Origin of the sequence: Chryseobacterium sp. SC28, assembly GCF_003932955.1 — a bacterium.
Classification (GTDB): Bacteria; Bacteroidota; Bacteroidia; order Flavobacteriales; family Weeksellaceae; genus Epilithonimonas.
This window is the reverse complement of record NZ_QOVY01000017.1, coordinates 1-57,456: the sequence shown is the minus strand read 5'-3', so window position 1 is coordinate 57,456 and position 57,456 is coordinate 1. Positions and strand designations below refer to the sequence as shown.

Below are 57,456 nucleotides of genomic sequence, written 5' to 3'. Positions count from 1 at the left end.
TTTTCTGCCCCATAGTCTGAATCGCAACTTTTTGCAAAGAAACTCAGTGTGGCGCCTTCACCTTCAGGTACGGTCATTTGAGGAGAGATGAGCCAGTCGTTATTCCAAGGGGCGGATACTGCGGCGAAGCTAACCATCATTTTATCGCCTGAATGACCTGTCCAGTCTGAAGTTGAGGTGGGCGTCATAGGAGGAGTGGTGGTAGTGGAATTAAAAACCTGAAATGACTTGGCTACACCTCCGTTAGGAAAGTTAATACTCTGAAAACCATAAGTCGACAATTGATCGACATCCGTGAGCGTCCAAGAACCCACATTCGCAATAGCAAAATCGGTATAAGAATCGAAGTTGTCTTGGAAAAGCACAGTTTGTGCTTTCATTGCATCCGCAGAAAATAGAGCTGCAGATACCCACAAAGGAAATAGAATTTTTTTCATAATAGAAATGTAATTTTTTAAGTCTTATCAAAACTACAAAAAATTAATAATCTACAACTGCAAATGGCTTATAAAACTTTTTGTGTGGAGACCTATAATTTCCCTGCGAAAAATTGTTTTATGATGTATTAACTTTTTGTATAGCACTACTTCCTTGCAGATATTCGCTTGTTAGGCTAAGCTTGACACATATTGCAAAGCTTTCGCTAAAAACCATTATTAGCTATTAGCGCTTTCTTAACAAAAAATCCGCCCCACATAAGTGACACGGATTCTATTAATTCTAAAATTTAAAAGTTTTATTGTTTGATTACTTTGGTAGAAGTTGTAGTACCGTCTTCCATCGCAGTATTTACAATATAAACTCCGGAACTGAATCTGCTGAAATCGATTTGAGATTGGGCAGCATTGATTTCTTTTGTTAATATTTGTTTTCCGGTAACATCATATATTTTGACCGATTTGATTTTTCCTTGTGTCTCAATATTGAAAATATCTTTAACAGGATTTGGATATGCTTTGATGCCGTTTTTAGTCACATCAGAAACTCCCAAAGTTCCTATATTCAAGGTGTAATCTTCCACCTGCCCATAAAAAGATGTGCCGCAAGGCGTTTCGTTAGGCTCTAACGAGGTATCGTGCAATCTCACTCTCATACGGGTTTGTCCTATAGTAGCCGTAGCCGGGATGGTGATAGAACCTGTCCAAGGTGATGCATGCGGGTACGTTATTAAGACACGCTCTCCTGGATCATAAAAGTCTTTATCGTTATTGAAGTCTATCCATACGATGACCTGATCAACTGAAAAACTTGTGCCCGAATATGAAGCACTGAACGGATAAGTAGACCCAACAGTCACATTACCCACTATGGACGTAAAATCTTCGTAACCGGCAGTTCCGGTAGAATTATTGTTAATATCTGCAAATGTGACATTGGATATTTTTTCCCAACTCGTATCTTTTGCCCCGGCCGTACAATAAGCAGGTGCCGTCGTGGTAAAGGAAAATACACTACATTCAGCAGCGGATCCCACACTATTTTTTGGAACTACTTTCCAATAATAAGTAGAGGAAGGGTCCAGATTAGTTACTGTATAGCTGGTACCAGTCACATTGGCAACAAGCGTTGTAGGAGTTGAATTTTTATCCAAATAGACATCGTACGAATCTGCTGTTCCTGTGGTGGGAGCCGTCCAGGTCAAAGTTTGTGAAGGGAAAGCAAGGTTTGTTGCACCATCTGCAGGGGATGTCAATGTAGAACATCCCGGAGCTTCTACGGGAAGACTGGCGCTTATCACCTTGAAGTCATCCACGGCGAATCCGAACTGGTCTTCAGAAATACATTGGATGGCCAAATGTATTTGCTGTCCCGCATAGGCATTCAGGTTATAGGTGTACTCGTGCCAAGTGAGATCGGAAGGAGTCGTTGTGACCGTGGAAAGAGGCGTAAAATCCGAAACAGCAGTTCCTGTCGTAGAAACCAATACGGTAAATTTTTCTGCCCCATAGTCTGAATCGCAACTTTTTGCAAAGAAACTCAGTGTGGCGCCTTCACCTTCAGGTACGGTCATTTGAGGAGAGATGAGCCAGTCGTTATTCCAAGGGGCAGCAGTTGCCGAGAAACATACCATCATTTTGTCTCCTGAATTGGCCGTCCAGTTGGAAGCATCGGAAGCGGTCATCGGAGGAGTGGTAGCGGTGGAATTAAAAACCTGGAAAGATTTTGCAACACCACTATTAGGGAAACTAATACCGCTAAAACCATACGTTGCTAATTGATCGACATCCGTAAGCGTCCACGAACCAACATCAGCAATAGCAAAATCCGTATAAGAATCGAAGTTGTCTTCGAAAATTACAGTTTGCGCTCGCATGGCATCAGCAGAAAATAGAGCTGCTGAAAATAACAAGGGAAATAGAAATTTTTTCATAATAAAAATGTAATTTTTTAAGTCTTATCAAAATTACAAAAAACTTCATAATTAACCCTCTAAAAATGGTAAAAATCTTCTTTGGTTGAGGTCTATAATTATCTCTATAAAAAATTTCGCTTTTCTGGTTATAGGATTTTGAAAAATGTCTTAGTTAATCGAAAATTATCGATGATCAGATTAGGATAGACACATATTTTAATCTTTCAGGAAAAATACTGTTTTTCTGTCAAAGAAAATTGTTAACTAAAAAATCCCGCCAAATAATGACGGGATCTATTTTAGAATTTAAATTTTTATTGTTTGATCACTTTGGTAGAAGTTGTAGTACCATCTTCCATCGCCGTATTTACAATATAAACTCCGGAACTGAATCTGCTGAAATCGATTTGAGATTGAGCAGCATTGATTTCTTTTGTTAATATTTGTTTTCCGGTTACATCATATACTTTGACCGATTTGATTTTTCCTTGTGTCTCGATGTTGAAAATATCTTTAACAGGATTTGGATACGCTTTGATGCCGTTTTTAGTCACATCTGAAACTCCAAGAGCTCCAATGTTCAATGTATAATCTTCAACTTGCCCATATAAAGATGTACCACAAGGGGTCGAATTGGGGGTTAAAGAAGAATCGTGCAGTCGCACTCTCATACGGGTTTGTCCAATAGTAGCTCCTCTTGGAATAGTGATAGAACCTGTCCAAGGTGATTCCTGCGTCGGCGTCATTAAAACCTGCTCTCCTGCATCATAAAAGTCTTTATCATTATTGAAGTCTATCCATACGATGACCTGATCTACTGGATAGCTTGTGCCAGAATATGAAGCACTGAACGGATAAGTAGACCCGGCTGTCACATTACCCACTATGGATGTAAAATCTTCATAACCTGCAGAAGAGGTAGAATTATTATTAATATCTGCAAAGGTGACATTGGATATTTTTTCCCAACTTGTAGCAGTTGTTCCCGCGCTGCAGTAAACAGGTGCCATTGTTGTGAAAGAATATACACTACAGCCGGTAGCCGCCCCCACATTATTTTTTGGAACCACCTTCCAATAATAAGTAGAGGAGGGATCCAGATTGGATACAGTATAACTGGTTCCAGGAATATTGGCTACAAGCGTTGTAGGATTGGGATTTTTATCAAAATAAACATCATACGAATCCGCGGTTCCTGTTCCCGTGAATTGAGCTGTCCAAGTAAGTGTTTGTGAAGTAAAGTAAGAAAGGTTTGTGGCGCCGTCTGCCGGTGATATTAATGTAGAACATCCGGGAGCCTCCACGGGAAGTGTAGCGTTTACCACTTTGAAATCATCCACTGCGAATCCGAATTGGTCTTCAGACGTGCAGCGGATGGCAATATATATTTGCTTTCCTGTGTAGGCATTGAGGCTATAGGTGTACTCGTGCCAAGTAATGTCGCTGGGAGTTGTCGTGACCGAAGTAATTGGCGTAAAATCCGAAACGGCAGTTCCTGTCGTAGAAACCAATACGGTAAATTTTTCTGCACCATAATATGAATCGCAACTTTTTGCAAAGAAACTCAGTGTGGCACCTTCACCCGAACGCACTGCCACCTTGGGCGAGATCAGCCAGTCGTTATTCCACGGGGCAGATGCTGCTGAGAAGCAGACCATCATTTTGTCTCCTGAGCGAGCAGTCCAGTTGGAAGTGCTGCTAGGGGTCATCGGAGGGGTGGTGGCAATGGAATTAAAAACCTGAAAAGACTTTACTCCATCGCTATGTGGGAAGGTGATCGCTTGAAAACCATAAGTTGCCAAGTGATCGACATCCGTAAGCGTCCAAGAGCCCACATTCGAAATAGCAAAATCTGTGTAAGAATCGAAATTGTCCTCGAAAATTACAGTTTGCGCTCGCATGGAATCCGCAGAAAATAGAGTCGTAGAAAATAACAAAGGAAAAAGAAATTTTTTCATAATTAAAATAAATAAGGTAATTGTTTTGATTTCATATCAAAATTACAAAAAAATTAATAATCTCCGACCGCAAATGGTTTTATAAAGCTTTTTAACGTTGATATTATAATTATCTATTTAAATTTTAGGGAGTTTTCTAAGAAGACTTACTGAAAGTTTTTTATGACGAAGCACGAAGGATTATATTAAGTAGTAAGCGCTTTCTTAACAAAAAATCCCGCCAAATAATGACGGGATATATTTTAGAATTTAAAAGTTTTATTGTTTGATTACTTTGGTAGAAGTTGTAGTACCATCTTCCATCGCCGTATTTACAATATAAACTCCCGAACTGAATCTGCTGAAATCGATTTGAGATTGGGCAGCATTGATTTCTTTCGTTAATATTTGTTTTCCGGTTACATCATATACTTTGACCGATTTGATTTTTCCTTGTGTCTCGATATTGAAAATATCTTTAACAGGATTTGGATACGCTTTGATGCCGTTTTTAGTCACATCTGAAACTCCAAGAGCTCCTATATTCAAGGTATAATCTTCCACTTGCCCGTAGGATGATGTGCCGCAAGGTGTTGTATTAGGCGTATAAGCAGAATCGTGCAATCTGACTCTCATACGGGTTTGTCCGATGGTAGCCGTAGCCGGGATGGTAATAGAACCTGTCCAAGGTGATGTTTTCTTAGGCGTAACCAAAACCTCTTCGCCGAAATCATTGAAGTCTTTATCGTTATTGAAATCGATCCATACGAGCACCTGATCACTGGCATAGCTTGTGCCCGTGAAAGAAGCGCTAAACGGATAAGTAGACCCGGCAGTGACATTACCTACAACGGATGTAAAGTCTTCATATCCGGCGGTTGCGGAAGAATTATTATTAATATCTGCAAATGTGACATTGGATATTTTTTCCCAACTTGTAGAAGTTGCTCCGGCGGTACAATAAACAGGTGCCATTGTGGTGAAAGAAAATACACTACAGCCGGTAGCCGCGCCAACAGTATTTTTTGGAATCACGGTCCAATAATAAGTAGAGGATCCATCTAAATTAGTTGCTGTATAACTGGTGCCGGTTACATTCCCTACAAGAGTAGTCGGAGTTGAATTTTTGTCCAAATAGACATCGTACGAATCTGCTGTCCCTGTGGTTGGAGCAGTCCAAGTCAAGGTTTGCGAAGTGTAAGCAAGGTTTGTTGCACCATCAGCAGGGGAGGTCAATGTAGAGCATCCAGGAGCCTCGGTAGGAAGACTAGCGCTTACCACTTTGAAGTCATCCACGGCGAATCCGAACTGGTCTTCAGACGTGCATTGGATGGCAAGGTGTATTTGCTGTCCCGCGTAGGCATTGAGGTTATAAGTGTACTCGTGCCAAGTAAGGTCATCAGGAGTGGTTGTCACAGCAGAAATTGCTGTGAAATCCGAAACGGCGGTCCCTGTTGTAGAAACCCATACTGTAAATTTTTCTGCCCCATAGTCCGAATCGCAACTTTTTGCATAGAAACTGAGTGAAGCGCCTGCACCGGCAGGTACTGTCACTTGCGGAGAAATCAGCCAGTCGTTATTCCACGGAGCAGTAGTTGCGGCAAAGCATACCATCATTTTGTCTCCTGAATTGGCCGTCCAGTCGGAAGTACCGCTAGGGGTCATAGGAGGAGTGGTGGTAGTGGAATTAAAAACCTGAAAAGATTTGGCAACACCTGTGTTTGGAAAACTGATGCCTTGAAAACCATAAGTCGGTTTAAGATCGACATCCGTGAGCGTCCACGGACCAACATCCGCAATAGCAAAATCGGTATAAGAATCGAAGTTGTCTTGGAAAAGCACAGTTTGTGCTTTCATCGCATCCGCAGAAAATAGAGCTGCAGATACCCACAAAGGAAATAGAATTTTTTTCATAATAAAATTAATTTTTTGATTCAAAACCAAAATTATAAAAAAAAAGTTAACGAGCGTTAATAAATTATATTTTTTTTAAAAAAAATTATACTTATTAACATAATATTGGTCTATCTGCCATTTCTAATATCATAAAGGAAATTCAATTTCAGCACTTCATACAAAGAATGTCGGCTTACCAAAACCGAAAAAATAGAAGACATCATCCCGGCCAACATCAAATGAAATATGAGAGAATGCCGATCTGTCATTTCCAGAACCAAGATTGCCGAGGTAAATGGTGCTCTGGTGATTCCCGTGAGAAAAGCGACCATTCCTGAAAGTACCAAAACATTGGTTTCATTATCACTAAGGTTCATCACGCCGGCAAAAACGCTTCCAATGGTAGCGCCCGTTGACAAAGCGGGTGCAAAAATACCGCCGGCTCCGCCCGAGGTGAATGCCAAGGCCGGACCGAGCATCCTGAGAATGGGAACATACCAATCTTCGGTCTTCTGATCTGTAAAAAGAATCCGTTCCATAATATCTTTGCCTGAACCCAACATTTCGCGATTGACAAAATAAGCGATCGATGCAACAACCAGCGCACAAATCACCAGAAAAATAATGTTGGAAAGGTCGGTTTTTAGTTTTTTCTTTAACCGATTGATCTTCAGCATCGCTACGGAAAGTTGGCTGCTGAGAATCCCACAGATTCCAGACACGAAAATAATGGGAAACATAATCCACAAAGTAACGTCATTGGTTTTCGGATAGCCCAGATACAAATAAGATCCGGCAAAAGACTGCGCCGTAAGTCCGGCAATGATAACCGCCGTAAAAAGTGCGGTTTTAAAATAATTAATATGTATTTTCGATAGCTCTTCCACCGCAAAAACAATGCCGCCCAAAGGCGTGTTGAAGGCCGCCGAAAGCCCTGCCGCTGCTCCTGTAAGAATCATATTTTTCTTCGAAATCTTAGGCCACCATTCGGGCAGATATTCATAGACTTTTCGGAAAATAGAGCCGGCTATCTGGATCGTAGGTCCTTCGCGACCAATGGCACCACCGCCAAAAACCAAAGCAAAACTCGACAAGACTTTTATAATAATAACTCGGAAACTCAGTAAGTGCGGAATCAAATGATTTTCTCTGGGATTCGCCAGTTCCACCGCTGCCATCACCTGCGGGATGCCGCTGCCTTTTGCCTGCGGGGCAAATTTTTTCACCAGCCACCACGAGAGCACAAAACCGGCCGGAGCGATGATAAAAATCATCCAGAGATGCCAATCCAAAATCTTGTTCAAAGTACGCTCCCCAAAAGCAAAAATCTGGGCATACAAAACTGCCGCAATTCCCGTTAAAACTGAACCAATCCAAAAAGGAACCGCTTGCAGAAGATTGTTTTTCAACCGCTCGTTTCGGATGTTGTCAAAAGATTTTTTTAGAATTTTTCGGATATATTGTACGATTTTTTTCATCATTTCAGCGTTTCCGGATGGTGGAGCCGAACGATTTTGGCGCCTTTTTCTATTAAGTTCAAATGAAGATCCAAGGTTTCTTTTGCCACCTCATTGGGTTGTTTCCGCAGAGGTTTGTAAATGAATGATTTCTTCGAAATTCCGGCTAAAACAGGATATTTGCCGAAACCAATGTATTCAAATTCATGGATTATTTTGTATTGATCTTCTACCGTTTTCCCAAATCCGAAACCGGGATCTAAAATAATATCTTTAATGCCTTTTTGCTTTAATTCCAATATCTTTTTGGAGAAAAATCGGTTGATGGAAATGATAATGTCATCATAAATCACTTTCTCGTGCATCGATGCATAACTTGGATTGCCGTGCATCAAGATATAAGGTAAGCCGGTCTGCGCCACCGCATCTAATAATTTGGGATCAAATTGTCCGGCGGAAATGTCGTTTACCAAATCGATGCCTTCGTCAAAGCCAAATTGGACAACATCTGCATAAAACGTATCAAGCGAAATCAGACTTTCTGGAAATTCTTTTTTGATTAATGAAATAATGCTTCCAATTCTCCTAATTTCTTCTTCCGAATTCAAATATTCCGCATTCGGGCGCGTAGATTGTGCGCCAATGTCGATAATGGTAGCGCCATTTTTTAACAAATGTTCGGCTTGTTTCAATGCATTTTTTTCTGAATTAAACTTCCCACCGTCGGAAAAAGAATCGGGCGTCAGGTTTAATATTCCCATCAATTTCGGCCGTGAAAGATTGATTAATCGGCCGTTGCAATTAATCGAAAAGTATCGGGAATCATTGGAATTTGTAAGAGAAAAACTCATTTGACAAAAGTAAGTATTTCAATTATAAATAAGGAATGCAGCGTGAGAATATGATTTCGAAAAGCAAAAACTATCTACCGACAACTTTCAACTATTAACTAAATTTGTATCTTTGGACCAATAGACCAATTTATGCCCGATACATCCGCCCAGTTTGACAAAGTTATCGCGATTTGCAGAGACTTATTTCAGAAAAAAATGAAGGATTATGGAACGGCTTGGCGCGTGCTGCGCCCCAGTTCTATTACCGATCAGATTTATATCAAAGTCAGCAGAATCCGTACGTTGCAGACGACCGATGTGAAAATGGTGGAGGAGAGCGAGGAAGACGAGTTCATCGCCATCGTCAACTATTCCATCATTGGATTGATCCAGCTGAAGAAAGGTCTTTCCGATGAAATCAATGCGGATCCCGATGAAACGATGCGTCTTTATGATTTCTATGCCCAAAAAGCCAAGGAACTGATGGAGCGCAAAAACCACGATTATGGCGAAGCTTGGCGCGAAATGAGAATCTCATCCATCACCGATCTGATTTATCAGAAAGTTCTCAGAGCCAAACAGATAGAAGATAATCAAGGCAAAACCTTGGTTTCCGAAGGTTTGGATGCCAATTATTTTGATATGCTCAATTATGCGGTTTTTTGCTTGATAAAAATTAAAAATTAAGAGCCGAACAAACTATGAAAACCATACTCCGTTACCTCCTCTCCATCATATTCATCGCTTCAGGATTTGTAAAAGCGGTCGATCTCAAGGGATTTTCTTTCAAGCTGGAAGAATATTTTTCCCCCACGGTTTTCAATTTGCCATTTTTGGAAAAATATGCGTTGGTTTTTTCAATCATCGTGGTGATGCTGGAGCTGGTTTTGGGTTTTATGTTGCTGATGAAAATCAAACTCAAGCAGTCGATTTATGCCTTGATCGCGCTTTGCATTTTCTTCGGGTTTCTCACATTTTATTCCGCCTATTTTAATGTGGTGACAGATTGCGGCTGCTTTGGCGATGCGATCAAATTCACGCCTTGGCAATCGTTTTGGAAAGACGTGGCGCTATTGATTTTGTTGCTGATTTTGGCGTTTCTGTACCGCAATAGAGAGGAAAGTGAAATCGTGCGATTTGGAAAATTACCACTTTTGGGCGTTTTCATTTTGATGATGATCTTCGTGATGTATCGCGGCATTGCCCACGAGCCGATGATCGATTTCCGTGCGTATGCCATCGGGACAGATCTGGCCGCCGAGAAAGAAAAAATCGCCAAAAATCCTTCGGAATACAAGACTTTTTATTCATTGAAAAATACCAAAACCAAGGAAGTGAAAAAAGTAGATCAGGACGAGTACATCAATAAAGAATATTGGAAAGATCCCAACTGGCAGATCGAAGATGGGAAGACCACGTCGGAAATCACCAAAAAAGGCTACGAATCCGAAATTTCGAAGTTTAAAATTGAAGATATTAATGGGAATGATTTTACCGAAGAAATCCTGAAAGAGCCGAGAGTCGTCCTAATATTCGCATACAAACCAAAAGAAGCCGATGCCGAATTGGTACAAAAAACAGAAACCAAAGCGCTGACCGAGAAAGCCAAAGTAATCGGGGTAAGTACGCAACCGAATTTCTATAAGCAAATCCCAAATTACCTGATGGATGAAGTGGCCATCAAAACCATTGCAAGGAGTAATCCTTTTGTTTTAATTTTGGAAAAAGGAAAAATTGTGGAGAAATTGGGTGCGAAAGACTACTTGAAAACTGAGCAATAAGCAGGAAAAAAAAGAAAAATATATAATGAGAAAATCAAACAAACCCATCGCCGGCTATCATTTATTAATGATTTTGTCCGCGTCCGACGGAATTATAAAACCGGAAGAAGGCCTGAAAATCCGGGAATATATGGCAGAGGAATTTCCGTTCCGGCTGGATCTGGACGACGAGCTGGAAATCATTGCCCAACTCACGGCAGACAAATGGCAAGACCACTTCGAATTCCACGCCAAATGCTTCGAGGAAGACTCCACCGAAAAGGAACGAAAAGACTTCGTTCAATTTGCAAAATCCCTCATCAAAGCAGACAACAGCGTGAGCGATGACGAGCACAAATTTTACATCCTATTAAAAAAACTTTGGAATTTAAATTAATATCAAAATGAGAAAAAACATTGTCGCAGGAAACTGGAAAATGAACAAAACCTATGCAGAAGCCCAAGAATTGATGGCTCAGCTTTTAGAATACACCAAAAACAATACGCCCAACTGCGAAGTCTATATCGCGCCGCCGGCTTTGTACCTCACCGCTGCTAAGGAAGTGTTCAAAAATGGCGAAGTAGGCATCTTCGCACAAGACGTTTCGGAGTACACTAGCGGTGCCTACACCGGCGAAATTTCTGTGGATATGCTCGTTTCCGTGGGTGCAGACGGCAGTCTGGTTTCCCATTCCGAGAGAAGAAGTTACCACGGCGAGACGGACAGCCACGCCAACCGAAAAGTCAAAGCGCTTTTGGACAAAGGCCTTACACCCATCTATTGCAACGGCGAAAAGCTGGAAGAACGAAAAGCCGGAAGACACTTCGAAGTCGTGAAAAACCAAACCGAAACGGCGCTCTTCACCTTATCTGCCGAGGAAATCAAAAAAGTTGTCATCGCCTACGAACCCGTCTGGGCCATCGGAACGGGCGAAACGGCGTCCGCCGAGCAAGCGCAGGAAGTCCACGCCTACATTAGAAATCTCATCGCCGGCAAATACGGAAAAGAAGTAGCAGACGAGGTTTCCATCCTCTACGGCGGAAGTGTGAAGCCCGACAATGCGAAAGAAATCTTCTCGCAACCCGACGTGGATGGCGGACTAATCGGTGGTGCAGCGCTTAAAATCGAAGATTTTACCAAAATCATTGAAGGATTTAATTCTTAATCAAGCATACTTTGTCACATTTCTGTTTATTACACTTTTTTTGACAAAGTTTTTTTAGGAGCTATTTCCCGCTATCCGTTGCAATCTTTTTTGCATCCCGTTTAGTCATCATAAAAATAGAGAAGCCAATGCAAAAAAGGATTTCCACTACTATCGGGGCTAAGGGTTTTGTCATCCAAACCCATTTTTTTTAGAGATTTATTGATAATTTTTACAAATCAAAAATGAAAATAGAACACCTTGGTATCGCCGTGAAATGTCTTTCCCAATCAGACGATTTGTTTGCACGCCTTTTGGGAAAACCGAATTACAAACAAGAATCTGTAGAAAGGGAAGGCGTTACGACCTCATTTTACGAACTGGGCGAGAGCAAGCTAGAACTGTTGGAAGCCTCGCAAACCGAAAGTCCCATCGCAAAATTTCTCGAGAAAAAAGGAGAGGGCATCCATCATATTGCCTTTGGCGTAACAGACCTGAAAACGGAGATCGAAAGGCTGAAAAAGGAAGGATTTGTGTTCATCTCGGAGGAGCCGAAAGACGGCGCAGACAACAAGCTGGTGGTCTTTCTGCATCCGAAATCTACGAATGGCGTGCTGGTAGAACTGTGCCAAGAAAAACCCCAAAAGGTTTTGTAGATAAAGAAATTTTGCTATTTTTGCAGACACAAAATTTAGCCAATATTTCGAGGTCCTATAGCTCAGTTGGTTAGAGTCCCTGACTCATAATCAGGTTGTCCCTGGTTCGAGCCCAGGTGGGACCACCCGGATGAAGAATGAAAATTTTTCAGAATTTACAAAAGCCCCTGTTTTTATGGGGTTTTTTTGTGCTTTGATGCGGTGGATGAAGCGTTGGGCTTTAGCCAGAGGGGAAAAGGTAAAATCAAATGGGTTTTAGCCAAAACCTAATTTAAGTTTTGGCTAAAGCCTATCTTAAATTCAATATTGAAAAACGGGCTAAAGCCCGTTCCTATTGATAGGCCTTTTGAACCATTCATAATTTCCAAATAAGAAGATTGGTTTTTCTTGGATCTCTTCTGGTTTTCTTCGACTCTTGTTGCAGGTTTCTTCGAGAGCGCTTCGAAAAAAGTACCGTTTTTTCGAACAAGAGTCGAACACTTCTCGAACACTTCTGCAAGAAAAGGCTTTTTTTGGTTTGAATAATTGCTGAAAATTGGAATGTTGCGAAAGAGGATTTCCAACGTTTTTTTCTGCTCCTTTTTCGGGTTTTCTTCGACTCTTGTTGCAGGTTTCTTCGAGAGCGCTTCGAAAAAAGTACCGTTTTTCCGAACAAGAGTCGAACACTTCTCGAACACTTCTGCAAGAAAAGCGTTTTTTTTCTGTGTTTTATCGCTGCAAATTGGAATGTTGCGAAAGAGGATTTCCAGCGTTTTTTTTCTGCTTTATCCATACAATGGCGGCAGAAGGCTATTACGATTTTGAGAATTTTCGTTATATTTACCAGTACAAGGATCACTTGGGAAATGTGAGAATAAGTTATCTGAAAGAAGGCAATGATTTAAAAGTAATGGACACCAATGATTATTATCCGTTTGGACTGAATTTCATCAACATCCACGAAAGGCAGAGCGGGCATACGGTTTACAATCCGTCTGTCAGTTTTGAGAACTACAAGTACCAAGGACAAGAATTACAGGAGACTGGTTTTTATATGTTTAAGTATAGAACTTATATGCCGGATACAGGGCGATTTATTCAGTTAGACCCATTGGCGGAGAAGTTTCCATATAATTCTACTTATGCTATTCAAGAAAATAAAATGGGAATGGGTATTGAATTAGAAGGTCTTGAATTACTTAAAACAAATTCTGGTTACTTTGCGATTAATGGTAATCAAATGACTGTTAAACAAGCGCCTATTACACAAAGAGATTCCTTTGGAAGACCATCTTTTAGAGCTGGAGATATTGGTTTATCAACAAGTGGTTATAATCCCGGTGGAGCAAGAATGTCTTCAGGGACAACAGGTCTGAAGTTGAATTCATATAGATACAGTGGGGCAACTGGTTCTGATGCAAAAATGGAAAACATCCGTGGAAATGACCGCCCTACTAATATATGGAACAAGGTTTATGATTCAGGGGCAGACAAAGCTGGTAAGATATCCGGAGGTATAAAAGAATTAGTTAAGAATGGAAAAATGGCTTTGGATATCCCTGAAGCAATAAAAAGTACGGAAAATTACGTACAAGCAACAAAAGATATTAAAGCGATTGATTTTCAAGCTACCCAAATGGATCTTGCGATAGATTTGGTAAATGGAAGTGGAATTAATATGAATCAGCAAACGAAAAATAATGTAGTGAATTTTGTGTTTGATGGTGCTTTACCACCTGGGACGGATACTCAGAACGGACTTATTATTCAAAACGGGACGTCAATATTAAATTCTAATGGCATACGTGTCCAACCGACTCCAGAACAAGAAAAAGCAAATAATAAAATTTTACCTTGATGAAAATATTTAAATATATCTCAATATTACTGATTCTATTAAGTATCAGCTGTTGTGTAAATCAGAAAGAAAAAGATGAAGAACAAATTAATACAACAGTTCAAAAGTTTTGGATTACAGTTCAGAATAATGACGAGGAAAATTATTTAAAATTAATAGAAGGAAGTGAAGAATATAGATTTGCAATGTTATATCAATTACATTATCTTAATAGGAATTATAGCAAAATCAAAGCTATAACAGAGTCTAAAGAAATCCAGATAAAGGATACAAATGAATTGGGAGGATCCCAAAAGTGTGTAGAGTATCTATTTGTAAAACCTAATTCCACTACAGAACCATTAAGTGTGAGACTGTTTTTTTTAAAATCATTAGGCTATAATAAAATATTTAATGTTCAAATTATAGGTAATATGCCAAAATGGGAAAAGAAAGAGCTGTAATTGATGACATTAAGTAAATGAAGCATCTAAAAGTTTATTTGGTAGTAAGTTTAATTTTAACATTATTTTCTTTTTTCTCAATAATCAAATGGAGTTGTAATCTCACCCACTTTAGGCACACTCAAAAGTAGAGTTTTTTGTTAATAATTTATTGTTGGAAGACTTTTCTTCTTCTTGCTACCCCGATGTCGCAGATTTGCAAACCGTGAATTATAATACGGTGCGGATAGAGACAATGCGGATTCTTCCGGCAACATCAGCGGCTACGAAGGAGGCGGGCAAACCATTACCTATGATGTAAATGGAAACACCACGGCAATGCCGGATAAAGGCATCTCGGCAATTGCCTATAACTTCCTGAACCTTCCTAAACAAATCCAGCAGAATGCCAATGTGACAAATTATTACTACAGAGCCGACGGCGTAAAAATTAAAAAGAAATTCGTCCTCAGCAACGCCTCCGGTACAACCACCATCAATACGGAATATCTGGACGGTTTCCAGTACTCCACTCCCAATACCGAGCCCATCCGTATGGCGCTGGAAGAGCCGGATGATGAAACAATGTCCGCATCCAAGGCAGGCGAGGAAGAAGCCTTCTCTTGGGATGAGGGTAGGGAAATAGCCCTTATCGATACAGGAAACCCGCCTTTGGTAGACAATATGATCCTTTCCTTCTTCCCGACCGCAGAGGGCTATTACGATTTTGAGAATTTTCGTTATATTTACCAGTACAAAGACCACTTGGGAAATGTGAGAATAAGTTATCTGAAAGAAGGCAATGATTTAAAAGTAAAGGACACCAATGATTATTACCCCTTTGGGATGAGCTTTTTAAAACCTTTTGGGCAGTCTTCCGTGTATGATCCGCTGGCTATACCTTACAATTACAAGATGCAGGGGCAAGAGTTACAAGAGACTGGTTTCTACCAATATAAATGGCGTCAGTATATGCCTGACGTGGGAAGATTTTTTAACATAGATCCGCTTGCTACTAAATATCCATACAATAGTACTTACGCTTTTTCTGAGAATGCTGTAGTTGCGCATAGAGAATTAGAGGGATTAGAAAAAATTCACTTTTCATATGTCTTTACTCAAGAACAAATTTCTGTAACTAAAACAATATTAGATAAACAAGGTCCTTTAGGAAATGGCATTTTAGTTTCTTCAAATCACGGAGGAAAAATGTCTTACTATTATGGGAAAGTTGGAACTTCTTCTTTGAGTGCATTCAAAAAGTATTATGAAGGGGCGAACACTGATAAGAATGGAAATCACATTGGTTATAATGACCATTTAGGAAATCCTACGATTGGTTATGGGCACTTAATAAAAAAAGGAGACCCTTATAAGGTCGGAAGTTCAATTAGTGAGTCAGAAGCTCAAAGTCTTTTTGAAAGTGATTCACAATCAATAATTTCAAAAGCTAATACGTATCTCGACAAGTATGATTTAGCAGATAATGAATTGAATGCTTTATATGATGCATCTTTCAATATGGGACCTGGTAAAATGAGTCAATATAAACAAGATGGTTCCAAATATAGTGGAGGGAGCTTTTTTCTACAATTTATGGGAGGAGGAGATGGATTAAAAAAAAGAAGATATGCAGAAAACCTACTTTATACAGAGGGTATATCCGTTAATTTAGATGTTCTTAAAGGTAAATCTACTCAGCAAATTGTTGATTATCTTAATAATTTGGCTAAGGATGATAATAAAGAAAAAAAGAAATGAGACATATATTATTTTTAGTATTATTAACTCCTGCAATTTTTTATTGTCAGGTAAATGAGTTCAAACTTTCTTTAGTTCAAACTACATTGTTGGAAATGGGGGCTAAAAAGAGAAGTAATGATATAACTATAGAGAGAAAGAATTATAGTAAGAAAAAATATTTTTATAATCCGAAACTTGCTCTGTTTATCATAAAGGGTAATCATAAATGTGATACTATTAGATTAGGAAAAAAAATGAAAATAGCAGATGTAATCAATGATGAAAATTCAAAATTATATCCTACAGACGTAATTGATGATTGTATTGTAAAAGAAGGAAAGAATTGTAGTATCAGTCAATCGCTCCTTAATCTAATAGGCGAAAAGAAAATAGAAAATATTCAATTTTCCTTTGGTGAAATTAAAAATGATGTGGATAATAAAGGATATGTTTTTTATTATTTGAATAGGAATAGATATGCCTTATTAATAAATAATGATTTTTTACTTTTATCTTTTTCTAAGAAATAAAAACAATTTAATTAAACTCTGAAAGCCTTCACAAAATGTGAGGGCTTTTTTATGCTTTTCTGTAAACCTGTTCAATGATTTTCTTTTGCATCTCTTTAGGTAGAGAATCAATAATAATCGGCTTTATCTCTTTATAGTTATATGGATTAAAATTTTTGTCACCGGGTTTTGCTTCTTTGTAAAGTACTCTATCTGGACAAGAGCAGTCAACAGGATAGAAAATGCGAGGTTTATACTCGAAAATTACAGAATCCTTTTTCTTTTCCTGCGCAGAAGCAGGGTTACCACAGCTGCTCCAATTGTAATTCCAAATATCACCCCACAAATATTTACCCCATAGATTATGAAATTTATATTAATAATATCGTTGTTTTTTAGTAATTTTTTTACAAGTAATAATCTGTATGATGGTTATAGAATGGATTTTAAATGTTATAGAGGATATGTATTTGATGAATCCAAAGAAATTAATTTTATAACTGGTATAGAAGGGAGATTTACACCATCGCAACAAGAGATTGAATGCGTTGAAAAACTTATATTTACATTAATGCCAAAGGAAACAATAGCTATGGTTAACTTTGGTAAAAAATGTCCTAAAATAGTTAAAAATCTTAAAAATTATAATCGTCAATATGTAGGTTATATAGACTCTAATGGGAATAAAATAATATGGATAAACTTTATTTGGAAAAAGGATTGCCCAGATAATTGGGAAAGAGATATAATTCTAAATACTGATGGTTGTAGTTATTTTTGGAGAGCTAAAATAAATCTCAAGGAAAATAAGTTATTTGATTTTTATGTTAATGGTAATGCATAATTAAAATCCGAGTGCTACTTATAAGAATTAGAATTATAAGTACAACGGAAAAGAACTGCAGGAGACGGGGATGTATGATTACGGTGCAAGATTTTATATGCCGGATATTGGTAGATGGGGAGTTTCTGATGGAAAAGGAGAATTGTATTTGAGTAAATCGCCATACAGCTACGCAAATAATACACCCGTTAATGCAATTGACCCCGATGGAAATCTCGTTATATTTATTAATGGTCAACACGGAGGTTCAGGAGGTTCGCCTGAATATTGGCAGGGAAGATTTAGAGGATATATGACGGTTGCAGGAGGACAACCGATGCCAATGTATGATAGATTTGATGTTTCTGTAAGCAGGCAGTTGGGAGATTATAACCGTAAATATGTTGATGGAGCAATGGGAGGATGGTCAAATACTTTTTTTGCAACCAGTAATGTAAATACTTCGGCTACGAATAGAATCAATTCTGGTTTTGACCAAGGTAAAAAAGATGCTGCTGAAATTATTAAAAATTTGGCAAGAGATGAAACTACTGGTGCTAATTCTAATTTTTTAGATAATGAACAATAAAGCATCTTTGTCTTTGCCTGTATTATTTATTATTCAGGGCGTAATTACTTTTATTATATCTTGCATCATACTTGTGGGTAGTGGACGTTCGGGAGGTGAAGTGGGTATGACACCTATATTATTTTTTATGATTCAAGTTGTTCAGTTAATATTCACTTTAATTATGTATTTTTTGACAAAATCAATCATAAAACAGAAGTTTCATCATATCTATTTTTTTGTAAATGTAATATCACTTATAGTAATTTTTAAATTGGATAAAGGAACTACGAGTATTTTTGAAAATACTACTAATGGTTTTGTTTCTAGGACTATTATCTTTTCCCAAATACTATCAAATATATTACTGTTCCTTTATTATAAATATTTTATTGTGAACGAGAAATAAACTAACAAAGCCAACTCAATGAGTTGGCTTTGTTATTTTACAGCGCAGCAGCATTTTTAGCAAAAAAGTCTTTAAATCTCACTAATTTTTTCTGATCCACTATGAGCGTGTAAAATGGCAAGAATAGTAATGGTTTGCTCTTCTACCAAGAAGTAAATGTGGTAATCAAACGGTTTTAGAAGCAGGGTTCTTACATTTTCGTTGTACTTTACCTGAAAACCTTTAGGCGAGTTCAGAATTTTTGCTTTAGCTTCCTCAATACTATTCAGAAAACGCTCGGCTAAATCAGGGTTTACAGACAAAAAATGTTCTACCGCTTCTATAATATCATTATAAACTCTCGGCCTGTTTTGAAAGGCAAAACTCATAAACCTAATTTTTCTCTCACAGACTTCATCGTTACTTCAAAATCCATACTGTTTTCAGGGTTTTTGCGGTAGTCTTCTATGCGTTCTTCTAGTATTTTTTTGTGCCATTCTGGTATATCAGGGCTTTTTAGTTCTTCTTGTTGTAAGCCGTCATATTTTTTCTTTAGCGATTGCCATTCTTCAATCGGAATAAAAACACCGGTGGCGTTTCCTTGGGTGTCGTGTATGTATTGGAGGTTCATTATTTTGTGGTTTGTAGGTTTTGTTGTTAAACTTTGATGCTAAATTAGTTAATTTGACAACTTAAAGCAATAAGTTCTTTAAATTTTAACTGAACAAATTTATATTTATCCATACAATGGCGGCAGAGGGCTATTACGATTTTGAGAATTTTCGTTATATTTACCAGTACAAAGATCACTTAGGCAACGTGCGAGTAAGTTATGTACAGAACAGCGCAGGCGCTCTTGAAATAAGGGACACAAATGATTATTACCCCTTTGGGATGAGTTTTTTGAAACCTTTTGGGCAGGTGTCTTTATATGATCCGATGGCGATCCCGTATAATTACAAGTACAACGGGAAGGAACTCCAAGAGACGGGGATGTACGACTATGGGGCAAGATTTTATATGCCGGATATTGGTAGATGGGGTGTGATTGATAATTTTGCTGATGCATATCATAGCCTTAGTCCTTATGGGTATGTAGCTAATAATCCCATTAAAAATATAGATATTAATGGGGAGTGGATTTACATTTATGATGAGAATAACAAAGGTTATAAATATGATGATGGAAAGCTTTATTCATATGATGAAAAGAACAAAAATTGGAATGAATACACACCTGCTAAAGATAGTTTTTTAGCAAATACAATGGGATTATTGGGACAAATAACTGAGAATGATAAAAATTCTGTTGGATCAATGTATCTTGGGTTGTTTAGTAATGACGAAACGAATGCTAATATTTATAAAAGTCCTAATGGAAGATCATATACCAAAAATATTAATACATATATTTCGTTTGATCAAAAAGATAAAGTGCCTACAACAGAAGGCAACCAAGCATTAACTCCATATGTTTCTTTGTTCCATGAGTTGGGACATGCTTTTGCCAATCAAAAATTTGATAGGGGCGTTTTAAGTTCAGAATGGTATAAACTTCAGACGGGGGACGATCAAGAACGTAGTGTTTCAAAATCTGAAGTTTTCGCTTCAATGTGGGAAAATTCATTAAGAAGTGCGAAGGATTTACCTTTAAGAACTTACTATAGCCCAACACAAGATGGTGGTACCGTAAGTGATTCTCAAATATTGCAAAGGCAAAGTGTATATAAGAATCCTTTAATACAATCTAAAACAACAATTTACACACCTACTCAAAAAGCAGTTCTTATTTTCAATGAAATTACAAAATCATTAAAAAAGTAAAATCATGAAAAATATATTTTTATTAACAATTATAGTCTTTTCTTTCTCATGTTCTTCAATTCCTGAAAATGAAAATCCTTTATGTAAACTTAATCAAACAAAAACATCAGAAGAATCTAAACATTTCTATGATTGTAATTTTAATTTGAAAAAGTATAATAAATTAATTAACATCTTTGGCATTAAAGATGTTAAAATAAAACGAAAAATTTTCTTAACTGGCTTATCTGTTCTTGCTTACATTGATTCAAAGGATTATAATGCTTTACTTTATGACATTGATAATGACATTATTTACAATTATGTGGTAGAAAATAATGTAATAAAAACAGAAAAAATAAATGGAGAGCTATTAAATAAAATATATAAAACTTCTGAATTCTATTATTTAATATGGCAGTATAAAAATGATATAACAATGTTTAACAAGATTATTGAAAATCTAAAGACTTATAGTGATACTTCGGGAGTTCACTCAAGACGATATTTTTACTTTATTAATAGTGAAATGCCATCAGAAAACTACTTTTCGGTATTTTGGAATACAGAACCATAAATGTTGAGAAAGAAATTAATGACTTAAAACATAAACATTAACTTTATGAAGGTGTAATCTCACCCACTTTAGGCACACTCAAAAGTAGAGTTTTTTGTTAATATTTTGTTGCTGTTGTTGACATCTGTAGACGACAGAAGTAGATTATCCACGAGAAGAATCCTACCAAAAATATCGATTAGTACCGAGCTAAGAAAAAAAGAAAAACTTCGTAACTGCAGCACATTACAAAATCCCTCAATCGCGCTGAAATCTTTTGAAGAAATACAAGTTCCAAAGAATCAGTTCATAGCCGTAAAAGAAATCTTCAACCGGAATGGTCAGAATCCGAAAACCAATAAAATCCGCGGCATTATAGTTCACAATAGGGGACTCCAAGCCGGTCCCGGTCAGGATGCCGTTCACTGCCAGGAAGCCGGGAAGCAAAATGATATAAACAAAAGAAGCCTTCCCAATCCACGAAACGCGCAACAAAAAATATAAGATCAACAAAGTGATGGACGCCGAAACGAACGTGACAACCGTATAAATTCTGTCGTGATAGTAAATCGCAATTCCCAGAAATATAACAGAAGCAACTGTTACAAAAACTTTCTCAATCTGCGCTTTCCAATCGAGTTTGAAAAACTTATCCAGACAGAAGTAGGTAAAAACACAAGAAAACGGAATGCAGATGAAAAACAATATTTCCTCAATTGGTAATTCCGAAATTTTTATGCCGCTTAAATATCGATAATTAAACCACCAAACGCCGTGCTTTGTAAACCAAATATCCCAAAGAACAAAGAACAAAGCTACCAAAAAAGACGCTTTGAAGAAAGCGCCAAAATGCCTGTAGAACTTGATTTTCGGGTGAAAAGAAAATATAAAGCACACGAAAACAGTGCAGAAGTTGATCAGCAAATAAGTGTAAGGCTGCATCAGGCTTTTTCCTTTTTGAAATACAGTTTGAAATATTTAATCGGCACCCAAAGGAATCCGAAACATTCGCCATCATCTTTGTTGATGTGTTTGTGATGTTGCTTGTGCGCCCGCCTTATAGCCAGCAAATACGGATTTTTCGTATTCTTCAAGAATTTAATCCGCTGATGAATAAAGATATCATGCACGAAGAAGTAGGACATCCCATAGAGTGTAATTCCAACTCCGATGTAGAAGAGAAAATTAAAATCATTGACACTTCCCAGATACATCAACGCCATTGCAGGAATCGCAAAAATAACAAAGAAATAATCATTTTTTTCCAAAGGAGGATCGGTGCTATGATCATGATGATCTCGGTGCAGCGACCACAAAAAGCCGTGCATCACATATTTGTGAACCATCCACGTGAAGCCTTCCATCAGGAAAAAAGTGGCAAAAACGATTAATAGATTCATGACGCTTCTTTTTTATTGTTGAACATGTCTTCCAAAACTTGATGCCGAAAGTTAAATATATTTTCCAATTTTTTCTTCACCAATAGATGGTGCGCTATCTCGCCTAAAAATCCCATAGGCAATTCGTAATCCACAGTGTCGCGTATGAGCACCCCATTATCATTCTCGATAAACTCATGAAAATGATTCCACAATTTATAAGGTCCTTTTTTCTGAAAATCTGTAAAACTATTTTCAAAATCCACCTGCGTGATCTCGGTTTGCCATTTCATGGGGATATTAAAAAGTGGGGAAACGGTGTAATCGATCAGCATTCCCTCGTAGATTTCGTCATCCTTCAAGTCTGTCAGGACGGTGAAGTTCATTTCGGGAGGCGTAATCACAGACAAGTTGTTGGCAGCGGAGAAGAATTTCCAGGCCGTTTCTATATCGCAGTTTACTTGCTGTTCTCTATAAAGTCGGTGTGTCATTGTTCATTTTTTAATTAATAAAAGTCAGATCGACAACATTTTATATTCCACATAGCAACCCATCATCAGCGAAATTTTCTTAGGGTTCGAGATTCTAATTCGCTGATTGATAATCTCGTGGGCAGAAGTTTTCTTGATCTTTTTGAAAAGCGAAACGTAATAACGATAGGCCAGATAGACGCCAAATCGAGAGGAGCGGGGCAGTTTTTTGATGCCTTCCAGCGCTTTCTGAAATTCGGCTGCGATTTCCTTTTCTATTTCAGCCTTCACGAGGTTGTCGAACCTTGCGATGTCCACATTCGGAAAATAAGTTCTGCCCAAAACATCGTAATCATCTTTCATATCGCGAAGAAAATTCACTTTTTGAAAGGCCGATCCCAAAATCATCGCATACGGTTTCAGCTTTTCAAATTCCTCTTTATCGCCTTCTACAAAGATATGCAGGCACATCAAACCAACCACTTCCGCCGAGCCCAAAATATATTCCTTATAAAGTTCCGAATTGTAATCGATCTTGTGAAGATCCATTTCCATACTTCTAAGAAATTGGCGGATCAGGTCGTGATCTATTTGGTATCGGCTGACGGTTTCCTGAAAAGACTGCAAAATAGGATTGAGCGCTATCTTCTCTTCCAAAGCCAAAAAAGTCTCATCCCGGAATCTGGACAGCAGCTTATTCTTGTCGAAGCCGTGAAAGCTATCCACGATCTCATCGGCCAATCGCACATAGCCGTAGATGGCGTAGATCGGATTTCTGATTTTGGAAGAGAGAGCCAAGATGCCGAGCGAAAAACTGGTGCTGTATTGCTTGGTGGTCTCTTTACTGATTTTGAATGAAAGGTCGTCAAATAATTGTTTCATATCAATTTAATTTTTTGTGGGCTTCAATTGCGGCTATTTTTCCGGAAATAAGACTTGGAGGAACGCCGGGTCCCGGAACCGTCAGCTGTCCTGCATAAAATAAATTTTTCACTTTTTTGTTTCTCAATGAGGGCTTCAGAACGGCGGTTTGCGACAGTGTATTGGCCAATCCGTAGGCATTTCCGGCGTATGCGTTGTAATCTTCTTTAAAATCATCGATGCAATAGCTTCTCTTATATTCGATTTTGGAGCTTAGGTTGGATGTTTTGGTGTGTTTTTCCAGTCGCTCCATCATTTCTAAGAAATATTTTTCTCTTTCTTGTTCAGAATCTTCTATTCCTGTGGCAATGGGCATCAGAAGAAATAGATTTTCGCAGCCTTCCGGCGCTACACTATCATCCGTTTTGGAAGGGCAGCAGACGTAAAACAAGGGTTTCGTAGGCCATTTTTTATCGTCATAAATTTCTTTGGTATGAAGCTCCAAATCGTTCTCAAAGAACAAAGTGTGATGTTTCAGATTCGGTATTTTTTCTTTAATTCCAAGGTAAAAAATCAGACAAGACGGCGCAAACGTTCTCTTTTCCCAATACTCGTCATCGTAATTCCGAAATTCTTTCGCGAGCAGCCGGCGCTCGGTATGGGCATAATCTGAAGAAGCCACCACGGCATCGAAACCCGTTGATTCGCCCTTAATTAAAAGGGCAGTTGCCTCTTTGTCTTTAACAATAATTTGCTCTACATTGGCTTCAAAATGAAATGTAACACCTTGATCCAAAGCAATTTGGTGCATTGCTTCTATAATTTTGATGAAGCCTCCCATTGGGTACCAAGTGCCAAGTTTGTAGCCGCCATAATTCATCAAGCTGTAAAGAGCCGGAATATCTTTTGGCGCTGCGCCGAGGAAAATCACCGGGAATTCCATCAGCATAATCAATTTGGGATGAGAAAAATACTTGCGGACAAAGGTGCTGAAATCGGACAGCAAATCAAGCTTTAGCGCGCTATTCAAAATCTTTAGCGAAAAGAATTCCCACCAAGAATGGCAAGGCTTGGTCACGTAATCCTGCATCCCGACTTCATATTTGTATTGCGCGTCTTTCATAAAATCGTCCAGCTTTTTCCCGGCACCTTTCTCGATTTGTTCAAAGAGCGCCTTCATTTCATCAAAATCTTTTGGAATTGCCATCACGCCGTCGGCGAAGACCATCTCGAACTGAGGATCCAACGGAACTAGCTCGTAGAAATCTGATGCTTTCCGTCCAAAATCATTAAAGAAATTTTCGATGATATCCGGCATCCAATACCAGCTTGGTCCCATATCGAAAGTGTATCCATTTTCCGTTTGGAAACTTCTGGCTCGGCCTCCGTGGGTGGCATTCTTTTCGTAAACGTGAACTTCGTGACCCAGCTGAGCCGCATACGCAGCAGCAGACAATCCCGAAAATCCAGATCCGATGATGGCTATTTTACTTCCCATAAATTAATTTTTTCCGAAAGAATATTCTTTGTAAACAGTTTCGATGAGATTTTGGCTGTCGATATTTTTAGAAAATATGGGATGATGAAAGTGATCCAATTTGCTCAGAATTTTGATCAACTGCATTTTCTCGGCATGGTTCAGATTTCCTGCAACAATATTGGTAGCCTCGCGGATTTTCTTCATCTGTTTTTCGAGATCTCTATTTCCCTTTTCAGTGATGACGAGAACTTTTGATCTTTTATCTTTTTCAGAATCGGATTGCTCTACCCAGCCTTGTTTTATTAGCCGATTTATGATCAGGATTCCAGAAGATTTATCCTGAATATTTTTCTTTATCAATTCCATTTTTGTCATCGGTCCAAAGGCTTTCAAGTTGATCAAATAACTGAATTCGTCTTGCGTGCGGAAATCGGAGTTTGCAATCGCCGACTTGGAATAAGACTTAGCATATCGGTTGAGATGCACAAACAACGTGCTGATGACGCTTTCCGGCGATCTTCCGTTTTCCTTGCCTTCCCAGTCCGGTTCATTGCCAACCGATTGGTTATTGATTTGATCTGCTATCCAATTCTTGAAGCCTGCGATGTCGGAAGAATAGACCTGATTTTTACTTTCTCTATCAAAGGTTTCGAGCAGATTGATCAAATCCTTTATTAATTGATAATTCATTTTCTTGTTTTAAAAAGTTTGTAAATATACTAATTATTATTTATAAAAGTATATTTATTTTCTAAATTTAAAATTATGTTGAATATTGTTATTCTAAAATTTCTTAAGGAAGAGGCTTTAATAGTTAAGATATTCTTAAAAATATTAATTTTTCAAAAAAAATAGGCATTTGTGGAATCCATATTGTGTTAGCTACACAAATATTTAAAACAAAACGTTATGAAAACAATGAAAATTAAAAGTTTGTTTTTGGGGCTGTCTCTGGCAACTGCCGGTTATCTACAGGCACAAAACACACAAACGACCGATACTACCAAAACTAATACTAATGCAGTAGCTTCCGCCGAAACTAGCAATCCAAGTACGGACGCGCTGCAAAAACAAGCGGCAGCAAAACCGGATGACACACAGGCGCTGACGACGTTGGCAACCAAGTATCAGGATGCAGGCGACTGGAACTCTGCCATTGCGACTTGGAAAAAAGTCATAGCCCTGATTCCCGATTGGGCGCCGGCCTATTACAGTCTTGGATATGCGTATCAATCCTCTAAAGACAACGATTCTGCGAAGACGGCTTATGAGCAATATATTGCCAAAATAAAACCCGAAGAAATTGAATCTTCGAAGAAAAACTTGGCGTATGCGTATTTCTTTGTAGCCTTTCAGGAAAAGGATAAAGACAAAGAAAAAGCGAAACAGTATATCGCAAAATCTTTGCAATACGACAGTTCTAACCAAGATGCGCTCAACCTGAGCAAAAGCTTGACGAACTAATTTTAAAACACTATTTAATTACAGAAAAGACGCTTTTTGGGCGTCTTTTCCCGTTTTATAAAATGACACGGAAGCAATCTCTTTAATGAGCTTGCTTCAATCCCTTCTTCTTTTTAATTTTTTGGAACCTTTAACGGAGCAGTATTATGACCGCTTCGCTCGTCATTTTTCGCAAAAAATTAATGAAAATTGCTGCTTCAATGTCAAGATCCGGAAAATCCAAAACGAGGGTTTGATTTACAGTTTTTTGTATATTTGTAATGGATTGGTGTTGAGGGGTTTGCTACAGAAAGCAAGCTACGGACGCCTACTAATTAAAAAAAGACTTCAATGACAGTAAGAGAAACTGCAAAAGAACGGCCTCTTTTGATATTTTTTTCCTTAGCGTATTTATTTGCATGGTTAAGTTGGTTACCATTAGTTCTTTCACAAACAGGAATTGGTTATCTGCCAGTAAAAATTCCTATGCAGTACGTAGTGATAGGAAGCTATGCACCCTTATTTGCCGCCCTTTTTACACAAAAACTATCTAAAGGAAATTTTATATTCTTTAATTTCAGGTTTTCATGGCGAGCAATAATCATTGGACTACTTGTGGGCTTTGCCTTAATAGCTTCAGCGTTCGTAATTATTCCGAGTGCAGTTCTCACAATTCCTCCTTTAAGTTCATTAAACTGGAAAGCCTTTTCTTTATACCCTTCTGCAATTATTCATATGATTTTTTTTGCTGCAGGACCACTCGGTGAAGAACCGGGATGGAGAGGATTTGCTTTGCCAAGATTATTAAAAATATGTAGTCCGTTTTTAGCTTCACTTATTTTAGGTCTGTTATGGTTTGCGTGGCACTTACCGTTATTTTTGATTCCTGCCTGGACATCAAGCCCAATGATTGTTTATGCTATACTTGTTATCAGTTTTTCGTTTATTATGACATTTGTGTACAACATTTCTAAAGAAAATATTATTATTGCAATTATAATGCACGCTGTATTTAATTCCAGTCCTTTTGTATTAAACGCTTTTCTTGCAAATGCTAAGACAAAGAATTTTATATCAGTTGAGTTGCTTTTAGCTCTGTCTTTTTTATTCGTAGCAACAATGTTACTGATTCTTACACGCGGCAAACTTGGACAAGTAGCGGTAAGCATAAAAAGAGACATAACAGACTAAATGGCATGTAAAAAAGGTTTGGCAAGAGGCTGGCTGAAGAAATAACAATCTGCTGTAGTGCACTATCATAGGTGCTTCCATCAGACGAACAATTTCGGCTTTTTGTATTTACCTTCTGCTTTGGTTTTCATTTGTCTGACATTCGGGCGAAAAGTTAATTGAACTGCAGCCCCTCGCCATGTCATCAACGTTCCACACAATAAATTTCCCAAACTTACGCAGAACACTTCGTAAAAATCTAGTTCTTCCGGAACTCGCTAATGAAATGCAGTTTCACATTCGGAAACTTCTCCTGCGTCATCACAATCGTGAAAGATGAATCGGCCAGAAAAACCAGTTGATCGTATTTGTCTCTGGCTAAAAATCTCTGCTTCAATCGCGCAAATTCTTTAAACTCATCAGACTTTTCGTCCGCTTCCACCCAACACGCTTTGTGGATGCCGATGGATTCGTAGGTGCATTTGGCGCCATATTCGTGTTCCAAACGGTATTGGATCACTTCATATTGCAGTGCTCCAACCGTTCCGATGATCTTCCGGTTGTTCATCGTCAATGTGAAAAGCTGCGCCACACCTTCGTCCATCAGCTGGTCGATTCCTTTGGCTAACTGTTTCGCTTTCAAAGGATCATCATTGTTGATGTACCGGAAATGCTCCGGAGAGAAATTTGGGATTCCTTTGAAACTGATTTTTTCGCCAGCCGTCAAAGTATCACCGATTCGGAAGTTTCCCGTATCGTGCAGTCCAACAATATCGCCGGGAAAGCTCTCGTCCACCACTTCTTTTTTATCTGCAAAAAAAGCGTTGGGAGAGGAGAACTTCATCTTTTTGCCTTCTCTCACAAGCAAGTAATTTTCATTTCTTTTGAACGTGCCGGAAACGACTTTCACAAATGCCAATCGATCTCTGTGTTTCGGATCCATATTGGCGTGGATCTTGAAAACAAATCCCGTGAAATTTTTCTCCTCGGGTTTTACAATTCTTGTCGAACTCTCCTTTGGCTGAGCCTGCGGCGCAATCTCGATGAAAGCATCCAGCAACTCTCGAACGCCAAAATTATTCAAAGCAGAACCGAAGAACACCGGTTGCAGATCGCCGTTAAGGTAATCATTTCGGTCAAATTCCGGATAGACAGATTCTACCAATTCCAATTCCTCCCGAAGCGTTGCGGCCGCTTTTGCACCAACCAACTCATCGATTTGCGCGTCATTGATGTCATCAAATTTCACCGCTTCACCCACTTTCTGCTTCTTCTCTTCCAAAAACAATTGGATGTTCTTTTCCCAAATGTTATAAATCCCTTGAAAATCTGCTCCCATACCAATCGGCAGAGAAAGTGGCGTCACGCGCAGACCCAGTTTTTGCTCCACTTCGTCCAGCAAATCGAAGGCATCTTTGCCTTCGCGATCCAGTTTGTTGATGAAAACCAACATCGGAATATTTCGCATTCTGCAAACCTGAACCAATTTTTCCGTCTGTTCCTCAACTCCTTTTGCCACGTCTATCACGACAATTACGGAGTCCACGGCCGTCAAAGTTCTATAAGTATCCTCAGCAAAATCCTTGTGACCCGGCGTATCCAAGATATTGATTTTATAACCTTTATATTCGAAAGCCAACACCGAGGTCGCGACGGAAATCCCTCTTTGGCGCTCGATTTCCATAAAATCGGAGGTTGCTCCTTTTTTGATCTTGTTCGATTTTACCGCGCCTGCTTCCTGGATGGCGCCTCCGAAAAGAAGAAGCTTCTCGGTAAGCGTCGTTTTTCCCGCATCGGGGTGTGAGATGATTCCGAAAGTTTTTCTCCTGCTGATTTCCTGTTCTAAAGACATAATAAAATTTGAGATTGCAAAAATCGTGTTTTTTGTTGGATTTTGAAAATCGACTTTATGACCAATAATAGAGTTCTGAAATGAAGTTTAAAGCTCATAATCCTGTCACAGCGATTATTTTTGAACGACATATCTAAGAAGCATCGAAATATTTTCATTAAATAATTTGGCAGAAATCAGTAACTTTCGGCTTCCAATGCCAATCAAAGGATTTTAAAAACCAATTTCTCTCATCGATGACGAAGCTTCAGAAGTTAAAAAACGCCATTCGGCATATCTTGAAACAGCCAAGTTTGCTCAATATTATTCTCGATTTGAATGATATTCGCAAACAAGAATTTCAAAAAGAATATCCGGATTTTCTCAGTCTTCCCGAAGTTTCTTTGGACGAAATATTCGATGGAAATTTCGATGCTGATGTGGAGCTTTTTATTCTGGATGGCGGTTCGCTCCCGACAGATTTGGCATTGCTAAAGACTTTGGCGCAAGGCAAAAACTCATATTTCGAGATCGGAACTTGGCGTGGCGAAAGTGTGTGGAACGTGGCAAAATTGATTGATGACTGTACAACTCTCAATCTTTCCAAACAAGAAATGGAAGCGATGGGATGGAACAAAAAATACGCGGAACTTCACGGCATATTGTCCAAAAAAAATCCGAAAATTCTGCATTTGGAAGGCAACACCAAAACTTATGATTTTGCAGGATTGAATAAAAAATACGATTTGATCTTCATCGATGGCGATCATTCTTACGAGATGGTAAAGCACGATACAGAAAAGGTTTTCCGGTATTTGGTTCACGAAAAAACGGTGGTAGTCTGGCACGATTACGCCTACAATCCGGAGAAAATACGATACGAAGTTTTCAAGGCTATTTTGGATGCTTTGCCGAAAGAGTTGCACCAAAATCTCTATCATCCTCAAAATACGATGTGCGCCATTTTTACAAAAAATAAATACAAAACTTCCACTTTCGAAAGTCCGAAAAATCCGGAAGTTTTGTTTGAAGTGAATTTGAAATCAAATAAATTTTAATTGAAGTTCCTCATCATTATTCCCGCCCACAACGAAGAAAAGAGCATTGCTTCGTGTCTGGAATCTCTACAAAATCAGAGTTTTCAGGATTTTACGATCGTTGTGGTCAATGACGGTTCGCGGGACAAGACAAGGGAAATTGTAGAGCATTTCCAAAATCAGACCTCGAACATTCGGCTTGTAAATCTGGAAAAATCCGAACATCAGCCGGGCGCGAAAGTCGTCAGAACTTTTTACAAAGGTCTGGAATCCATGGACTGGAAAGCTTTTGATGTCATCTGTAAATTTGACGCAGATATTGTTTTTCCAAGGAATTATTTGTGGGAAATCAACCGTGTTTTCGAAGAAAATCCCAAAGCCGGCGTGGTTTCCGGCTTGGTTTATATAAGAAATTACAAACAAAATCCACAAATAAAAAATCTGAAATTGCCAAGTGAAAATTTATTTGATTTTTCAAATAAAAACCACGATTGGATTTTCGAAAATCTATCGTCCAAAAATCACGTTCGTGGTCCGATAAAAGCTTACAGGAAAGATTGTTTTGAAGATATGAATGGATTGAGACCCGTTTTGGGCTGGGACAATTTGGATGTTTTGTTGGCGAAAAAGTACGGTTGGGAAGTGGTGACGATCAAGGATATTTGGGTCAAACATTTGCGCCCAACGGCTTACCAATACAAAAGCCAGAAAGCAGAAAAACTCGGACAATATTTTTACAACATCGGCCTTAGCTTGCCCTTGGCAATGATTTCTTCTGCAAAATCAAGTTTCAAAAACCGTTCGGCCAAGGAGTTTTTCATCACGATGAAGTCTTTCTTGAAGCAAAATAAAAAAAGAGAATTGAGCACAGAAGAAATCCGTTTTATCCGGAATCTGCGTTGGAAAGAGTTTTTCAGAAATTTTGGATTATGAAAAAAATCGCTTACATAGAACTCGATACGCACGCCGAATTGGCTGCCAGTTTTTATAAACTGACCAAAGATTCGGAAGATTTTGATGTCGATTTTTATTTTTCCGAAAAGATCTTTAAATTTCTCGACATTCATGAGGAAAATATCTTTCTTACAGAATATTCCCAGCTTTCTGAAACTTTGGCAAATAAAAAATATGACCTTGTGATTATCGGAACGGTTCACCGGCATTTTATTTTTTACAAATCTGTTGTGGAGCGCTTCAATACCGCAATAGTGGTTCACAATCTCACTTTTGCCAAAACCTCCAAATGGATTTTGTTCCAAAGTATTTTCAAAAAAGACCAACAGTACCGGCTGAAATTATTTCTAAAAGAAGGTCTTTTGGAAGCGCCAAGCCTCTATCGGAAAGCGAAATACCTTTTGGGAATAGATGAAGCGATGGCCAAAAAGAATAAGCTCAAGTTTTTTCCTCTTTTTTTTAATCAATTTGACAGTCAAGTTTCTGAAAATGATGTCATTACAGTTGTTGTTCCGGGGGAAGTTTCGCAGAAAAGAAGAGATTACAATTCGTTGTTGGCAAAACTTAAAAATTTCAAAAATATTGGTCAAAATTATGATATTATACTTTTGGGAAAAGCCGCGGGCAGAGAATTGGAAGTATTAAAGTCAATTTCTGATCAACTGCCTCAATTTATTAATATTAAATACTTTACGGAAAAAATTTCGCAAAAATATTTTGACAAACAAATGCTGAAAGCGGATGTTCTATATTGCCCCATTCAAACCGAAACCCAATTTTTTTCGATCAAAGAAATCTACGGCCTCACGAAAATCAGCGGAAACATTGGAGATGCCATCAAATATGGTAAACCAGCCATTTTCCCGCCGGCATATCGTGCGGATTTGCCGTTTATAATTGAGGAAAAACCAGATTTGCAAACGCAATTTTCGGAACTCAAAAATCAAAGATTTGATTTCAGTCCCTTTTCAAAAGAAAGTATTAGCCGGCGTCTGCAATTATTTCTAAACACGCTTTAGCTGCTTGCCAGATTGAATCACTAAAAGATTAAAACTTCCCGGAAAATTCGCTATTTTTGTTATCTTAATTTTTGAGTTTGGAATGGATTATCTGAAAGGATTGAATGAGCCTCAGCTTGAGGCAGTTACCACATTGCAAGGGCCGTTGATGGTTTTGGCAGGCGCAGGTTCCGGCAAGACCAGGGTTCTCACGATGCGGATTGCCCATCTCATTACCAACGGGGTGGATCCTTTTAATATTTTGGCCCTCACCTTTACCAACAAAGCCGCCAAGGAGATGAAAGAACGCATCGCGAGAGTCGTAGGCCATAGCGATGCAAAATCCCTCTGGATGGGAACTTTTCACTCCGTTTTTGCTAGGATGTTGAGAAGCGAGGCGCATTATCTCGGTTTTCCATCCAACTTTACCATTTACGATTCTCAGGACGCGCTCAATGTGATGAAGAAGGTCATCAAGGAACTGAACATCGATGCGGAAATATACAAACCCAAAAAAGTGCTTTCCAGAATTTCGCAGTACAAAAATAATCTCATCACCGTTCACGCTTATTTCAATAATCCAGAACTAATGGAAGCAGATGAAAAGGCGAATCTGAAACTAATCGGTGAGATTTACAGAAAATATGTAGAGGTTTGTTTCCGAAACGGCGCGATGGATTTCGACGATTTGCTGTTGAGAACCAATGAGTTATTGACGCGGTTTCCGGAAGTTTTGGCCAAATATCAAGACAGATTTCGATATATTTTGGTCGATGAGTATCAGGACACCAATCATTCCCAGTATTTGATTGTCAAGGCTTTAGCCTCAAAATTTGAAAATATCTGCGTGGTTGGAGACGATGCGCAATCGATCTATTCCTTCCGAGGTGCGAATATTTACAACATTCTCAATTTCAAAAAAGATTATCCCGATGCGGTGACGGTGTCTCTGGAACAGAACTATCGTTCGACCCAGAATATCGTGGATGCAGCGAATGCCGTGATTTCCAAAAACGTGCAGCAGTTCAAAAAAAATGTCTTTAGCGAGAACGAAATTGGCGAAAAAATCAAAGTTTATCGCAGCCTTTCCGATGCCGACGAAGCCAATTTTGTGGCGGCTAATATTTTTGAATTACACAATACGCAACAACACCATTTCTCCGATTTTGCGATTCTCTACAGAACCAATTCGCAAACCAGAGCCTTTGAAGATGCGCTCAGAAAAAAGAATATTCCCTACCGCGTATATGGCGGATTGTCTTTCTACCAAAGGAAAGAAGTGAAAGATTTACTGGCTTATCTGCGGCTTTTGGTCAACGAAAATGATTCGGAAGCTTTGTTTAGAATTATCAATTTTCCGGCAAGAGGCATTGGCGAAACGACTCAAAATAAATTAGTCGTTTTTGCAGATTCTCAGAACATTTCTGTCAGTCAGGTTTTGGATAATCTCGGGTTTTATGCGCCTCAATTAGGTTTGAACAATGGTGTATTGACCAAGCTTAATGATTTTTGGGCGATGATCAAAGCGTTCCAAGTGATGCTGAAAACCGAAAACGTTTACGATGTGGCGATGGAAGTGGCGAAACGAAGCGGCCTAATCAATTTGCTGAAAGAAGATCAAACCCCGGAAGGCGTTTCCAGAGTGGAAAATATTCAGGAATTGCTGAACTCGATGCAAGGTTTCATCGATGAGCAAACGCAAATAGAGGAGGGCGACCCCAGTTTGTCCAATTTTATGGAGAATATTGCGCTCTCTGCCGATACTCAGAATGATAAAGACGATGACCGAGACAAAGTATCGCTGATGACCATCCACCTCTCCAAAGGTTTGGAATTCCCTGTGGTTCATTTAGTTGGGTTGGAAGAAAATCTTTTTCCCAGTTTTATGAGCAGTTCTACGAGAGAAGAACTGGAGGAAGAAAGACGGCTTTTCTACGTCGCGTTGACGAGGGCAGAGAAGCAAGTATTTTTCAGCTACGCCGTTTCCAGATTTCAATGGGGGAAAATTACCGATGCCGAGCCGTCGAGATTCCTGAGCGAGGTAGATCCAAAATATCTGGAAATGATCAATCCTGTGACGGAACTCCAGTTTGTGAACCGTTCCGGACTGGATTCCACTATCTTTGACGATGGGCCTTCCGAGCCCAGATTTTTCAAAAAGAAAGAAGAGAAAAAAACATTGGAAAAGAATGTAAATGCGCCGCTTCCAAAACAATTGAAACCCGTTGCGACGGCGAGAATCATTAATCCTGCCGGGCAATCTTCGGAAAATATCGAAGTGGGCGATCTGGTGCGTCACGACCGTTTTGGCGTTGGAGAAGTGAAGTTTTTGGACGGCACCGATCCTCAAAACATCAAAGCGAAAGTGATTTTCAAAAATGAAGGCGAGAAAAATCTAATATTGAAATTTGCTAAATTGACAAAAATTTAAGAGGCAAGATAAAAGTTGAAAAGAAACAAGAATAAAGTAAAAAAATTCAAAATTGATTTTTAACCACAAAAGTTACAAAAGAATTAAGTAAATAAGTTCTTTACGAAAGAACAAAAAAGCATCCTTTTGATATCAAGATTTTTAACTTTTGAAAATCTTAAGAAGCAAGAAAAACTATTGTGACTTTGTGGTTCGTAGTTTTTTAATATTAACAAAAAAGCGAAAAGCAAGTTGCCGGAAGCCAAAAGCAATACTATGATTCGAGCAAAAAACATACATAAATTCTACGGAACTCTGGAAGTCCTGAAAGGCGTTGATATCGTGATAAAACCGGCAGAAGTGGTCTCCATCGTGGGCGAATCGGGCGCAGGAAAATCGACGCTACTGCAGATTCTCGGCACTCTGGACAATCCTTCAGATCCCGAAAAATATGAGACCGATATCAGGCTCGATGGCAATAGTTTTCTGAAAATGAAAGACCGAGAATTATCAAAATTCAGGAACAAAAATATAGGTTTTGTGTTTCAGAATCATCAACTTTTGCCCGAATTTACGGCGCTGGAAAATGTCCTTTTGCCATCGAGAATTGGCGGAATTCCTGAGAAAGAAGTTTTGGAAAAAGCGTATTCACTCTTCGAAGATCTCAATATTGCCAGCCGACTGCATCACAAGCCGTCGCAGCTTTCCGGCGGTGAATCTCAGAGAGTGGCCGTGGCGAGGGCTTTGATTAATTCTCCAAAAATCATCTACGCCGATGAACCTACGGGAAATCTCGATTCCAAAAATGCCGATGCCCTTCATCAATTATTTTTTGATTTGAGGGATAAGTATGATCAAACCTTCGTGATTGTGACGCACAACGCTGTTTTGGCGGAAAGTACGGACAGAAAGCTGGTGATGAAAGATGGGCAGATTCTTTTATGATGAAAAATTAAAAAATCATTTCAAAGGTATTAAAATGAGCATCAAATCCCTTGCGGAAGACGACCGCCCAAGAGAAAAATTCCTGTTGAAAGGAAAGTCGGCAGTTTCGGATTCGGAGCTGTTGGCCATCATTATGGGAAGCGGAAATAAGGAAGAATCTGCGGTGGAATTGGCAAGAAGGATTTTGAACTCGGTGGAAAACAATTGGCACCGACTAAGTCAATTATCAATTAAAGATTTGACAAAGTTCAAAGGCGTTGGCGAGGCCAAAGCCATTTCTATTGCTACGGCTCTGGAAATCGGGACCAGGCGATCGCAACAGGAAGTTTTGGAACGATCGCAGATCACCAGCAGCAAAGACAGTTATGAGATATTGGAAACGCATTTGTCTCATCTTTCTACGGAAGAGTTTTGGGTTATTTTCCTCAATCATCAGAACAAAGTTTTGTACAAAGCCTGTCTTTTTCGAGGCGGTATCGATAGTTCGGCAGTCGATGTGCGCGTGATTTTCAAAACGGCTTTGGAACATTTTTCTACCAGAATTGTCGTGGCGCACAACCATCCTGCCGGCAGCCTAAAACCGAGCCAGCAAGATCTCAATTTGACTCAGAAGATCAGGGAAGCAGGGAACTTACTGAATATCGACCTGCTGGATCATCTGATTCTCACGCAGAACGGTTATTATAGTTTTATAGACGAAGGCCTCTTGTGAAATGATCAAACGAATTAAATATCAAGACATTAACTTTGAAAAATATAGCCATTGCATAGAAAATTCTGTTCAGAAAAATTTCTACTGCCAAAAAGAAAACCTCGATTTTTTGAGCAAAAACTGGGAGCTTTTGGTTTACGGAGATTATGAAGCGGCAATGCCGGTTCCGTTCATCAAAAAAGCCTTTGTCAAAATCGTTTTGATGCCCTTGTTCTGCCAACAATTGGGGATTTTTGGAAACTCGGATAAAAAAATTAACGAAGCATTTTTCAGATATTTAAAACAAAACTATACGGTGTGGAACTATGCGTTTAATTTTCATAATGAATTTGAAAGTCCATTCTTTAAAAAGAAAAATTACGTTATTCCCGTTCAGGAATATGCTTTCCTGAGGCGCAAGAAATATTTTAAAGGCCGAAAGTCCACTGTCAAAATGTCGCAGCATCTTGATTTTAAAGTTCTTACACTTCAAGAATCTACTTTGGAGTTTATTAAAAATAACTTCAAAGGACTCGAAAAAGAATCGGATATCAGATTTTTCATCGAATATCTTTTTTTTCTTGAGCAACATAAGCAATTGAGACTCTACGGCAGTTATTTCGAAAATCAATTGACGAATATTGCCGTATTAATCGATGATGAGACGTCGTATTCACTGCTTGGATTAATCAACAATGACGAGTTCAGAATTCATAACGGCGCCTCGTTTTTGATAGACCGGATTTTAGAACTTAACATCCAATCAAAAGCGTTCAATTTTATGGGCGGAAGCCTTCGCGGTATCGAGGTATTTTTTAAAAGTTTCGGTGCAGAGCTTCAAGAGTATCCTTTTATTGGAAACAGTAAAAGAGATATCATCAAAAACTTCCTAAAAATTTCTTAATATTGCAATCCGATCTCGAAAATATGTTTGACTCAGATTATTTGCCTTATGCTTTTGCGGTAATCATTGCTTTGCCATTTCTGGTCTTTGCCAGGAAATTCGTTTACGATTTTGTGAAATTAAAAAAACAGGAAATCAATTTCTTGGCGGCAAAAAACAACAGCGCGATCAAGGTTCAAGCTTTGGAAAGGATGACGCTTTTTCTGGAACGCTTGAAACCTTCGAATCTTGTGATGAAATTTGATAAAAACCTGCAACCTCACGAGTTTGTGTTCCTGACGGAAAAAAACATCCTCGAGGAATTTGATTACAATGCTTCCCAGCAACTTTATATTTCGAAATCCTCCTGGCAAGACATCGTCACGTGCAAGAACAATATCCTGCAAAGTCTTCGCAAAACTTATGAAAGTCTGACTGAAAACTCGTCGCTGGAAGATTTCAAAACTATTTTTCTGATGGATTATCTAAACGCTCCGGATTACATCGCAGATACCATCGACAACCTCAGAAAAGAACTTAACAAAATAACATAAAACCCAGAAAAACAAATGATTCCAAATTTTAAAGCCCATCCGTGGCACGGGATTTCAGCCGGCGAGAACGCTCCGGAAGTGGTCAACGTTTTCGTAGAAATAGTCCCGTCGGATACCATCAAATACGAAGTAGATAAAGAAAGCGGCTATTTAAAAGTAGATCGACCACAAAAATTCTCCAACATCATCCCTGCAATGTATGGCTTTGTGCCGCGAACCTATTGCGAAGAAGAAGTGAAGAACTTGGCAGTAGCCACCGGCGCCATCGGCGTCACAGAGGGCGATCACGACCCTTTGGACATCTGCGTTCTCAGTTCGCACAATTTCACGTCGGGCAATATTCTGTTGGAAGCAATTCCCATCGGAGGTTTTCAAATGATTGATAAAGGCGAAGCCGATGACAAGATTATCTCAGTTTTGGTGGAAGATCAGGTATATGGCCACATCAGAGATATTTCTGAGTTGCCGACTGCCCAAGTCAACCGACTTTTGCATTATTTCTTGAGTTACAAAAACTTGCCGACCGAGCCGGCCAAAGTAAAAATCGATTTGATTTATGACGCAGATCAAGCCAAAAAAGTCATCTTGGCTTCACAACAAGACTATGCCGACAATTTTGTAAAATAAATTACCGATTACCAGTACAAAATGCCATCTTTCTGAGGTGGCCATTTTATTTGTTTTTATTTGGGCGCCTTTTCCGTCCTCCGTTCCCGCTATCCGCCTGCGGCGGATGAGCTCCACTCAGGCCGGGGCGCGCTTCGCCAAGATTGAAGATTTTTGATTTAATTCAACAAGACTAGAGAAGTTTCCCGGTGAGAAAAAGTCCCGCAACAGAGAAATAAATTATTAGACCGGTGACATCCACCAGCGTTGCCACGAATGGCGCAGAAGAGGTGGCGGGATCTAGCTTCATCTTTTTGAGGACAAACGGCACCATCGATCCCGAAATAGTGCCCCAAAGTACGATCAGCATTAGCGAAAATGCGATACTCAATCCTACATACACCCAATGTTCTCCGTAATTGAAAAGACCCACTTTTTGCCAAAATGCAATGCGCATAAAACCGATAATTCCCAAAATACTGCCCAGAAAAATTCCCGTTAAAATTTCCTTTTTCATCACGTACCACCAGTCTTTCAATCCAATTTCCTGAAGTGCCATCGCTCGGATAATCAGCGTTGCCGCCTGCGAACCGGTATTGCCGCCGCTCGAAATGATCAGCGGCACAAAAAGCGCGAGCACAACTGCCTTCTGAATCTCCTCCTCGAAATACCCCATCGCAGAAGCCGTCAACATCTCTGAAATGAAAAGAACAATTAACCAAAAACCCCTTTTTTTGACCATTTCGAAAGTGGAAGTTTGCGTATAAGGCATATCCAAGGCTTCCAAACCTCCAAATTTCTGGATATCTTCGGTGTTTTGTTGCTCGATTTGATCCAAGATATCGTCTATCGTAACAATCCCGACCAAGACGCCATTTTCTGTGATAATCGGCAAGGCACTTCGGTCATATTTTTCAAAATACGGCACCGCATCTTCTTTGGAAGTGGTGGTTGTAATGGCCACAAAATGGTGGTCACAGAGTTCGGAAATCAGTTGATCTTCGTCAGCCAGCAGGAGCGCGCCGATTGTAATGTCATCGATCAGAATATTTTTCTCATCTACAACATAAAGAAAATTGAGGGTCTCCACCTTCTTTCCGACTTTTTTGATTTGTTGGAAGCATCGTTTTACGGTCCATTCTTTACGGATCTGCACATAGTACGGCGTCATCAAACGGGCAATAGAATCCGCTTCGTAGCCCAAAAGTTTCAGCGCAACCCGTCTTTCTTGAGGATTCAGAAGGTTGATACAGGTTTTGATCAGTTCATCCGGAAAATCTTCGAAAAGTTGGGTACGGTCGTCCGGCGACATTTCGTTGAGGATGTCGGAAACCTCGTGGCTCGCCATGCTCCGGATCGTTTCTTCTTGGAAATCAGGATCTAAATGCGCAAAGACTTCTGCCTTTTCAGATTTTGGGAGTTTGAGAAATTCCAACAAGCGTTCTTTCACCGGCAATTTGCTCAGTGATTCTGCCACGTCGGCTGGATTCAATATGATTTCCGTATTCTCGATGGTATAGAATTTTGCCTTGCAAAAGTATTAAAATCTAAAAGATTTTCTTTAGAATTAGATTAATATTATGTGAAATAAAAGTAGAACAGAGAAAGATCGAAAATTATTTCCTCAACTCCTTATTCATTTTTCGGATCGCGCCTTTGGTTCCGATGATTACCGAATTTTTCGCAGTACCGAGTAATCTGCCGTTTCCCTTGTACGTGTCGTAGGAAGTTTCCAAAATAAAATTTCCCTTGGCGTCATAAAGTTTCATACCCACAACCACTTGGTTGGAAAATACATAAGACCCCAATCCCACTTTAAAATACTTTACTTTGGAGATCACCGCCGCATCGGCACTGTTGTTCTGGCAAAGTTCTGTCACCGTTTTTACATCTACAGTGTCAAAAGAAACCGGCGTATCGACTTGCAGATAGTTGATGTTGCCAAGAGATTTCATCTTGTCGGACGTTGCGCTGTAAAAGGCCTCGTACGTTGGTTTTTTGATTTCATCGATGTCGGGAAAAACTTCCGGATTAAAAAACAGAACCGTTTTTATCTTAGAAACTTTGATGTCTTGATTTTTGTACAGCAGAGCATCTCCAAAATTTGCGCAGGAAATCAGGAGGACTGAGGCACAGAAATTTAGGATGCACGAGGATAAAGTTACTTTCATTGGCTTCCGCAAAATTACAATCTAATTTCAAAATGAGGAGCACGATTTTAAGATTTTTTTAACAAAATCAACGCAGGGTATTTTGATAGGTTTCAACCGTTTATCATCGCAAAATTCTTACTTTTGTTCCTATGACTTCTACCGACAAAAGATTATATCTCATCGATGCGTACGCCATGATTTTTCGTGGCTATTTTGCCTTCATCAAAAATCCCAGAATCACGACAAAGGGCGTCAACACATCGGCCATATTCGGATTTACAAATTCGCTGATCGAATTGATAAAAAGAGATCGTCCCACGCACCTGGCCGTCGTTTTCGATGTGGGCAGAACCAACGTTCGCCACGATGATTATGCAGAATACAAAGCCAACCGCTTGGAAACTCCCGAACCCATTTTGCTCGCCAAACCCTTTATCCATGATATTTTAAAAGCGATGCATATTCCCATTTTAGGAGTCGAGGGCTATGAGGCAGATGACGTCATTGGGACGATTGCCTGCAAAGCCGAAAAACAAGGTTATGATGTCTTTATGGTGACGCCCGACAAGGATTTTGCACAGCTGGTAACAGATAAAATTAAAATTTATAAGCCCGGACTGAAAGGTGGCGACATCGAAATCCTCGGCGTAGAAGAAGTCAAAGCAAAATACGAAATCAGTGACCCGAAACAGATCATAGATTATCTCGGAATGATGGGCGATTCTGTTGATAATATCCCCGGGTTGGACGGCGTGGGCGACAAAACCGCACGAAAATTCATTCAAGAATTTGGGTCGATGGAAAATCTGCTCGCCAATACCCACAAACTGCAAGGAAAAATGAAGGAAAAAGTGGAAGCCAGCGCCGAACGTGGAATTTTGTCTAAGAAATTGGCCACCATTATTTGCGATGCACCCATCGAATTTATCGAAGAGCAATACGATCTGGATGTGCCTGATTTTGAAAAAGTTAAAGAAATTTTCGACGAATTAGAATTTCGCAGGTTGTACGAAAATCTCTACCGCGCCTTTGCCAACAAAGAATATGTGGAGGAATTGATGGAAGTCGAAAATCCTACCAACGGAAAAGTTGAAACTTCCAGCGCTCCGAATAAAAACGGAATGATGGATATGTTTGCCAGCTTCGAACAATTGGAACAAGCCACGACCACCAAATCGAATATCGAAGGCAACGACCATCTTTATCAATACATCGATAATTCCAAAGCTCAGAGAATTCTTTTGGAAAATCTTCTGAAACAAAAAGCAGTCAGTTTCGATACCGAGACGACTTCGCTCAATGAGTTGGAAGCTGAACTTATCGGAATGAGTTTCTCCTACAAAAAAGGTTTAGCTTACTACATCCCAATCTCTGAAAATAAGGAAGATGCACAAAAAACTATCGAACTTTTTCGTCCGTTTTTCGAAGCTGAAAATGTCCTGAAAATTGCCCATAATCTGAAATACGATTACAAAGTTCTGCAGAACTATAATATCGAAGTCCAGGGAAAAATCTTTGATACGATGATCGCGCATTATCTTCTGAATCCCGACGGCCGGCACGGAATGGATTACTTGGCCGAAATGTATCTCGATTACAAACCGGTTTCCATAGAATCGCTCATCGGAAAAAAAGGAAAAAATCAGCTGACGCTTCGGGAAGTGGATCTCGAAACGCAAACCGCTTATGCAGCCGAAGATGCGGATGTTACCTTTCAGTTATACGAATTATTTGCGCCCCAATTAATTAAAGAAAATCTGGAAGAATTGTTTTATAAAGTCGAAATGCCGTTGATGAAAGTGCTTGCCAAAATGGAATTGACGGGCGTGAAACTGGACAGCAACTGGCTGGCGCAAGAAAGCATTGATCTGGAAAATGATTTGCGAGTTTTGGAAACGAAGATTTTTGAATTGTCCGGAGAAAACTTTAATATGAATTCGCCGAAGCAGTTGGGTGAAATTCTTTTCGATAAAATGCAACTCGATCCGAAAGCGAAGAAAACCAAAACCGGACAGTACGCCACTTCTGAAGATGTGCTTCAAAAATTGTCCTCAAAACACGAAATCATTGGTTTGATTTTGGAATACAGGACTTTACAAAAACTGAAATCGACTTATGTTGATGCTTTACCGGGTCAAATTGATAAAAAAGATGGCCGCGTCCATACCACTTTTGCACAAACTGTGGCCGCAACCGGCCGCTTGGCAAGCCTGAATCCAAACCTACAGAATATTCCGATCCGAACTTTGAGAGGTCAGCAAATCCGGGGTGCGTTTGTTTCTGATGAAGGAAAAAAAATCATTTCTGCCGATTATTCTCAAATAGAATTAAGATTAATTGCCGAAATTTCCGGTGAGCAAAATATGATTGCGGCTTTCCAAAATGGAGAAGATATTCACGCTTCCACCGCCGCAAAATTATTTAATGTGGCCTTGGAAGAAGTGACAAAAATCCAAAGAAGCCAAGCAAAAACAGTCAATTTTGGAATTATTTATGGACAAGGAGCCTTTGGATTGGCCGATCAAACCGGACTTTCCAGATCCGAAGCGAAGAAAATGATCGATGCCTATTTTGAATCTTATCCGAGATTGAAGGAATATATGAATGAGCAGATCGAAAAAGCCAGAAAGTTGGGCTACGTCGAAACGATACTTGGCAGAAAACGCCATTTGAAAGATATTAATTCCACCAATTTTGTTGTGAAAGGCCACGCAGAAAGAAACGCTGTGAACGCGCCAATCCAAGGAAGTGCAGCCGATATAATCAAACTCGCGATGATAAAAATTGATGAAGAATTGGAAACTCAAAACCTTGAAACCAAAATGCTTCTGCAGGTTCACGATGAGTTACTTTTCGAAGCGCCGATTGATGAAGTTGAAACGGCAATGTCGTTAATTAAAAAAGAAATGGAATCTGCTTTTGTGACAACGGTTCCGCTGTTGGTGGAAGTTGGTGTCGGGAATAACTGGCTGGAAGCGCATTAGAAATTGCCAGTGATAAAAAATGATTGCAAAAGATAGCCGCAAAGAATGGAATGCCGAATTAGCTTAAAAAAATAAACAGATGATTACACTTATCATTCCCAAACTTCCTTTTATTAATAAGGAAGAAACGCTGGATTACTATTCCAAATTAGGTTTTGAGATGGTTGCGGATTACGGCGATTATCTGATCGCAAAATATCAGGAATTGGAAATTCATTTTTTCAGATTTGAAACTTTGCAGCCGGAAAAGTCAGATTTTATGATTTATCTGAGAATCGATAATGACGTTGAAAAGTTTTATCAAGAGATTCAAAATCAGGGCATCGAAATTCATCCCAACGGAAAACTGGAAACCAAACCTTGGAAAATGAAAGAGTTTTCTTTACTAGATCCCAACGGAACATTGTTGAGTTTCGGAGCGGCTATTTAGAATTTTGTAACAAACTTTTTATAATACCGACTTAATATTAAATTTATTCTATGAAAAATTTAAAACTATACGGATTGCTTGCCGGTTTTGCGCTTTTGCAAAGCTGCGCGACCACGAAAAATTTTACGTACGAAGGCAAAGGTTTCAAAAATGCCTACAACAGCATTACCGCTGCCGAACTGAAAACAGACCTTTACGTGATTGCGGCGGATGATATGGAAGGACGCGACACCGGAAGCGCCGGACAAAAGAAAGCCGGACTGTACATCATCGATCAATACAAGAAAAACAGGATTAATTTTCCTACCGCTTTAGGATCGTATTATCAAAAAGTGCCAGCAGAAGCGATGAAAAAATATGGCGAAACGCTGCCGGATTCTGAAAATATTATGGCATATATCGAAGGAAGCGAAAAACCAAACGAAGTGCTTGTAGTTTCTGCACATTACGACCACGTCGGAACTAAAAATGGCGTGGTTTTCAACGGCGCGGATGACGATGGAAGCGGCACTGTTGCTGTGATGGAGATTGCCGAGGCGTTCCAGGAAGCTAAGAAAAAAGGCTATGGTCCCAAAAGATCGATTCTTTTTCTGCACGTCACAGGCGAGGAGCATGGGCTTTTCGGCTCCGAATATTATTCCAATAATCCGGTTTTTCCTTTAGCAAACACCGTGGCCGATCTTAATATTGATATGATTGGGCGCGATGATTTGGAAAACCGCGGCAAGCAATATGTGTACGTCATCGGTTCGGAAATGTTGAGTTCAGATTTGAAGAAAATAAATGTGGCAGCAAACGAAAAGACGGTCAATCTGGAACTCAATTATAAATATGACGATCCGAAAGATCCACAAAGGTTGTATTACAGATCGGATCATTACAACTTTGCAAAGCATAATATTCCCGTGGCATTCTTCTTTGACGGCATCCACGAAGACTATCACAAATCGACCGACGATCCCGATAAAATAGATTATCCGCTATTGCAGAAAAGGGCTCAACTGGTTTTTGCGACGGCTTGGGAACTGGCAAACCGGCCGGAAAGAATCAAAGTGGACGGCACCAATAGCAGATAAATTACAGATTTTCGGAATTGATAGACAATTGAAAAAGACGACTTAATGGTCGTCTTTTTGGGTTTCTGTTCGAAATCTATTGGTCTAAATCGGATTGTTTAATTTTATCATCAGTCAAAAACCTGTAGAGATAGGGCGCTTTGTTTGCCGAACCGTTGTAATGCTTTTCGAGCCTTTCCAAGATGTTCATTCCCAATATTTTGCGTTGGAAATTGTTGCGCCTCAATGGTTCGCCCAGAATAGATTCGTAAAGATTCTGAAGTTCTTTCATCGTGAATTTGTCGGGAAGCAGATTGCTGCCCATCACTTGATAATCGATATTTTTTCTCAGATAGAGTAGTCCTTTTTCTATCATTTCCTGATGGTCAAAAGCCATATTGGGCAGCTCGTTGACATCAAACCATTGGCAAACTTCGTTAAAGGAATCGGGAAATGTATGAGTCAGTGTATAATCGATTAATGCGCAATAACCGACGGAAATGAAACGTTGGTAGATCCAGTGATTGGGTTCTACTTCTATATTTTTATTTTCGAGCAGTTTGCGATGGGTGTTGTTCTCTGTTCTTTTGATGTCTCCAAAGGTGTAAAACTGTTCCAGAAAAACATCAGAAAGATGCGTTCTTTCGTAGAGTGTTCTGGCGGCAGCATCATTCAGGTTTTCGTCGTTGTAAATAAAACCGCCCGGCACCGACCAGAGATCCAGATCGTGGTACTTCAGCAGCAGCACTTTGAGTGTGTCCTTATGAAAGCCGAAAATCACGCAATCCACGGAAACATGCGCTACAAAATCTTTTGTTTCTATTAATTCCCTTAAGGTTTGTTTACTCTTTTTGTTCTCGATCATGGCCTAATGTAGTTGAATTAAGAAAAAACGAAAGTCCAAATATAAATAATAATGGCAATAAAATAAAGGCCGGATAAAGATTACTTAAATTCTTGTGAAAAACCATCGCCATATACCAGGATCCTATAGAACTGCCCAAGGACGAGAAAATCACCACTAAGGAAACCAACAAATGTGCCTTGTCCTTGGAAACAAGATTCAGAATCTCGGAACTGTAAAGCGGAAAAAGCGGCGAAAGAAATAAACCAACCAAAGGAATCAGGAATACCAGCAGAAATTGCAAATCCCCATCCATAGACGAAATCATAAACTGACCGATCATCAATATGGAAAATACTGCTCCCAAACAAACTAACACCAATCTGAACCAGTGAAATCTCAATATCAACCGACTGGTCAGGACTCTGCCAAAAAAAGAAAACAGAGCCAAAAATGCCGATGCCTGCAAGGCGAAATAGGAATTAAGATGCAGATTGTTGCGGTAAAAGCTTGGAAGCCAAGAATTAAAACTCTGTTCCACGAAAATGATAAAGAAAACAATGATGAAGAAATAAATAATCTTTGGTTGCAAAAAATAGTGCCATCCGGCGGATTGTTTCTTCGATTCCGAATGAGATTCCTCATCGATCCTAACAGAGCGCAACAGCCATAGAGTGACCAAACTGAGGAGCGCAATTATCCAAAATCCAAATTTCCAATACACCGCAAAATCACTGGTCAGCAAAGTTCCGAAACCGATATTGACAAAAAATATGCCGATCATAAAAGAAGCATCCACGCGGAGAATGGCGCTGGAAAGCCGCCCATCCTTAAAATTATTTCTAATGATGCTGAAGACGGAAATCTTTGCCACCGCAAAACTCACACCAACAATACTAAGCCAAATTTTGAAAAACCAAAAGGCATCCACCAGCGGTAAGGCGATGCAGCTGAGAAGAACAAAGATTAATGAAAAAGTGAGGGCATTCTTGTTGCCTGTTTTTCTAATTAAGTTGACACAGAATAAGGAGACGATGGCCATCGGAATATCTTTAAAAAATTCCAAAAAACCCAATCCTTTATAGGAAATCTGAGTGGAGAGTTGCAGAATAATGACCCCCATACTGTTCAGCAACATAGAGAAAATCAGAAAACTGAATATTAAGGGGAGTAATATGCTTTTGTTCTTAATATTCATTTAATGATAACTTAACTTTTGTTAATAAATAAGTGGCATTTTTGGGGATTCCAAATGTACAATTTTTTTACTTATCCTTATCAAAATCATTCGTAAAAGCGCATTAATATTGGAAAAATAAAAAAAATAAAAAAATATTTTGATATGTAAAAAAATAAATTACTTTTATTGTCTCAATATGAGATTAACAAAAAATTAATTAAAATATGAACTTAAAGTATTCAAAATGTCTCGGATTAGCAGCTGTACTTTATTTTGCAGCCAACTATTCTGCACAGCAGGTTACTGACACAATTTCTCAGGAAAAAACCATTGAGGAAGTGGTCGTCATTGGTTACGGTACCCAGAAAAAAAGTAACGTTACGGGCGCAATCTCGAGTCTAAAAGCTTCGGACATTGAAGATATGCCGGCAGGAAAACCGGAACAGGTCTTGCAAGGTAGAGCAGCCGGGGTTTCTGTGGTTTCCAATTCCGGCCAGCCGGGATCTGCGGCCACAGTACGGGTGCGTGGGGTTACCAGTTTTGGAGCCGGTAGTAATGATCCGCTTTGGGTCGTCGACGGAATTGTCGTCGATAATATCGGCTGGCTCAACCAATCGGATATCGAGAATATCGAAGTATTGAAAGATGGTGCTTCTGCAGCGATTTATGGTGTGTCTTCAGCCAAGGGCGTTATATTGGTTACCACCAAGAAGGGTACGAAAGGAAAACTTTCCTTAAACTATAACGGATTTTTAGGCGTTGGCAGTGCCGCCAGAAAATTAGATCTGCTGAATGCCACCCAGTACGCCACCATCATGAACGAGGCCAGAGTAAACGACGGAAAAGCCCCTTTGTTTAATGATCCCGCCTCTTACGGATCGGGAACCGATTGGCAAGATTTAATCTTCAATTCTGCACAACGAGAATCCCACGAAATAAGTGTCAATGGTGGCAGTGACAAATCTACATTTTTCGCATCCGTAGGATATTATAACCAAGAAGGGATTGTAATGAGAGACATCTCCAATTACAAACGGCTAAACGCGAGGATAAACTCGACCCATAAGGTTACTAACTGGCTGAGTGTGGGACAAACCTTTGCCTATACGCATACCAAATCGGCAGGCGTAAATGCAAACACGGAATATGGAGGACCTCTTAGTTCTGCCGTAAATTTGGATCCCATTACGCCGGCCATCGTAAATGATATGAGCCAAGTCAATCCCGGACACTATACCAGTCCCTACATTGTAAGAGATCCGCGGACAGGCAATCCATACGGAATCTCGCCGTATGTACAACAAGAAATTACAAATCCCTTAGCATACCGCTATACCCAACTCGGAAGATATAATTATTCCGATGATTTTATTGGAAATGTCTTTGTGGAAATAAAACCCATTGAACATTTTGCTGTAAGATCCACTATGAACGGGAAGCTATCTTACTGGGGCAGCCAAGGATTTACACCCCTTTATTACTTAAGTCCTACTTTTCAGAATACTATCAATAACAATCTTAACAGAACCAGTCAAAAGAAATTTGAATGGAGCACAGAGAATACGCTTACTTACCAAAATCAGTTTGGACAACATAGTATCAGCGCACTCGCAGGGCAGGGCTATTATGAATATGATATTTCCAGCGGGAGCAGTGTAACGTATCAAGGCTTGCCTATTACAAACTATCAGGACGCTTCATTCAATTTTGATACGCCCACTGCCAATATAACAGCCTCTGCCTGGGATGGGATTCAAGCGCATAAAGCTTCCTATTTTGGTCGTTTGATTTATGATTTTGATAACCGGTATTTACTTACAGGTACCATCCGTAGGGACGGCTCTTCAAGATTTGGAAAAAATGAACACTGGGGCAATTTTCCTTCGTTCTCTGTGGGTTGGAATGTCTCCAATGAATCCTTCTGGAAAGACAATGACATCATCAACACTTTGAAACTGCGCGGTGGCTACGGGGTTTTGGGAAATGACAATTTTGACAACTTCATGTATGCAAGTTTCGTACGGGGCGGTAATAATTATACCTTCATCGATGATGCGGGAATTACGCACGTCACTTCCGGATATGCACCCACAACATTGGAAAATCCCGATTTGAGATGGGAGGAGACGAAGCAGAGCAACATCGCAGCCGATATCAAGTTTTTGAGAAATTTTGATTTGACCGTCGATTTTTATCAAAAAAAGACGACCGGGATCTTAAGACAAATTACGATTCCTGGTTATGTGGGTGCTACCAATAAACCTTGGAGAAATGTCGGTGATATGAAAAACCAAGGTATTGAAGCTAGTTTAGGGTACAAAAAAAATTGGGAAGATTTCGGAATATCTGTGAACGGCAACTTTGCTTATCTCAAAAACGAAATCACAAAACTTGAAGATGGTCTTGAATATATTGATGGAGCCGGATTCCAATCTATGGGCGCGGTTCAAAGTATGCAGGTTGGCTATCCTTACAGCTCATTCTTTGGGCTTAAAACCGCTGGTATATTTCAAAATCAAGCAGAAATCAATTCTTATTTAAATTCATCCGGACAATTGATACAACCAAATGCCAAACCGGGCGACTTCCGTTGGATAGATAAAAATGGAGATGGCAAAATCGACCAATCCGACAGAACCTATTTGGGAAATTCCTTACCCAAATATACCTTTGGATTTACAGTCAATTTAAATTACAAGAATTTCGATATGATGGTCTTCGCACAAGGGCAGGCAGGAAACAAGATTTTCCAAGGACTAAGAAGACTGGATATCCCCAATGCGAACTTCCAGACTGCCATCTTGGACCGTTGGGTCGGAGAGGGAACTTCTAATTCGACGCCCAGAGCCACTCAGGACGATCCGAATAAAAATTACTCGTATATGTCTGACTTCTATTTACAAAAAGGAGACTATCTGCGGTTGAAGCTGGTGCAAGTGGGTTATACCCTACCGAAAGAGATCACGCAAGTGCTTGGAACTTCTAAAATCAGATTTTATATCACGGCAGAGAACTTGGTAACCTTTACAGATTATACGGGCTATGATCCGGAAATTGCAGGTGGAGACACTTTAGGAATAGACAGAGCCTACTATCCACAAGCAAGAACCTTTTTATTGGGTGCAAATGTTCAATTTTAATACTTAAAAAAATGAAAAATAAAAAATATTTAACTAAGTACATCAGCATAGCATTGATTAGTGCAGGTATTATGGGCTTTGTGTCTTGCAGCGATTCCAATCTTGAGGACGTACAGAATTTGGGAGCTTTTGATACCAATAATTATTACAAAACAGAAGCCGAATGTTTTAGCGGTGTCGTAGCAACCTACGATGTGATGAGAAAGTATGCAGGCGGTTTTGAAAATATGGTGACTTTTTTTAATGCCGCGTCAGACGATTTTTATTCCGGAGGTGGGAGTTCGTCAGATGGAGCGGGCATTCAGGGCTTTTCAAATTACACCATCAATTCCACGATTATGCCGGGAAGCTATTGGAATGATTTTTATCAAGGAATCGCCAGAGCCAACATCATCATACAAAAAGTGCCTGATGCTAATATCTCGGAGGACATCAAAAAAAGGTTCATAGCCGAATCTAAAGTCTTGAGATCGCTCTATTATTTTGAATTATTGAGAATGTTCAAAAATATTCCCTTGATTTTAGAACCCGTCAAAGCAAGCGATGACTACTACCATATTCCGCAAGCAGCTCCGGAAGCAGTCTATGAACAGATAGAACAAGACATTCTGTCTTCTATAGACGCTTTGCCGATGACCGTTTCGGGCGTTGATAGAGGAAGAATGACCCAAGGGTCTGCAAGAGCCATACTTGGAAAAATCTATCTGTACGACAATAAGATGAATCTTGCCGCCGAACAACTTTCACAAGTCAATGGTACACCGGGACAAGTAAGCCAATATGGTTACAAATTAGTAGCCAACTATGCAGATCTTTGGAAAGTGGATAACAAATTTACTACCGAAGCCATTGTTGAAGTAATGCATACCAATGAATCACTTAACGATTGGGGCTTTTGGGGATCCGGCAGAGATGAAGGAAATTCTGTTTGTATTATGACAGGCTTAAGATCCTACAACAAAATAGCAGATGACGCACCGGCTATGTTTTCGGGTTGGGCATTCAATCCTATGACGGAGGATTTGTTTAATGCTTTCCAAAACGATCCGCGTGCTAATTCCACGGTTTTTAATGCCAAACAATTAGTGCAAGACAGTTTAATTACTTATACGCCGGCCTATAAAGATACAGGATATTTTCTGAAAAAATATCTGCCATACACCGCCGATATATCTACTTTGCCGGGCCCCACAGAACTTAACTTTCGTCAAAACTATATTTTAATAAGATTAGCAGATTCCTACTTGATGGAAGCTGAGGCATTAGGTGGCACGGGTGCCAGGGCTCAAGCTTTGTTAGATGCGGTTCGCTCCAGAGTGGGCTTGCCATCCGTTCCGGTATCGATGCAGGCCATCAAAGACGAAAGAAGAAAAGAACTAGCAGGGGAAGGACATCGTTGGTTTGATTTGGTAAGATGGGGAGATGCCCCTGCAAAATTAGGTCCAAGAGGATTTACCGCCGGCAAAAATGAAATATTGCCTATTCCTATCAACGAACTTGCTAACACTTCCATAAAACAGAATCCAAACTATTAAATACTACTATTATGAATATAAATTTAAAGCAGATCCTTTTCTTAGGATTATCATTATCTGCACTATCATGTGTTCCCGATAGTGTAGATGGCGATGGCAATGGCCTTGCGCCGGGAAATCTGGATGCTGCCTTCACGGTAGCAGAAACATCGGCAAATCATTATAAACTTACCGCCAAAGACCAATCTTATTTAGTTTCCCGATGGAACTTGGGAGATGGATCGGGTTTTTATAACGGAAAAATGGTAGAGGACATCTTTCTACCTGATGCCGGCGTCTATCAGGTTCAGCATCAGGCTATTGGGCAAGGTGGTATCGTTGGAGGCACGGCATCTCAAACAGTAACAGTTGCAGTGCCTGATCCTGTTGCAGGTAACCTAGTCCAGGGCGGCAAATTTCTAGATGCGGCAGATTGGAGCAAATGGACCATCAATAATACGGGTCCGGGAGCACAATGGGTTTTCACAGGACCATCTGGAAATGACCCATTTGGTAAGGCCACACTCACGGCAACCGACTCTGCAGGCCAAGGTATTTATCAGGCTATTCAGGTGGTGGCCGGCAGAAAATATAATATTGATATGGTAGCAAGCTCTACCTCGGGCTGTGTAGATACTTGGTTTGAGGTCTATTGCGGCTACAATGTGCCGATTCCGGGATCAGATTACAACGGAGATGGCACTGTTTACCGAAGCATCAATACTTGGGACGGAAGTGGTAAAGAGCCATTTTCAGGCAAGATCTCTATAATAGGTGCCGTGAATCCGAGTAAAAATTCTGGCATTTTCACAGCTACACAAAATGGTACAGTTTATCTGGGAATCAGAGGTGGCGGAGCAGACATGAAGGACGGCATTTCTATTACCAACGTAGAATTCCGAGGAACCAATTAGTTTTTTCATATTATATTTCTTAGGGTGAAAGAGGTCCTCAAAAAACCTCTTTCGTTTTTTTTCTTATTTTCAATTCAAATTCATTTTTTTTGACGAAAGGCTTGTGGAAAATTAATAAATTTCTACTGAGCTTTTCTGATTTCGATGTTACCTGACATTTAAACACCTTCAAAATGTATTATAAATCCAATAATATTTTTCGCAACAAAACATTGTTCTTCGGTTTGACCATTTTTTCACTTTTGTTTTGCCAAAGCAGCACGGTGGACGAACCCGGTCCCACGACACCTCCAACCGGCGGGAACGACAATTTTACTTCTGCCAGCTTTTGGCTTACAAAAGCAGACGAATCTGTAAAATTTCAGAAGCAACCCGATATCTTTTTTAGCAATGCTTCCAATAATTATCAAGTCCTGGAAGTAGATGCCTCCCAAAAATATCAGACCATCGACGGCTTTGGCTATACGCTCACAGGCGGAAGTGTGCAGGTTATCAACCAATTATCTCCGGCTAAGAAGGAGGAACTATTGCAAGATCTTTTTTCCACAAAAGACAATGCGATTGGTGTCAGCTATCTCAGACTAAGCATAGGCGCGTCGGATCTCAACAGTAGCGTTTTTTCGTACGATGATATGCCGCCGGGACAAACCGATGTTTCTCTATCTCATTTTTCGTTGGCGAAAGATCAGGATTTGATTGATATGCTAAAAAAAATATTAACAATCAATCCCCATATCAAAATTATCGCAACACCTTGGTCTCCACCTGTGTGGATGAAGGATAACGAGAAGTCTATTGGAGGCAGTCTATTGCCCCAATATTATAATGTTTATGCGCAATATTTTGTAAAATACATTCAGGGAATGAAAGCACAAGGAATCACCATTGATGCCATCACGCCGCAGAATGAGCCTTTGCACCCGGGGAATAATCCCAGTATGCTGATGACAGCTCCCGAGCAGGCAAATTTTATCAAAAACAATCTGGGTCCGGCTTTTCTCGCAGCCAATATCGCAACAAAGATTGTCATCTACGATCACAACTGCGACAAACCGGAATATCCAATGGAAATCTTAGCCGATGCCGATGCCGCAAAATATGTCGATGGTTCTGCTTTCCATCTCTATGCGGGCAATATTTCTGTACTGAGCAACGTTCACGCAGCTTATCCCAGCAAAAACCTCTATTTTACCGAACAGTGGACGGGCTCAACATCATCATTTTCAGGCGATTTGATTTGGCATTTAAAAAATGTAATAATCGGTTCTATGCGAAACTGGAGCAGGGTGGCACTCGAATGGAATCTTGCCAATGATCCCGGCTTCAATCCGCATACAGAGGGCGGTTGTACGCAGTGCAAAGGCGCTATCACGATTACTACGAGCGAAGCTTTCACAAAGAATGTGGCCTATTATATCATTGCGCACGCATCCAAGTTTGTTCCTCAAAATTCGCAGAGAATTGCTTCCACGCAACCTGGAAATCTAAGCTCCGTAGCCTTCGCGACGCCGGACGGCAAGACCACTTTGATTGTCCTAAACGAGGGAAGTTCCATAGAGAATTTCAACATTAAATTTAATGGTAAATCTGCTCCGGCAACTTTACCGGCGCAATCGGTCGCCACCTTTGTTTTTTAATTTTGCAAGATTGTAATTATGAATCATCATTATGAACTTTAGCAATATAAAATTTTCGACGCTTTTTTCTTTGACTTTATTGATAGGTATTTCCTGCCTTAATGAGAAAAATGCGGGAAAAGGTCAACTCGTTTTTCAAGACGAATTCAATTACCAGGGTTTACCAAATCCATCAAAATGGGAATGTGAAGTAGGAGGCGATGGTTTCGGAAATAATGAACTTCAGTTCTATACAAAAAATAGAACAGAAAATGCAAGGGTAGAAGCGGGTCATTTGATCATCGAAGCGCGGAAGGAAAAATGGGAAAACAACCATTATACTTCGGCAAAATTAACCACCAAAAATACATTTCCATTTCAGTACGGCACTATCGAGGTTCGTGCAAAACTGCCGAAAGGGAAGGGAACTTGGCCTGCTATCTGGATGCTGAGCAAGAATATGAAAAAATGGCCGGACGACGGCGAAATTGATATTATGGAGCACGTGGGCTACAACGAAGGATTTGTACACGGATCGGTGCATACCAAAAAATATAATCACGTGACCGGAACGCAGAAGACGGATACCATCATCATCAAAGATGCCACCGAAAATTTCCACGTTTACAGAGCCGACTGGACGCCCGAAAAAATCGAAATGTTTGTAGATAACCAAAAATATTTCACTTATATAAAATCTGAAACAGCCTACGAAGCGTGGCCTTTTGATCAGCCTTTTTATTTGATTCTAAATCAGGCAGTAGGAGGGAACTGGGGCGGAAAAGAGGGTGTAGATGACTCGATATATCCGCAGAAATTTTTGATAGATTACGTCAGAATTTATAAGAAATAACTAAAATAATGATGTTGAAATTCAGCATCCAACATCTTTACAAAAATGAAAAAGACCATTGTTTTATTTGTTGCTTTATCACTTGCAGTAAACCTAAGCGCGCAGAATTACTGGAACAAGGGGATGAAGGAGGGAAGAGTGATTATGACTTCCGCCAAAAGCCACGAAAAACTGACCCGAAAGGCGAACGCCGTTTTCAAAGACCTTCCTCAGCCCAAGGAAACCGACGTCTGCATTTTTGTGGATCCGGACTTCAAATACCAAAAATTAATAGGTATTGGAGGCGCTATCACGGATGCCTCTGCAGAAGTCTTTGCCAAAATTCCGGAAGCAAAGCAGAAAGAATTCATCGAATCGTATTATGGAAAATCGGGGATAGGGTACAACCTGATCCGAACCAATATGAACTCCTGCGACTTCTCCAGCGATAGTTACACCTACGTAGACGATCAAGATCAATCGCTGAGTTCCTTCAACGTAAGGCACGACGAAAAGTACAAAATTCCATTGATCCAATTGGCACAAAAGGCCATCGATCCGAAGGATTTCAAATTTTATTTCAGTCCGTGGAGCCCACCGGCTTGGATGAAATCTAATAATGATATGCTGAAAGGCGGAAAATTATTGGAGAAATACTACCAGACTTGGGCCAATTATTATGTTAAATTCATTCAAGCGTATGAAAAAAGAAACATTCCGGTTTGGGGACTGACCATTCAAAACGAACCGATGGCCACACAAACTTGGGAATCCTGCTTATATACGGCAGATGAGGAGGCTAAATTCTTGAAAGAAAACCTCGGCCCAACACTTTGGACGAATCATTATAAAGACAAAAAAGTGATTATTTGGGATCACAACAGAGACCTGATGTTCCAGCGGGCTACCACAACTTTACAAGATCCGGAAACCGCAAAGTACGCTTCGGGCATCGGCTATCATTGGTACGAAACGTGGCACAATAACTCTCAACTATTTGATAATGTGTCCGAAACGAGTAGGGCATTTCCTGATAAATTTCTCATCTTTACAGAAGGTTGCAAGGAAAACTTCGATTTTTCAAAAATCTATGACGTCAGCCTGGGGGAATTGTACGGACGCAATATGATCAACGATTTCAACAAGGGAACGTCGGCTTGGACCGATTGGAATATTCTGTTGGACGAAAGAGGCGGTCCCAATCACGTCGGCAATTTCTGTTTTGCGCCTGTGATTTATGATTCGAGGACTCAAGAATTGCACTATACCTATGAATATTATTACATCGGACAAATTTCCAAATATGTGAAACCCAATGCGCAACGCATCGGCACATCCACCAATAATGATTCCCTGCTGACGACCAGTTTCTTAAACGAAAATGGCGAAATCGCAGTCATCGTCATGAACGAAAAAAATGCGGATACCGATTTCTATCTCTGGATCGAGGGAAAAGCTGCAAAGCTCGCTGCACCGGCACATTCTATTCAGACTATCATTTTATAGTTATATATTATTTTCATTGGAACAGCAGCTTTTTTGGAGCTGCTGTTTTTTTATTTTAGTTTGGGTTCTATCGTTTTGCAGTCCGCGGGAGCTAGCCTTTGTCCTTTGGTAAAATTAATGGCTTTTGGAGACGAATAGACCTTCTTCGCAGCATTGGGATCTGCGTAGTCGCCAATTCCTTCCAGCAAAACGCCACTGTCCTGCAAGAAATAGATTTCTCTTTCGCTTATGACGCCTTCAGATGCAAATTTGTAATTAACTTTCAGGGTGTCACCTGTTATTTTTCCTGTGATAATGCCGCTATTAGAGTCTTTTTCAAAATTTTTGTATTTGAGTTTGCCGCGGACTTTTCCATCTTGTACTTTATAAGACAGGAAAACCGAATCCTTACCAACCGCGCTCAGATAGCAGTAATCTACATTTTCTTGTTCAGGAATAGGATTGGGGTCTTCGGAGACCGCAAGCGTATCAGGTTTTCTATTTTCGACATTTCTCTGCTTGCCGTCGTTTTTGTCGCACGAAGAGATTAGCAGAAATGCTGCAGACCAAATAAAAAAAGCATTTTTCATAATTCAGTGTAATTGATATAAGTCTGTTTAGAAAATATTGTACCATATTATTTTAGAAGTAATTTATACTATGATTATACTCTGAAAAGCAAGCGAAAGAAGATTTACAAAAAGTCCTATAATTTATATTATGTTAAATTGTAAATATCTTTTACTTTGTTTAATGACCAAAACGGACTCTTCCTATCTTACTATTAAACTAAAAAATAAACCTGTTGTGCATTTAGGATAAATTCATTTTAATTTTGTTCAAACTTCTTTTGAAAACAAAGAAATTGAGATATTGAATCATTGTAAAAGATGTGATTTTGGAGGTAATTC

At 39.6% G+C, this 57,456-nt stretch carries 54 protein-coding genes, 1 tRNA gene and 2 pseudogenes; 35 read left to right on the top strand and 22 right to left on the bottom strand.

Features of this window, described 5'->3' with window-relative positions; translation table 11 throughout:
• From DTW91_RS10005 to folP, 6 genes and pseudogenes are all read right to left on the bottom strand, one after another.
• Window positions 1-437: pseudogene (locus tag DTW91_RS10005) on the bottom strand (T9SS C-terminal target domain-containing protein); the annotation flags it as partial.
• Between the two features lie 299 nt (window positions 438-736).
• Window positions 737-2,371, bottom strand: a complete 1,635-nt coding sequence (locus DTW91_RS10000; protein WP_125203245.1) for a GEVED domain-containing protein — start codon at window positions 2,369-2,371, stop codon at window positions 737-739.
• A gap of 296 nt (window positions 2,372-2,667) precedes the next feature.
• Window positions 2,668-4,311, bottom strand: a complete 1,644-nt coding sequence (locus DTW91_RS09995) for a GEVED domain-containing protein (protein ID WP_125203244.1) — start codon at window positions 4,309-4,311, stop codon at window positions 2,668-2,670.
• A 258-nt stretch (window positions 4,312-4,569) separates the two neighbouring features.
• Window positions 4,570-6,204 (bottom strand): GEVED domain-containing protein, encoded by a 1,635-nt coding sequence (locus DTW91_RS09990; protein WP_125203243.1) that lies wholly within the window; start codon window positions 6,202-6,204, stop codon window positions 4,570-4,572.
• A 110-nt stretch (window positions 6,205-6,314) separates the two neighbouring features.
• Window positions 6,315-7,664 (bottom strand): chloride channel protein, encoded by a 1,350-nt coding sequence (locus DTW91_RS09985; RefSeq protein WP_125203246.1) that lies wholly within the window; start codon window positions 7,662-7,664, stop codon window positions 6,315-6,317.
• Entirely contained in the window at window positions 7,664-8,404 is a 741-nt protein-coding gene (gene folP, locus DTW91_RS09980; RefSeq protein WP_125203242.1) for a dihydropteroate synthase, read from the bottom strand. Before folP ends, DTW91_RS09985 begins: the two co-directional genes overlap by 1 nt.
• Before the next feature lie 222 nt (window positions 8,405-8,626).
• Here folP and DTW91_RS09975 point away from each other — a divergent pair, with 222 nt between their 5' ends.
• The 6 genes from DTW91_RS09975 (at window position 8,627) to DTW91_RS09950 (ending at window position 12,162) form a co-directional block, all read left to right on the top strand.
• Window positions 8,627-9,163 carry a DUF1599 domain-containing protein gene (locus DTW91_RS09975; RefSeq protein ID WP_125203241.1) on the top strand — a complete coding sequence of 179 codons (537 nt, stop codon included), beginning with the start codon at window positions 8,627-8,629 and terminating at the stop codon, window positions 9,161-9,163.
• 14 nt (window positions 9,164-9,177) lie between these two features.
• A complete protein-coding gene (locus DTW91_RS09970; protein ID WP_125203240.1) occupies window positions 9,178-10,257 on the top strand; it encodes a BT_3928 family protein in 1,080 nt (359 codons plus the stop codon).
• 25 nt (window positions 10,258-10,282) lie between these two features.
• Window positions 10,283-10,633 carry a TerB family tellurite resistance protein gene (locus DTW91_RS09965; protein WP_125203239.1) on the top strand — a complete coding sequence of 117 codons (351 nt, stop codon included), beginning with the start codon at window positions 10,283-10,285 and terminating at the stop codon, window positions 10,631-10,633.
• 7 nt (window positions 10,634-10,640) lie between these two features.
• Window positions 10,641-11,402: a triose-phosphate isomerase gene (gene tpiA / locus DTW91_RS09960; protein WP_125203238.1), complete on the top strand. Its 762-nt coding sequence runs from the start codon at window positions 10,641-10,643 to the stop codon at window positions 11,400-11,402.
• A gap of 224 nt (window positions 11,403-11,626) precedes the next feature.
• A complete protein-coding gene (gene mce, locus DTW91_RS09955; RefSeq protein WP_125203237.1) occupies window positions 11,627-12,037 on the top strand; it encodes a methylmalonyl-CoA epimerase in 411 nt (136 codons plus the stop codon).
• A gap of 51 nt (window positions 12,038-12,088) precedes the next feature.
• Window positions 12,089-12,162 (top strand) — tRNA-Ile (locus DTW91_RS09950).
• A gap of 141 nt (window positions 12,163-12,303) precedes the next feature.
• Here the strand turns inward: DTW91_RS09950 and DTW91_RS12730 are convergent.
• On the bottom strand, window positions 12,304-12,714 hold the full coding sequence (locus tag DTW91_RS12730; RefSeq protein ID WP_125203236.1) for a hypothetical protein: 411 nt from the start codon (window positions 12,712-12,714) through the stop codon (window positions 12,304-12,306).
• 98 nt (window positions 12,715-12,812) lie between these two features.
• On the opposite strand from DTW91_RS12730, the gene DTW91_RS09940 reads away from it, so the two are divergent.
• The 5 genes from DTW91_RS09940 to DTW91_RS09925 all read left to right on the top strand — a co-directional run bounded on the left by DTW91_RS09940 (window position 12,813) and on the right by DTW91_RS09925 (window position 16,569).
• Window positions 12,813-13,874: an RHS repeat domain-containing protein gene (locus tag DTW91_RS09940; RefSeq protein ID WP_125203235.1), complete on the top strand. Its 1,062-nt coding sequence runs from the start codon at window positions 12,813-12,815 to the stop codon at window positions 13,872-13,874.
• Window positions 13,874-14,317: a hypothetical protein gene (locus DTW91_RS09935; RefSeq protein ID WP_125203234.1), complete on the top strand. Its 444-nt coding sequence runs from the start codon at window positions 13,874-13,876 to the stop codon at window positions 14,315-14,317. The genes DTW91_RS09940 and DTW91_RS09935 overlap by 1 nt, the downstream gene beginning before the upstream one ends.
• A 154-nt stretch (window positions 14,318-14,471) precedes the next feature.
• Window positions 14,472-14,618: a hypothetical protein gene (locus DTW91_RS12725; RefSeq protein WP_185144769.1), complete on the top strand. Its 147-nt coding sequence runs from the start codon at window positions 14,472-14,474 to the stop codon at window positions 14,616-14,618.
• Between the two features lie 17 nt (window positions 14,619-14,635).
• Window positions 14,636-16,057, top strand: a complete 1,422-nt coding sequence (locus DTW91_RS09930; RefSeq protein ID WP_125203233.1) for a glycoside hydrolase family protein — start codon at window positions 14,636-14,638, stop codon at window positions 16,055-16,057.
• Window positions 16,054-16,569: a hypothetical protein gene (locus DTW91_RS09925; RefSeq protein ID WP_125203232.1), complete on the top strand. Its 516-nt coding sequence runs from the start codon at window positions 16,054-16,056 to the stop codon at window positions 16,567-16,569. The genes DTW91_RS09930 and DTW91_RS09925 overlap by 4 nt, the downstream gene beginning before the upstream one ends.
• 49 nt (window positions 16,570-16,618) lie before the next feature.
• Here the strand turns inward: DTW91_RS09925 and DTW91_RS09920 are convergent, their stop codons facing one another.
• Window positions 16,619-16,894, bottom strand: a complete 276-nt coding sequence (locus DTW91_RS09920; protein ID WP_125203231.1) for a hypothetical protein — start codon at window positions 16,892-16,894, stop codon at window positions 16,619-16,621.
• Between the two features lie 18 nt (window positions 16,895-16,912).
• Between DTW91_RS09920 and DTW91_RS09915 the strand changes: the two genes are divergently transcribed.
• Both DTW91_RS09915 and DTW91_RS12890 read left to right on the top strand, forming a co-directional pair.
• Window positions 16,913-17,392 carry a hypothetical protein gene (locus DTW91_RS09915; protein WP_125203230.1) on the top strand — a complete coding sequence of 160 codons (480 nt, stop codon included), beginning with the start codon at window positions 16,913-16,915 and terminating at the stop codon, window positions 17,390-17,392.
• A 34-nt stretch (window positions 17,393-17,426) separates the two neighbouring features.
• Window positions 17,427-17,603: pseudogene (locus DTW91_RS12890) on the top strand (RHS repeat-associated core domain-containing protein); the annotation flags it as partial.
• Window positions 17,604-18,419: 816 nt separating this feature from the next.
• Here DTW91_RS12890 and DTW91_RS09905 read toward each other — a convergent pair.
• Complete coding sequence (locus tag DTW91_RS09905) at window positions 18,420-18,716, bottom strand: type II toxin-antitoxin system RelE/ParE family toxin (RefSeq protein WP_125203228.1); 297 nt, start codon at window positions 18,714-18,716, stop codon at window positions 18,420-18,422.
• Window positions 18,713-18,958 carry an addiction module protein gene (locus DTW91_RS09900; protein ID WP_125203227.1) on the bottom strand — a complete coding sequence of 82 codons (246 nt, stop codon included), beginning with the start codon at window positions 18,956-18,958 and terminating at the stop codon, window positions 18,713-18,715. The genes DTW91_RS09905 and DTW91_RS09900 overlap by 4 nt, the downstream gene beginning before the upstream one ends.
• Window positions 18,959-19,074: 116 nt before the next feature.
• Here DTW91_RS09900 and DTW91_RS09895 point away from each other — a divergent pair, with 116 nt between their 5' ends.
• The gene (locus DTW91_RS09895) at window positions 19,075-20,151 is read left to right on the top strand and encodes an RHS repeat-associated core domain-containing protein (RefSeq protein WP_125203226.1); all 1,077 of its coding nucleotides are present in this window, start codon (window positions 19,075-19,077) and stop codon (window positions 20,149-20,151) included.
• A gap of 4 nt (window positions 20,152-20,155) precedes the next feature.
• Window positions 20,156-20,707, top strand: a complete 552-nt coding sequence (locus tag DTW91_RS09890) for a hypothetical protein (protein WP_125203225.1) — start codon at window positions 20,156-20,158, stop codon at window positions 20,705-20,707.
• A 237-nt stretch (window positions 20,708-20,944) separates the two neighbouring features.
• Here DTW91_RS09890 and DTW91_RS09885 read toward each other — a convergent pair whose 3' ends face one another.
• From DTW91_RS09885 to DTW91_RS09860, 6 genes are read right to left on the bottom strand one after another with little or no spacing between them, the layout of a single operon-like run.
• On the bottom strand, window positions 20,945-21,628 hold the full coding sequence (locus DTW91_RS09885; protein WP_125203224.1) for a lycopene cyclase domain-containing protein: 684 nt from the start codon (window positions 21,626-21,628) through the stop codon (window positions 20,945-20,947).
• Window positions 21,628-22,086, bottom strand: coding sequence for a sterol desaturase family protein (locus DTW91_RS09880; RefSeq protein ID WP_125203223.1), 459 nt, complete (start codon window positions 22,084-22,086; stop codon window positions 21,628-21,630). The genes DTW91_RS09885 and DTW91_RS09880 overlap by 1 nt, the downstream gene beginning before the upstream one ends.
• Window positions 22,083-22,556 (bottom strand): SRPBCC family protein, encoded by a 474-nt coding sequence (locus DTW91_RS09875; protein ID WP_125203222.1) that lies wholly within the window; start codon window positions 22,554-22,556, stop codon window positions 22,083-22,085. The genes DTW91_RS09880 and DTW91_RS09875 overlap by 4 nt, the downstream gene beginning before the upstream one ends.
• A 24-nt stretch (window positions 22,557-22,580) precedes the next feature.
• Window positions 22,581-23,417, bottom strand: coding sequence for a phytoene/squalene synthase family protein (locus DTW91_RS09870; protein ID WP_125203221.1), 837 nt, complete (start codon window positions 23,415-23,417; stop codon window positions 22,581-22,583).
• A gap of 1 nt (window position 23,418) precedes the next feature.
• On the bottom strand, window positions 23,419-24,894 hold the full coding sequence (locus DTW91_RS09865; RefSeq protein ID WP_125203220.1) for a phytoene desaturase family protein: 1,476 nt from the start codon (window positions 24,892-24,894) through the stop codon (window positions 23,419-23,421).
• A 3-nt stretch (window positions 24,895-24,897) separates the two neighbouring features.
• Window positions 24,898-25,566, bottom strand: a complete 669-nt coding sequence (locus tag DTW91_RS09860) for a MarR family winged helix-turn-helix transcriptional regulator (protein ID WP_125203219.1) — start codon at window positions 25,564-25,566, stop codon at window positions 24,898-24,900.
• A gap of 219 nt (window positions 25,567-25,785) precedes the next feature.
• On the opposite strand from DTW91_RS09860, the gene DTW91_RS09855 reads away from it, so the two are divergent.
• Both DTW91_RS09855 and DTW91_RS09850 read left to right on the top strand, forming a co-directional pair.
• Window positions 25,786-26,340, top strand: coding sequence for a tetratricopeptide repeat protein (locus DTW91_RS09855; protein WP_125203218.1), 555 nt, complete (start codon window positions 25,786-25,788; stop codon window positions 26,338-26,340).
• A 330-nt stretch (window positions 26,341-26,670) separates the two neighbouring features.
• Window positions 26,671-27,510, top strand: coding sequence for a CPBP family intramembrane glutamic endopeptidase (locus DTW91_RS09850; RefSeq protein ID WP_125203217.1), 840 nt, complete (start codon window positions 26,671-26,673; stop codon window positions 27,508-27,510).
• Window positions 27,511-27,748: 238 nt separating this feature from the next.
• Here the strand turns inward: DTW91_RS09850 and DTW91_RS09845 are convergent, their stop codons facing one another.
• Window positions 27,749-29,341, bottom strand: a complete 1,593-nt coding sequence (locus tag DTW91_RS09845) for a peptide chain release factor 3 (RefSeq protein ID WP_125203216.1) — start codon at window positions 29,339-29,341, stop codon at window positions 27,749-27,751.
• 236 nt (window positions 29,342-29,577) lie between these two features.
• On the opposite strand from DTW91_RS09845, the gene DTW91_RS09840 reads away from it, so the two are divergent.
• The 9 genes from DTW91_RS09840 (at window position 29,578) to DTW91_RS09800 (ending at window position 38,419) form a co-directional block, all read left to right on the top strand.
• Window positions 29,578-30,378 carry a class I SAM-dependent methyltransferase gene (locus tag DTW91_RS09840; RefSeq protein WP_125203215.1) on the top strand — a complete coding sequence of 267 codons (801 nt, stop codon included), beginning with the start codon at window positions 29,578-29,580 and terminating at the stop codon, window positions 30,376-30,378.
• The gene (locus DTW91_RS09835; protein ID WP_125203214.1) at window positions 30,379-31,290 is read left to right on the top strand and encodes a glycosyltransferase family 2 protein; all 912 of its coding nucleotides are present in this window, start codon (window positions 30,379-30,381) and stop codon (window positions 31,288-31,290) included.
• Window positions 31,287-32,330, top strand: a complete 1,044-nt coding sequence (locus DTW91_RS09830; protein ID WP_125203213.1) for a hypothetical protein — start codon at window positions 31,287-31,289, stop codon at window positions 32,328-32,330. Before DTW91_RS09835 ends, DTW91_RS09830 begins: the two co-directional genes overlap by 4 nt.
• A gap of 82 nt (window positions 32,331-32,412) precedes the next feature.
• Complete coding sequence (locus DTW91_RS09825) at window positions 32,413-34,740, top strand: ATP-dependent helicase (RefSeq protein WP_125203212.1); 2,328 nt, start codon at window positions 32,413-32,415, stop codon at window positions 34,738-34,740.
• A 255-nt stretch (window positions 34,741-34,995) separates the two neighbouring features.
• Entirely contained in the window at window positions 34,996-35,664 is a 669-nt protein-coding gene (locus DTW91_RS09820) for an ABC transporter ATP-binding protein (RefSeq protein ID WP_125203211.1), read from the top strand.
• Between the two features lie 34 nt (window positions 35,665-35,698).
• Window positions 35,699-36,376 (top strand): RadC family protein, encoded by a 678-nt coding sequence (radC, locus tag DTW91_RS09815; RefSeq protein ID WP_125203210.1) that lies wholly within the window; start codon window positions 35,699-35,701, stop codon window positions 36,374-36,376.
• 1 nt (window position 36,377) lies between these two features.
• Window positions 36,378-37,259 (top strand): hypothetical protein, encoded by an 882-nt coding sequence (locus DTW91_RS09810; protein WP_125203209.1) that lies wholly within the window; start codon window positions 36,378-36,380, stop codon window positions 37,257-37,259.
• Window positions 37,260-37,282: 23 nt separating this feature from the next.
• The gene (locus DTW91_RS09805) at window positions 37,283-37,792 is read left to right on the top strand and encodes a hypothetical protein (protein ID WP_125203208.1); all 510 of its coding nucleotides are present in this window, start codon (window positions 37,283-37,285) and stop codon (window positions 37,790-37,792) included.
• Window positions 37,793-37,807: 15 nt separating this feature from the next.
• Entirely contained in the window at window positions 37,808-38,419 is a 612-nt protein-coding gene (locus DTW91_RS09800) for an inorganic pyrophosphatase (RefSeq protein WP_125203207.1), read from the top strand.
• Window positions 38,420-38,591: 172 nt separating this feature from the next.
• Here DTW91_RS09800 and mgtE read toward each other — a convergent pair whose 3' ends face one another.
• Together mgtE and DTW91_RS09790 are read right to left on the bottom strand one after the other, a co-directional pair.
• The gene (gene mgtE / locus DTW91_RS09795; protein ID WP_262696672.1) at window positions 38,592-39,890 is read right to left on the bottom strand and encodes a magnesium transporter; all 1,299 of its coding nucleotides are present in this window, start codon (window positions 39,888-39,890) and stop codon (window positions 38,592-38,594) included.
• A 124-nt stretch (window positions 39,891-40,014) separates the two neighbouring features.
• Window positions 40,015-40,569: a pyruvate decarboxylase gene (locus DTW91_RS09790; protein ID WP_125203205.1), complete on the bottom strand. Its 555-nt coding sequence runs from the start codon at window positions 40,567-40,569 to the stop codon at window positions 40,015-40,017.
• 131 nt (window positions 40,570-40,700) lie between these two features.
• Between DTW91_RS09790 and polA the strand changes: the two genes are divergently transcribed.
• The 3 genes from polA (at window position 40,701) to DTW91_RS09775 (ending at window position 45,041) form a co-directional block, all read left to right on the top strand.
• A complete protein-coding gene (gene polA, locus DTW91_RS09785; protein WP_125203204.1) occupies window positions 40,701-43,535 on the top strand; it encodes a DNA polymerase I in 2,835 nt (944 codons plus the stop codon).
• A gap of 79 nt (window positions 43,536-43,614) precedes the next feature.
• Complete coding sequence (locus DTW91_RS09780) at window positions 43,615-43,965, top strand: VOC family protein (protein WP_125203203.1); 351 nt, start codon at window positions 43,615-43,617, stop codon at window positions 43,963-43,965.
• Between the two features lie 50 nt (window positions 43,966-44,015).
• Window positions 44,016-45,041: a M28 family peptidase gene (locus DTW91_RS09775; protein ID WP_125203202.1), complete on the top strand. Its 1,026-nt coding sequence runs from the start codon at window positions 44,016-44,018 to the stop codon at window positions 45,039-45,041.
• 76 nt (window positions 45,042-45,117) lie between these two features.
• Here the strand turns inward: DTW91_RS09775 and DTW91_RS09770 are convergent, their stop codons facing one another.
• Together DTW91_RS09770 and DTW91_RS09765 are read right to left on the bottom strand one after the other, a co-directional pair.
• The gene (locus DTW91_RS09770; RefSeq protein ID WP_125203201.1) at window positions 45,118-45,885 is read right to left on the bottom strand and encodes an NUDIX hydrolase; all 768 of its coding nucleotides are present in this window, start codon (window positions 45,883-45,885) and stop codon (window positions 45,118-45,120) included.
• Complete coding sequence (locus tag DTW91_RS09765; protein WP_125203200.1) at window positions 45,863-47,062, bottom strand: MFS transporter; 1,200 nt, start codon at window positions 47,060-47,062, stop codon at window positions 45,863-45,865. The genes DTW91_RS09770 and DTW91_RS09765 overlap by 23 nt, the downstream gene beginning before the upstream one ends.
• A gap of 206 nt (window positions 47,063-47,268) precedes the next feature.
• Between DTW91_RS09765 and DTW91_RS09760 the strand changes: the two genes are divergently transcribed.
• The 6 genes from DTW91_RS09760 to DTW91_RS09735 all read left to right on the top strand — a co-directional run bounded on the left by DTW91_RS09760 (window position 47,269) and on the right by DTW91_RS09735 (window position 56,566).
• Window positions 47,269-50,184: a SusC/RagA family TonB-linked outer membrane protein gene (locus DTW91_RS09760; RefSeq protein ID WP_125203199.1), complete on the top strand. Its 2,916-nt coding sequence runs from the start codon at window positions 47,269-47,271 to the stop codon at window positions 50,182-50,184.
• Between the two features lie 11 nt (window positions 50,185-50,195).
• A complete protein-coding gene (locus DTW91_RS09755; RefSeq protein ID WP_125203198.1) occupies window positions 50,196-51,719 on the top strand; it encodes a RagB/SusD family nutrient uptake outer membrane protein in 1,524 nt (507 codons plus the stop codon).
• An 11-nt stretch (window positions 51,720-51,730) separates the two neighbouring features.
• On the top strand, window positions 51,731-52,612 hold the full coding sequence (locus DTW91_RS09750; protein WP_125203197.1) for a hypothetical protein: 882 nt from the start codon (window positions 51,731-51,733) through the stop codon (window positions 52,610-52,612).
• A gap of 173 nt (window positions 52,613-52,785) precedes the next feature.
• Window positions 52,786-54,249 carry a glycoside hydrolase family 30 protein gene (locus DTW91_RS09745; RefSeq protein ID WP_125203196.1) on the top strand — a complete coding sequence of 488 codons (1,464 nt, stop codon included), beginning with the start codon at window positions 52,786-52,788 and terminating at the stop codon, window positions 54,247-54,249.
• A gap of 31 nt (window positions 54,250-54,280) precedes the next feature.
• Window positions 54,281-55,081, top strand: coding sequence for a family 16 glycosylhydrolase (locus DTW91_RS09740; protein WP_125203195.1), 801 nt, complete (start codon window positions 54,281-54,283; stop codon window positions 55,079-55,081).
• A gap of 45 nt (window positions 55,082-55,126) precedes the next feature.
• Window positions 55,127-56,566, top strand: coding sequence for a glycoside hydrolase family 30 protein (locus DTW91_RS09735; protein WP_125203194.1), 1,440 nt, complete (start codon window positions 55,127-55,129; stop codon window positions 56,564-56,566).
• Between the two features lie 50 nt (window positions 56,567-56,616).
• Here DTW91_RS09735 and DTW91_RS09730 read toward each other — a convergent pair whose 3' ends face one another.
• A complete protein-coding gene (locus DTW91_RS09730; RefSeq protein WP_125203193.1) occupies window positions 56,617-57,135 on the bottom strand; it encodes a hypothetical protein in 519 nt (172 codons plus the stop codon).
• Between the last annotated feature and the right edge of the window lie 321 nt (window positions 57,136-57,456).

What these genes read in the sequence shown, in the direction of transcription:
- DTW91_RS09975 (WP_125203241.1), top strand. Translation starts at nt 8,627, where the DNA reads ATGCCCGATACATCCGCCCAGTTTGACAAAGTTATCGCGATTTGCAGA.
- DTW91_RS09915 (WP_125203230.1), top strand. Translation starts at nt 16,913, where the DNA reads ATGAAATTTATATTAATAATATCGTTGTTTTTTAGTAATTTTTTTACA.
- DTW91_RS09885 (WP_125203224.1), bottom strand. Translation starts at nt 21,628, where the DNA reads ATGCAGCCTTACACTTATTTGCTGATCAACTTCTGCACTGTTTTCGTG.
- DTW91_RS09890 (WP_125203225.1), top strand. Translation starts at nt 20,156, where the DNA reads ATGAAAAATATATTTTTATTAACAATTATAGTCTTTTCTTTCTCATGT.
- DTW91_RS09775 (WP_125203202.1), top strand. Translation starts at nt 44,016, where the DNA reads ATGAAAAATTTAAAACTATACGGATTGCTTGCCGGTTTTGCGCTTTTG.
- DTW91_RS09825 (WP_125203212.1), top strand. Translation starts at nt 32,413, where the DNA reads ATGGATTATCTGAAAGGATTGAATGAGCCTCAGCTTGAGGCAGTTACC.
- DTW91_RS09935 (WP_125203234.1), top strand. Translation starts at nt 13,874, where the DNA reads ATGAAAATATTTAAATATATCTCAATATTACTGATTCTATTAAGTATC.
- DTW91_RS09840 (WP_125203215.1), top strand. Translation starts at nt 29,578, where the DNA reads ATGACGAAGCTTCAGAAGTTAAAAAACGCCATTCGGCATATCTTGAAA.
- DTW91_RS09770 (WP_125203201.1), bottom strand. Translation starts at nt 45,885, where the DNA reads ATGATCGAGAACAAAAAGAGTAAACAAACCTTAAGGGAATTAATAGAA.
- DTW91_RS10000 (WP_125203245.1), bottom strand. Translation starts at nt 2,371, where the DNA reads ATGAAAAAATTTCTATTTCCCTTGTTATTTTCAGCAGCTCTATTTTCT.
- DTW91_RS09880 (WP_125203223.1), bottom strand. Translation starts at nt 22,086, where the DNA reads ATGAATCTATTAATCGTTTTTGCCACTTTTTTCCTGATGGAAGGCTTC.
- DTW91_RS09860 (WP_125203219.1), bottom strand. Translation starts at nt 25,566, where the DNA reads ATGAATTATCAATTAATAAAGGATTTGATCAATCTGCTCGAAACCTTT.
- DTW91_RS09810 (WP_125203209.1), top strand. Translation starts at nt 36,378, where the DNA reads ATGATCAAACGAATTAAATATCAAGACATTAACTTTGAAAAATATAGC.
- DTW91_RS09845 (WP_125203216.1), bottom strand. Translation starts at nt 29,341, where the DNA reads ATGTCTTTAGAACAGGAAATCAGCAGGAGAAAAACTTTCGGAATCATC.
- DTW91_RS09790 (WP_125203205.1), bottom strand. Translation starts at nt 40,569, where the DNA reads ATGAAAGTAACTTTATCCTCGTGCATCCTAAATTTCTGTGCCTCAGTC.
- DTW91_RS09850 (WP_125203217.1), top strand. Translation starts at nt 26,671, where the DNA reads ATGACAGTAAGAGAAACTGCAAAAGAACGGCCTCTTTTGATATTTTTT.
- folP (WP_125203242.1), bottom strand. Translation starts at nt 8,404, where the DNA reads ATGGGAATATTAAACCTGACGCCCGATTCTTTTTCCGACGGTGGGAAG.
- DTW91_RS09965 (WP_125203239.1), top strand. Translation starts at nt 10,283, where the DNA reads ATGAGAAAATCAAACAAACCCATCGCCGGCTATCATTTATTAATGATT.
- DTW91_RS09925 (WP_125203232.1), top strand. Translation starts at nt 16,054, where the DNA reads ATGAGACATATATTATTTTTAGTATTATTAACTCCTGCAATTTTTTAT.
- DTW91_RS09995 (WP_125203244.1), bottom strand. Translation starts at nt 4,311, where the DNA reads ATGAAAAAATTTCTTTTTCCTTTGTTATTTTCTACGACTCTATTTTCT.
- DTW91_RS09820 (WP_125203211.1), top strand. Translation starts at nt 34,996, where the DNA reads ATGATTCGAGCAAAAAACATACATAAATTCTACGGAACTCTGGAAGTC.
- DTW91_RS09855 (WP_125203218.1), top strand. Translation starts at nt 25,786, where the DNA reads ATGAAAACAATGAAAATTAAAAGTTTGTTTTTGGGGCTGTCTCTGGCA.
- DTW91_RS09780 (WP_125203203.1), top strand. Translation starts at nt 43,615, where the DNA reads ATGATTACACTTATCATTCCCAAACTTCCTTTTATTAATAAGGAAGAA.
- DTW91_RS09765 (WP_125203200.1), bottom strand. Translation starts at nt 47,062, where the DNA reads ATGAATATTAAGAACAAAAGCATATTACTCCCCTTAATATTCAGTTTT.
- DTW91_RS09735 (WP_125203194.1), top strand. Translation starts at nt 55,127, where the DNA reads ATGAAAAAGACCATTGTTTTATTTGTTGCTTTATCACTTGCAGTAAAC.
- DTW91_RS09750 (WP_125203197.1), top strand. Translation starts at nt 51,731, where the DNA reads ATGAATATAAATTTAAAGCAGATCCTTTTCTTAGGATTATCATTATCT.
- DTW91_RS09970 (WP_125203240.1), top strand. Translation starts at nt 9,178, where the DNA reads ATGAAAACCATACTCCGTTACCTCCTCTCCATCATATTCATCGCTTCA.
- tpiA (WP_125203238.1), top strand. Translation starts at nt 10,641, where the DNA reads ATGAGAAAAAACATTGTCGCAGGAAACTGGAAAATGAACAAAACCTAT.
- DTW91_RS09805 (WP_125203208.1), top strand. Translation starts at nt 37,283, where the DNA reads ATGTTTGACTCAGATTATTTGCCTTATGCTTTTGCGGTAATCATTGCT.
- DTW91_RS09985 (WP_125203246.1), bottom strand. Translation starts at nt 7,664, where the DNA reads ATGAAAAAAATCGTACAATATATCCGAAAAATTCTAAAAAAATCTTTT.
- DTW91_RS09895 (WP_125203226.1), top strand. Translation starts at nt 19,075, where the DNA reads ATGGCGGCAGAGGGCTATTACGATTTTGAGAATTTTCGTTATATTTAC.
- DTW91_RS09990 (WP_125203243.1), bottom strand. Translation starts at nt 6,204, where the DNA reads ATGAAAAAAATTCTATTTCCTTTGTGGGTATCTGCAGCTCTATTTTCT.
- DTW91_RS09865 (WP_125203220.1), bottom strand. Translation starts at nt 24,894, where the DNA reads ATGGGAAGTAAAATAGCCATCATCGGATCTGGATTTTCGGGATTGTCT.
- DTW91_RS09740 (WP_125203195.1), top strand. Translation starts at nt 54,281, where the DNA reads ATGAACTTTAGCAATATAAAATTTTCGACGCTTTTTTCTTTGACTTTA.
- DTW91_RS09940 (WP_125203235.1), top strand. Translation starts at nt 12,813, where the DNA reads ATGGCGGCAGAAGGCTATTACGATTTTGAGAATTTTCGTTATATTTAC.
- DTW91_RS09745 (WP_125203196.1), top strand. Translation starts at nt 52,786, where the DNA reads ATGTATTATAAATCCAATAATATTTTTCGCAACAAAACATTGTTCTTC.
- DTW91_RS09905 (WP_125203228.1), bottom strand. Translation starts at nt 18,716, where the DNA reads ATGAGTTTTGCCTTTCAAAACAGGCCGAGAGTTTATAATGATATTATA.
- DTW91_RS09755 (WP_125203198.1), top strand. Translation starts at nt 50,196, where the DNA reads ATGAAAAATAAAAAATATTTAACTAAGTACATCAGCATAGCATTGATT.
- polA (WP_125203204.1), top strand. Translation starts at nt 40,701, where the DNA reads ATGACTTCTACCGACAAAAGATTATATCTCATCGATGCGTACGCCATG.
- DTW91_RS09875 (WP_125203222.1), bottom strand. Translation starts at nt 22,556, where the DNA reads ATGACACACCGACTTTATAGAGAACAGCAAGTAAACTGCGATATAGAA.
- DTW91_RS09930 (WP_125203233.1), top strand. Translation starts at nt 14,636, where the DNA reads ATGCCGGATAAAGGCATCTCGGCAATTGCCTATAACTTCCTGAACCTT.
- DTW91_RS09800 (WP_125203207.1), top strand. Translation starts at nt 37,808, where the DNA reads ATGATTCCAAATTTTAAAGCCCATCCGTGGCACGGGATTTCAGCCGGC.
- DTW91_RS09900 (WP_125203227.1), bottom strand. Translation starts at nt 18,958, where the DNA reads ATGAACCTCCAATACATACACGACACCCAAGGAAACGCCACCGGTGTT.
- DTW91_RS09830 (WP_125203213.1), top strand. Translation starts at nt 31,287, where the DNA reads ATGAAAAAAATCGCTTACATAGAACTCGATACGCACGCCGAATTGGCT.
- radC (WP_125203210.1), top strand. Translation starts at nt 35,699, where the DNA reads ATGAGCATCAAATCCCTTGCGGAAGACGACCGCCCAAGAGAAAAATTC.
- DTW91_RS09870 (WP_125203221.1), bottom strand. Translation starts at nt 23,417, where the DNA reads ATGAAACAATTATTTGACGACCTTTCATTCAAAATCAGTAAAGAGACC.
- DTW91_RS09730 (WP_125203193.1), bottom strand. Translation starts at nt 57,135, where the DNA reads ATGAAAAATGCTTTTTTTATTTGGTCTGCAGCATTTCTGCTAATCTCT.
- DTW91_RS09760 (WP_125203199.1), top strand. Translation starts at nt 47,269, where the DNA reads ATGAACTTAAAGTATTCAAAATGTCTCGGATTAGCAGCTGTACTTTAT.
- mce (WP_125203237.1), top strand. Translation starts at nt 11,627, where the DNA reads ATGAAAATAGAACACCTTGGTATCGCCGTGAAATGTCTTTCCCAATCA.